Raw genomic sequence first — 57,405 nt, 5'->3', positions numbered from 1 at the left:
TTTTTGTGTGTATGACCGGTTTGCGATGCACGCCGGATCGTGAAAAAGAAAGGAGAATCAAGCATGGCATTGCCGATCGTTGCAGTAGTAGGGCGCCCCAATGTGGGCAAATCCACCCTGTTCAACAAGCTCATCGGGCAGCGGCTCTCCATCGTGGAGGACACCCCGGGGGTCACCCGTGACCGGATCTACAGCAAGTGCGAGTGGCGGGGGCGAGAATTTATGGTAGTGGATACCGGCGGTATCGAGCCGGACACGGACGACGTGATCCTGGCGCAGATGCGCCGACAGGCTGAGGTCGCCATCCACCGGGCAGACGTGATCGTGCTGGTAACGGACGTGCGCTGCGGCGTCACCGCCAACGACTATGCGGTTGCGGATATGCTCCAGAAAAGCGGTAAGCCCGTGGTGCTGGCGGTGAACAAATGCGACACCATCGGCGAGCCCCCCCTGGAGCTGTATGAATTCTACAATCTGGGCATCGGAGAGCCATTCCCCATCTCCTCTCAGCACGGCCACGGCACCGGAGATATGCTGGACGAGATCCTGAAATACCTGCCCGAAACCGACGCAGAGGACTACGATGAAGACTGCATCAAGGTGGCGGTCATCGGCAAGCCCAATGCCGGGAAATCCTCCCTCATCAACAAAATCGCCGGGGAGGAACGGGTGATCGTGTCCGATATCGCAGGCACCACCCGGGACGCTACGGACACGGTGGTGGAAAATGAGCAGGGCAAGTTCGTGTTCATCGACACTGCCGGCATCCGGAAAAAGTCCCGGATCACCGAGCGGGTGGAGCATTTCAGCGTGCTCCGTGCCTATATGGCAGTGGATCGGGCGGACGTATGCATCATCATGATCGACGCCCAGACCGGCTTTACCGAGCAGGACTCCAAGGTGGCTGGCTACGCCCACGAACAGGGCAAGGCGTCCATCATCGCCGTAAACAAGTGGGATCTGATCGAAAAGGACACCAACACCATGAAGGAATTCCAGGAAAAGCTGGAGAAGGATTTCAGCTTCATGTCCTATGTGCCCTTTGTGTTCATTTCCGCCAAGACCGGGCAGCGGGTCAACAAGCTGTTTGAAATGATCCACTTTGTGGCAAATCAGAACGCCATCCGGATCTCCACCGGCACTTTGAACGATGTGCTGGCATATGCTACCACCCGGGTGCAGCCTCCCTCCGACAAGGGCAGACGGCTGAAGATCTACTATATGACCCAGGTCTCCACCAAGCCCCCCACCTTTGTGACCTTCGTCAACCGGGCGGATCTGTTCCACTTCTCCTACCAGCGGTATATCGAGAACCAGATCCGCACCACCTTCGGGCTGACCGGCACACCCATCCGGTTCGTGATCCGGGAACGGGGCGGCGGAGACCAGTGATTTCCGGCGGCACTGCAAACCGATGCAGAACCGCCTTCAGATGAGGAGCGATCATAACCATGGGACACTTTATTCTGGCAACCTTTCTGGCTGCCCTGCTGGCGTATCTGCTGGGTAGCTGCAACAGTGCCATTCTCTTTTCCAAGCTCATCAAGGGGCAGGATATCCGGGAGCTGGGCAGTCACAACGCCGGGCTTACCAATACCCTCCGGTGCTTCGGCAAGGGCATGGCAGGACTGGTACTGGCAGGGGATCTGCTCAAGGGCGTAGCCGCCGTGCTGCTTGCCCGGCTCATGTGCAGCCTGATGGGCGCAGGACTCCCCTTCCCCAGCGGGGCTGACACCACCTATATCGGCTACATTGCCGGCATCTTCGCCATTCTGGGGCATGTGCGCCCCCTGTATTACGGCTTCCGGGGCGGCAAGGGCGTTCTGGTAGGGGTGTCCATCTTTCTGGTGGTGGATCCCGTCGTATTTGCTGTGCTGATCGGCATCTTTTCCCTGGTGCTGTGGCGCAGCAAATACGTTTCTCTCGGTTCCATCATCGCCACCAGCTTCTGCCCGGTGGTGACCTGCCTGCTGCACCTGTTCGTCTATCACACCTCTGTGATACATACAGTGCTGTATGTAGTACTGTCGGCGATCATGTCCGCCCAGGTCATTTTCATGCACCGCAGCAACATTGAGCGGCTCCGCAACGGCACGGAAAACCGGTTTTCATTCCGCAGTAAAAAAGCATAGGAGGGAACACGCATGGCTAACATTACGATTTTAGGATCCGGCGGCTTTGGCATCGGTCTGGCTGTCATGCTCCACAAGCACGGGCATCATATCACGGTCTGGTCCAAGTTCCAGAAGGAACTGGATGACATCCGCAAAAACGGGGAACAGGTGCAGAAGCTGCCGGGAGTGGTGATCCCACCGGAGATCGGTCTGTCCGCCTCCCTGGAATGCATCCGGGGCAGCGATCTGGTGCTGTTTGGCATTCCCTCCTCCTTTGTGCGCAGCGTGGCACGGGAGGCTTCCCCCTACATCACCTCGGATATGGTGGTGGTGAACACGGGCAAGGGTCTGGAGGAGGGCAGCATGAAGCTGCTCAGCGAGGTGCTCACGGAGGAGATCCCCCAGGCAGCCATTGTGGTGCTGACCGGCCCCTCCCACGCCGAGGAAGTGGGACGGTGCATTTCCACCGCCGTGGTGGCAGCATCCAAAAGCGCCGCTGCCGCCGCTTATGTGCAGGAGACCCTGTCCAACCAGTGCTTCCGGATCTACGAAAACGACGATATCGTAGGCTGTGAGCTGGGAGGCGCTCTGAAAAACATCATTGCCCTGTGCGCCGGCATCTGCGATGGTCTGGGCTACGGGGACAACACCAAGGCTGCCCTGATGACCCGGGGCATCCACGAGATCGCCCGGCTGGGAGTGGCTATGGGGGCGAGAGCTGCCACCTTCTCCGGCCTGGCAGGCATCGGAGATCTGATCGTTACCTGCACCAGCATGCACAGCCGGAACCGCCGGGCAGGCATCCTCATCGGAGAGGGCGTCAAGCCGGAGGATGCGGTCAAGCAGGTGGGCACTGTAGAGGGCTATTTCTGCTGTCATGTGGCATACAAGCTGGCGCAGCAAATGGGTGTGGATATGCCCATCACCGAGCAGCTATACCATGTGCTCTTTGAGGGCAGTGACGTGCGGGATGCCCTGGGCAAGCTCATGTCCCGCCCCAGCCGTCATGAAAACGAGGAGTGCAGCTACCTCAGGGATATGATGAACTAGCTCGTGTTGGCGCTATGCTAAAAGCGGCATCTCAGACGTTCTGAGATGCCGCTTTCGTTTGCCTTGGGGATCAGCCGATGGCCTTGGTGATGATATCGTTTGCCTTGGCGTTGTCCTTGGTGCACACCCAGTACACATAGTTGCCCTTGGTGCTGACGCTGGTGGTGCAGAGCCGGTCGTATTCTTCCTTTACATAATCCTTGAAGGCAGTCTTCTGGGATTCCAGACGCTGATTGACCGCATCCTTCACCTTGTCAGCTTTGCCGTCCGCTGCCAGGATCACGCAGACCTCATCCGCATATGCCGCATTGCCGGACCAGTACACGCCGAATTCCTGGAAATCTCCATCCTCCAGAGAGTACTGGAGCTTCAGATTATCCGCATTGACCTCAATCATTTCGGGAAATTCAATGCCGCTGTCCATGACCTCCTTGCTGATCTGGGCTGGGGTCTTGCTTGCCTGTGCGGTGGAGGAGGTATTGTTTCCGCCCCCGGAGGAGGCGCTGCCGCCGCATGCGGTGCATGCAGACAGGGTCAGTGCCGCTGCGCAGATGAGTACGATCCATTTTTTCTTTGATAACATAATCCATTCTCCTTGTTTCTAGTTGTCACAGCACCCGCCGGGCGCTGTCTGTGTGCTACAGAGGCGTGTGGCGCAACAGATAGTCTACCAGAACCTCGTAGGTCGCCTTGTTGAAGTGCATGCCGTCCTTGCTGGCATCCGCCTCGGGCAGCTTGCCGTCGTTGCCCTTCAGGGCAGTGTTGATATCCAGATAGTGATACCCATACTCGTTCGCCATTTTCAGCAGCTCCGAGTTATAGGTGTTGATGTCCGAGTTCTGGATGGGAGATTCGGACGCATTCTCCCGTCCTGCCGTCACCGGCGGAATGGACATGACGACGATCTCCGTATCCGGGGAAACCTCCTGTACAGCGGAGGTGAATTCGTGGTACTGCTTGAGCATGGTTTCGTTGGAGAGCCATGCAATGCCGTTGCTGCCCAGCATCACATACACATACTTGGGCTGTGCCTGTTCAATGCCCTCCAGGATCGGGATCTTGCCGTATTCCGTTGCCACGGTTTCCGTCATCACACGGGTAATATTCAGTCCGATGGTTGCATAGACCCGGGTCGCCGGTACAAACTGATAGGTGGACAGACCCACGGTAATGGAGTCACCCACGAAGATGCAGTCGTCGAAGTAGTCGGCGGACTTGGCGTCCCGCTCCGGCAGGGGATTTACGTTCTCCGCCGGCGCAGTGGTGGCAGGAGGCTCCGTCTCGGTGGCTTCCGGCTCTGTTGCGACCGGCTCCGTGGTTTCCGGCGCAGACTCGGTGGTGTCCGAAGCGGCTTCGGTGGTGTCGGCGGAGCTTTCCTGGTCCGGATCCATTCCGAACAGGTTGCAGGCAAACATATACAGCCCGAAGCAGGACGCAAACACCACCACCCAGATAAACACGATCACCCCGAACCGGAACCGGAGCCTTGGCCTGCGCTTCCGATTGTGGATCGTATGCTCTGTTTCCTTGCCCCGGCGCCGAGGCGTTCTGCCCGAACCTTCCATACCTGATTCCTTCTCCCGATCGATTCATTCTACACAAGAGGTTGTCCCCAAATTCTTGTGAAACTGCACAGAATCCAGAAAAAGATACTGGGTATTTTCACGATATTTCTGTGCAATCTGACGAAAATCATCCGTGCATACTATGCACAACCCCATTTCTGATCCTCATCCTTCTCATTATACTGGAATCCGTCGGATTTTGCAAGGGTTTTCGGAATAAATCTTGCAATTGCCGCTTAATTATAGTATAATAAAGACGATGCCGCAAAGACGGCATTCCAACAAAAACAAGCCATGCGGGGATTTCCCGCGTTTTTTCAGATGCTAGGAGGCCGAACTATGTGCGGATACACCGGGTTTACCAATCACATTGACAATTCCAACCGGGTCATTGAGGATATGATGGATCAGATCCGTCACCGGGGGCCGGATGCGGCAGGGCGCTATGTGGATGGGGACATTGCACTGGGGCACCGGCGGCTGAGCATCATCGACATTACCGAGCAGGGGGATCAGCCCATCTACAACGAGGACCGCACCAAGGTGCTGGTGTTCAACGGGGAGATCTACAACTACCAGGACATCCGGAAGGATCTGCTGGCGGCAGGGCATGTGTTCCGCACCCAGACCGATTCCGAGGTTCTGATTCACGGCTACGAAGAATACGGGCCGGAGCTGCTGCCCAGGCTGCGGGGCATGTTCAGCTTCGTGATCTGGGACACGGTGAAAAAGGAACTGTTCGGGGCACGGGACTTTTTCGGCATCAAGCCCCTGTACTATGCTGTCATGGGGGAAAGCTTCCTGTTCGGCTCGGAAATCAAGAGCTTTCTGGTGCATCCCCACTTCAAAAAGGAGCTGAACGAAACAGCCCTCGAAAATTATCTGACATTTCAGTATTCCCCCACAGAGGAGACTTTTTTCAAGAACGTATACAAATTGCCGGCTGCCCATTATTTTACTTACGCCAACGGCAAGCTGACCACCAGGCGCTACTGGGAGGTCAAGTTCGATGCGGACAACAAACCCCAACTGGAGGACTGGGTAAACGAGATCTCCGACATTTTCCACAATTCCGTCCAGGCGCATAAAATCGCAGACGTGGAGGTGGGCAGCTTCCTGTCTTCCGGCGTGGATTCCAGCTATGTAGCAGCCATTGCGGACGTGGACAAAACCTTTACCGTTGGGTTTGGGGAGGATGAACGCTACAACGAGATCGGCTGGGCAAAGAATTTTTCCAAAGCCATCGGCAAGGAAAACTACAGCAAGGTCATCACTCCGGAGGAATACTGGGCAAAGCTGCCCAAGATCCAGTACCATATGGATGAACCCCTGGCGGATCCGGCAGCCATCGCACTGTATTTTGTATGCGAACTGGCATCCAGACAGTTGAAGGTAGTGCTGTCCGGAGAAGGGGCGGATGAGATCTTCGGAGGCTACAACGTATACAGCGAGCCAAATTCCACCGCCTACGACAAGCTGCCCAGAGGGCTGCGCCGGGGCATCGGCACCATTGCCGGGAAGCTGCCTGCAAAGCGGGGGGTCAACTTCTTCGTGCGCAAGGGCAAGGATCTGGAGGAGCGGTTCATCGGCAACGCCTACATGTTCACCCCGGCAGAGCGGAGCGCTTTGCTGAAGGCGCCCGGAAAGGCACCGGATCCCACCGTCATCACCAAGCCCTTCTATGACAAGGTAAAGGATCAGGACGATGTGACCAAGATGCAGTACCTGGATCTGCACCTGTGGATGACCGGGGATATCCTGCTGAAGGCGGACAAAATGAGTATGGCAAACTCCCTGGAGCTGCGTGTTCCCTTCCTGGATAAGGAGGTCATGGGGGTAGCAGAGCGGATCCCCACCCGGTACCGGGTGACCCGCACGGAATCCACCGACGCCCACACCCCCTATATCACCAAGTATGCGATGCGGCTGGCAGCAAAGCGGGATACGCCTCCCCAGACTGCCAAAACCGCAGCCAAGAAGAAGCTGGGCTTCCCGGTACCCATCCGGGTATGGCTCAAGGAGGATACCTATTTCAATCTGGTTAAGGATCGCTTTACAAGCCCTGCGGCGGAGCAGTTCTTCCACACAGAAAAGCTGGTATCCCTGCTGGAGGATCACCGTGCCGGAAAGGCGGACAACAGCCGGAAGATCTGGACGGTGTTCATGTTCCTGGTATGGTACGGGGTATACTTTGAAAACGGCGTGAAGGAGTAAGCATGGCAACCGTTGTCACATACAAATACATCAAGCAAAAACCGGACATTATGACCTACATCCGCCGGGCGGATCAGGCTCTGGCAAGCCTGGGGTTTACGGAGCATTCCTTCCCCCATGTGGAAAAGGTGGCGGAGGTTGCCGCCATGATTCTGACAGAGCTGGGCTATGACCAGCGGACGGCGGAGCTTGCCCGGATCGCCGGGATCATGCATGATATCGGCAACGTGATCAACCGGACGGATCATGCCCAGAGCGGTGCCGTCATGGCGTTCCGTCTGCTGGATAAGCTGAGTATGCCGGCGGAGGAGATCTGCTCCATTGTATCCGCCATCGGCAACCACGATGAAGCCACCGCCCAGCCCCTGGACCCCATTTCTGCGGCGCTGATCATTGCAGACAAAACCGACGTGCGCCGGAGCCGGGTGCGGAATGCAGATCTGCTCACCTTTGATATCCACGACCGGGTGAATTACGCCGTAGAGCATGCAGACCTGACCTTCTCCCCGGATAAATCCACCCTGCTGCTGGATCTACAAATCGACACCAAGCTGTCCTCGGTGCTGGAATACTTCGAGATCTTCCTGGAGCGGATGCTCCTGTGCAAGCGTGCATGCACCTTTCTGAATGTGCGCTTTTCAATGCTGGTCAACGGGACAAGCGTCCTGTAGATAAAATTTGCTGTGCCGGAGGTACGGCGGGAATGGAAAAGAGGAATCCCTATGGAAGCAAGCTATCAGCATCTGATCGACCTGAACGATTACCCGGTTTCCTGGTGGAACCAGATCGTGGCACTGGGAGCGGATATCAAGGAGCATCCCCAGCGGTACACCCATGCCTGTGTGGGAAAGGTCATGGCAACCCTGTTCTACGAGCCCTCCACCCGAACCCAGATGTCCTTCCAGGCTGCCATGATCCGGCTGGGAGGCAGCATCATCGGCTTTGACAATCCGGCCACCTCCTCTGTATCCAAAGGGGAAAGCCTGAAGGATACCACCAAGATCGTCAGCAACTATGCGGATATTCTCATCATCCGCCACCCTATGGCAGGAGCGGCAAAGGCAGCAGCTCTCACCACAGACTGCCCGGTCATCAACGCCGGTGACGGGGGGCATCTCCACCCCACCCAGACTCTGACGGATCTGCTGACTCTCCGGGTGGAAAAGGGCAGACTGGATGGACTTACCGTGGGGCTGTGCGGAGATCTGCTCAACGGCAGAACCGTGCACTCCCTGTGCAAGGCGCTGAGCTGCTACAAAAACAACCACTTTGTGCTGATCTCCACCCCGGAGCTGCGGCTCCCCTTCTATGTTAAGGACATCATCAAGGCAAACGGCGGCACCTTTACCGAGGTCAGCTCCCTGGACCAGGTGATCGGCTCTCTGGACGTGCTGTACATGACCCGGATCCAGCAGGAGCGCTTCACCAGCGAGGAAGCATACCTTGCCCAGAAGGATACATATGTGCTGGATGCCAAGAAAATGAGCCGTGCCCGTCCGGATATGATCGTGCTGCATCCCCTGCCCCGGGTGGACGAGATCACCGTAGAGGTGGATCAGGATCCCCGTGCCATGTACTTCAAGCAGGCACACTACGGCATGTATGTGCGCATGGCGCTGATCATGACCATGCTGGAAAACCAGAATCCCTCCCGACTCCTCAAGGGCAAGGTACACAAGGGCGTATGCTGCAAGAATCCCAGCTGTATCACCCAGCAGGAACACTATCTGCCCAAGAGCTTCCGGGGCGAGGGCACTACACTGGAATGTGAATACTGTGACGAGCGCCTGCTGCTGGAGCACTGACGCCAGAGAACAGGAGGCATCTGATGCAAAAGCAGGACACCGGAAAAAAACTGACCGTTTCTCTGATCGTATTGGCGCTGACGGTTCTGGCAGCGATCATCACCCGGCTCACCGGGCTGGAAACCACCAGCGCAAAGCTCATCGGCTCCTTTGCCGCCGTCTTTTTGCTGACCGGAGTGGTATGGCGATTCCCCTTCCGGTTCTACTGCATGGCATTCGGCTTTGAGGTGCTGGCGGCGGTGCTGGGATCGGCACTGAACCTGTACCATTACCTGGGGTTTTACGATAAGTTCGTTCACTACACCAGCGGCATCGTCCTGGCGGAGGGAGGACTGATTCTCATCCACGCCCTTGCCGGGAGGCGGCATACTCCGGCAGAACCGTTGCTGTGCCGACTGTTCTCCATGTTCTTCGCCATCGCCGGTGCCGGCATCTGGGAGATCTACGAGTTCACTGCCGACAACCTGTTGGGCATCAACATGCAGGGGGACAACACCAACACCATGGGAGACATCATCTCCGGCACCCTGGGGGCACTGACCTGGTTCGGCATCCATACGCTGATGCACAAGCGGCAACAGGAAAAGCAATAAAGCGCACCCACGGCGGACAGGTTTCTGTCCGCCCTTTTTGTTTCCGGCATGGATCCAATGAACGGCAGGATCCCTGCCAGAAGCTTTGCATTGCACAATTCCTACCGATATGATATACTATAGACAACACCTCACAAGGCTTGTACGGCAGAAGCTGCGCACAGCCGCCGGGCATGCTTTGCGGGGTGTTGCCTCAACTCAATCCCCCAGGGGAAATAAATCAAGGAGAGCGAAATCATGTGTAATGCGTTTTTCACAAAGCTGTGTGAGCTGCTCAAGTCCTTTTGCGGCTAATCTGTAAAACAGCTGCTGCCCGGTGTACCGGGCGGCTTACATAAGAAAACACTGCCCAGAGCATCGTTCCGGCTCTGGGCAGTGTTTTTCTGTTCGGTCAGTCCACATGGCACATACGCATGAGCCGCTTGGCTTCATTATAAGTAAAGCCGAACCGTTCATAAAAGGGAATCTTGTCCGGCACGGCGCACAGCTCCACGAAAATATCCGTCCCCGGCACGCCGTTTTCCCGGATATATTTCATCAGTTCCTCCAGAAGCAGTCTGCCCACCCCCTGGCGCTGATAAGCGGGCAATACCACCACATCCTTGATATAGTAGTTCATGCCCAGATCTCCCAGCATCCGTGCCATGCCAATAACCTGTTCCCCATCATACACTGCCACACGGAATAACGTGTGCGCCAGGGCAAGCTGCACCTGCTCCCGGGTGGGGGCGCCGTCCCACACGCTTTCCCAGAGCCGGATAAACTCCGCCGCCGTCAATGTATTGTACTGTACTGTCCAGTGGTGCATGTACAAGCCTCCTTACTCCGGCGCATGCCGGGTTTTCTCCATGATAACACTCCGGCTGGTTTCTGTCAACCGAAAACACCGATCATATTTCGCAAGGAAATTACTATTTGTTGTATGCTTTTTCGGTATTACAAAAAAAGCATTAATAAAAAGCAGAGGACACAGTAAACCTGTATATCTGCCTTGTGCAACTTTTGTGCAATCCTACAAACTTTCTTGAGTGCAGTCAGAGCTATTGCATTTTTTGATGCACGGTGCTATAATGAAAACACAATAAAGGAAATGCTCTTGTCCATGCGAAAAACAATTACAATATACTTACAGTAGATTTATTGGAGTCAAGCATGAAACAAAAGGAACTCAGAAAGCTCCGGCGCACAGAACTTCTGGAGCTGATGCTGCAAATGCAGGAGGAGATCGACCAGCTCCGGCAGGAGAACCAGGAACTGAACCAAAAGCTTCTGGATCGGCGGATCACCCTGGAGCAGACGGGCAGCATTGCAGAAGCCGCCCTGAAGCTGAACAAGGTGTTTGAGGCTGCCCAGCAGGCGGCGGAGGATTACCTGAACAGTATCCAGGCAGAACACCCACAGGTGCCAAAGGCGGGAGATGATACCGATGCAGGAACAGAATGAAGCCCGGGGCTTCACTGTCCGGCAGATTGAAGGAGAACTGAAACGGCTGCGACGTAAGCAGAACAGCCGGCGCATCTTCCGGCAGACGGTTTTCTCCCTGCTGGTAGTGGCGGCGGTGGCGGTGCTGGCAGCCATGCTGTTCTTCCCCATCTTCCGGGTCACCGGCTCCAGCATGGAGCCAACACTGCAGCCAAAGGAGATCGTGGTATGCCTCAAAAGCAGCCGGTTTCAGTCCGGGGATCTGGTGGCATTTTACTACAACAACAAGGTGCTGCTGAAGCGGGTCATCGGCACAGCCGGGGACACCATTGAAATCGACGACAGCGGCAACGTATTCGTCAACGGCAGTCAGTTGGACGAGCCTTACATCACGAAAAAAAAACTGGGGCAGTGCGACATCGACTTCCCCTATCAAGTGCCGGACAACCGGATCTTCGTGATGGGGGACAACCGGGAAACCTCGGTGGACAGCCGCACCACAGCGGTTGGCTGCATTGCGGACGAGTATGTGATCGGAAAGGTATTTTTACGGGTCTGGCCCCTGGAGCGACTGGGTTTCCTGGATTAAAGGGAGGTGACAGGAATGCGCAAACAATCGCAGCAGGTCACAGAGATCCTGCATACGCACCGGAATCAGGCACGCTACTTTGCCGTATTCCTGATGCTCTCTGCGCTGGTGATCTCTTTTGTCTGCTCGGCGCTGATGATGCCGGCGGTGAGTATGACAGGGGGAGACCCCAAATACGACAAAGCATATACCATCGAAAACATTCTGTCCAGTTATAATCTGTTTATAGAAAACGACCTGACTACCCACAACCACGTTGTAGGTGCGATGGCTGTAGGAAACGATTATACCGGTAAAAGTGCCAGCGGTGATGCCGCAAAGGCACCCTCTTACGCAAAGAATATTATAGAAGCTTATAATTACAGCTGCGGCGCATATCTGGATGAGGCGGACAAAGAGAACCTTGCATTCTATTATCAAACCAAGGAAGACAATGTATTCCTCGGAACAAACTATGTGCAGGTCACTGATCCGTACATAGATTTTGCGCAAGCCTTTCAGAACATCCGGGCGTGGTCACAGGCGAAAGCAACGGAAACCGGCTCCCATGTATGGGTCGTACAGGCATCCGATCTGACGCAGACATATAATCACACGTCTGGCAAGAAATTGGATATTGATGTGAGCACGGTCACGGCTACGGATATCATAATCCCGAAAAACATTTACGACCAGATCGGATTAATCAACTTCACGAGCAGTACCGGTGCAACAACAGAAAAAATAGTTGATGGAATGGCCAGAAACGGTTATACAATTACAATCCCCGATGTGACAGACACTTATTTCACCTTTGAATACTCCAATGTCGACAAATTCGTTACCGTCAACGAACAGCAATCCTCTAATATGTTTAAAGGTCTTTCAGGTGCGATCCACGGAGGAGAGGCAAACCTGGACGGTGCCAATCTGATCTGGAATTTCCCGGATGCAACGGATGTAAGCGTTAAACATCTAACAGGGCATCTGGTGGCTCCGAATGCAACGGTACAAATCAATTGCCGTGAGGATGGCTCCATCGTCACCGGCGGTAACTTTGAGGGCAATGTCATTGCCAGGAACGCCTTTACCGGCGGCGAGGCTCACTTCTATTCCTACTACGGGCTCAAATCCACCAAGCCCATGGATGTATCCGTGGAAAAGCAGTGGGTAGGTGATCCGGAGGGAACATCCCACGAGGGAGACAATGTCCGGGTTCAGCTTTACAAGAGCCAGGATGCCGTGGAGGATCTGTCCCAGTTGACGGACGCACAAAAGAGCGGCGAACCTATTACCTTAAACAGCACCAACAACTGGGCATATAAGTGGGAAAATGTAGAAAAGGGATACTTCTACTACGTCAAGGAGCTTGATGTTCCGGATGGATACACCGTATCCTACAGCGGCAACGGTTTGAGTACCATCGGTATGATTGTGATTTCCAACACCAACAACACGACAGTCGTCACAACCACAACCGGCACTGGTACAGCTGCTACCACCACAACTGCATCGGACGAATCCACCACAACCACACAAACCACCACAACTACAGAAACCACTACCACCACAACCGTGCAGACCACTACTACCACCGCACCGGCTACCACTACCACGGCGGCTGCAACCACCACCCAGGGCATCCGGATCGGAATACATAAGGTCTGGTCGGATCATGCCACCAACAGCCATGACAGTGACACCGTAGTGGTGGAGATCCACCGTTCCACCAATCCGGCGGACGTGCCAAACCAGGAAAAAATCACCACCATGGCAGTCACCACAACAACCACTGCAACGGTAACCACCACCGGAAAGAGTCCGCCAAGCGGGAACACCGTTCAGTTGGACAATGTAGTATTCGGTACTGAAATTGACCTTTCCGCATTTGACTACACCAACATCACGGAAATCGCTTTGAAGATCAGTGATCTTGCAAGCGGCGGAGATGGACAGGTTCACATCCACCCGAATTATAAATCATATCAGTTTGCAGATGCGGAGTCGGATGGATTGATCCATATAAAGCTGACACCGCCAACTAGTTCAAAACTCATAATATATCGGTATAACGGTACTGGCACATTGGAAAGTGTGTTCCTATACTTCAACACCACTTCCCAACAGGGCATGGACAGCATTAAACCGGTTCTGGCGGCGGCAAACGGATCCTCCTCCCCCACCTGGGTGCAGAATCTGGAGATCCGGAAAGACACCGGCTGGACGGCAACGGCTGAAAACCTGCCCGCAACAGATGCAGACGGAAATCCCTACTACTATTGGGCGGTGGAAAAGGACTTCAGCGGTTATGACGCAAGCTATCTGTACGAGAACAGTCCGGGCGACAAGTACATCACCGGCAAGGACGGCAGCATCACTGTGTGCAATACCCCAAGCAAAACCACCGGCGTTGTGATGCCCTCCACCGGCGGCTCCGGCACCTTCGCCCATCGGCTCATCGGCATTTCCCTGATGACCGCCGCCGCAGGCCTCTTCGTTCTGCGAAGGCAAAAACAGTTCCGTTCCTCAGCCTAAGGGCATTGAATAAACAAGCATATCCAAACAAAACATTCAAATTCAGAAAGGAATTGATCTTATGAAAAAGTCCAGTAAATTTGCAGCCATCGCACTTGCAGCATGCATGGTAGCTCCCATGGCTATGGTAGCAGTCCCCTTTACCGCATCCGCCGCATCCATTGAAATCACCGGCATCGGCGCGGAGCAGCATGATTTTGAAATATACCAGATTTTCAAGGGCGATCTTGTAAACGGCAAGCTCAGCAATCTGGTTTGGGCTGATGGCATTACCGCATATAACAGCGCAGCAGTTACAGCCGGTGCAAAGGTGGACGACGCCATTGTATCCGCAATGAGCGGTACAGATGCAAGAAGCATTGTCAGCATGATCACGCTGGGTACCGCATGCAAAACTGTTTCTTCGAGCAGCCCCAATCTGACAATCGACGGGCTGGAGGACGGCTACTACGTTGTGAAGGACGTCACCAACCTGGACGACAAAGATGATGCCAACTCCGCTTGGATCGTACAGGTTGCCGGAGAAGCACACGTTGCCGTCAAGACTGCAAAACCCACAGTGGACAAGCAGATCCAGGACGAAGCCGCAGACAAGGACACCAACAGCACAGATGCAGAGGGTTGGGGCGAAACTGCGGATCATGCCATCAACGAGCAGTTCCAGTTCAAGCTGACTGCGAAAATTCCGGCAAATGACCAGATCAAAGCATATGATGCATATAAACTGGTGTTCCACGACAGCATGAGCGCAGGCGTTACCTTTGACAGCATTGCCAGCGTAACCGTTGCAGGCAACCCCGTTACGGCTTATACAGAAACCGCTACTGGCGCTGCCGATAAGGCAGGTCTGTCCTGGGAATTGACCATTAACGATGTAAAGCCCTTGGTTCCCTCCAGCATCACCTGGGGCGAACAGGAAATCGTGGTCGAGGTTGTGTATAACGCACACTTGAACGAAAACGCTATCGTTTCCAAGAGTGATGTTACCGACGGAGACAAGGATCATGTCAACAACAACAAGGTATACCTGGAATACTCCAACAACCCGGATTCCACTGGCACTGGCACAAGCCAGACCGGTAAAACACCGGAGGATTACGTTTGGGCATTCACCTACGGCGTGGACAACACCAAGTACAAGAATGAAGCGCTCGCCGGCAATGAACTGCAGAATGCCGGATTCCGGCTCTACGATGCAGCAGGCACCACCGAAATCGGTCTGATCTTTGACACAACAAAGAATGCATACCGTCCCATCAAGTCCGGCGAAGCCGCTGCGGAAATGAAGTCCGCCGCTGACGGTAAATTTAACATCATCGGTCTGGATGCCGGTACATACACCCTCCGTGAGACCACCACACCCACCGGCTACAACACCTGCGCTGATGTGCAGATTGTGATTGCGGCAGCCCACAATGAGAGCGCATCCGGCACAGCAGCCAACCTGGCACTGACCGGCAGCAAGAATATGGACAACGATATCGTCAACAAGGAAGGCTCCACACTGCCCTCCACCGGCGGTATCGGTACCACCATCTTCTACGGTCTGGGCGGCGTTCTGGTGCTCGGCTCCGGCGTGGCACTGATTACCAAGAAGAGAATGAAGAAGGACGAAGAATAATCCGACCCACCCGGCGCAGCGTCAGGCTGCTCCGTGAAAATCTAAGCTTGCCCGCAGGAATCCCCTGCGGGTGAGCATTAGGGAGTGTTCCATAAGTTGAAGACAGCAAAAAAGAAAAAGCACGGCTGGATCGCCACGCTCATTCTCATCCTGTTTTTTCTTGTGGGACTCTCCGTGATGCTCTATCCGACTGTCAGCGATTACTTGAACACCAAGCATCAAAGCTACGCCATTGCCCGGTACGACGAAACCATGAACAGCATGTCCCAGGAGGATTACAGCGCCATGTTCCAGGCCGCAGAGGATTACAACCAGCGGCTCAAGGCCACCGGTGCTCCCCTGAACAGCTACCAGGATGTACCCGGCTATGCGGATGCGCTGAACATTGCCGGTTCCGGGATCATGGGGTATATCACCATCCCCCAGATCCAGGTGCAGTTGCCCATTTACCACGGCACCAGCGAGGAGGTGCTGAACGTGGCGGTGGGACATCTGGAAGGCACCACGCTGCCCATCGGGGGCAGATCCACCCACGCCATTCTATCCGCCCATCGGGGGCTGCCCTCAGCCAAGCTGTTCAGCGACCTGGACAAGCTGGTGGTGGGGGATGTGTTTACGGTCACCATTCTGAACCAGGTGCTGACCTATCAGGTGGACAAAATCGAGATCGTAGAGCCACAGGCGGTGAACCGGCTTGCCATCCAGGAAGGGGAGGATTACATCACCCTGCTGACCTGCACCCCCTACGGAGTGAATACCCACCGACTATTGGTGCGGGGCAGACGGATCGAAAACGCCGCACCGGAGCTGAACGTCCGGGTATCCGCTGACGCAGTGCAGCTGGAGCCGGGGATGATCGCTGCTATTCTGGGGGGCGCATTGATGCTGCTGCTGTTTGTCGGCTCCATGCTGAGCAGCACCTTGCAGCAAGCACACGAAAAGAAAACCAGAGCGCAGAAGCAGCGCCTGGAAACAGAACTAAAGGCTGGTGAGAAGCATGACACGAATCAAACCCATCCGGACAGCGGTGATATTTACCCTGCTATGCAGTCTGGTGCTCCTGTGTGCCGAGATGACCGGGGTGCATGCAGCAGCAAAGGGCCGACTGACCATTGACAGTAAATCTGCAAACATTCCCGTTACGGACATGTACTGGCAGGTGTTCCGGGTGGCGGATGTGCCCAAGGGGGATACTCTGGAGTTGACCGGTGCTTTTGCCGGACTGCCGGTGAAGCCGGATCTCAGCACGGAGGATGGAGCCCGCACTGCCGCCTCCACCCTGGAAGCATACGCAGTGGCTTATGGCATTACACCGGATTTTTCCGCTGTTGCATCCTCCGACGGCACGGTTACTGCCGAAAACCTGGAGACCGGGTATTACCTGGTGCTGGGGGAACCGCTGAAGGATGAAAACGGCATGTACCTGTCCGTACCCACACTGCTTTGCATTGCAGACGGCGGGCAGTATGACAATCCGGACTGGAGTCTGGACAGAACCATTGTGCCGAAGATCCGGCTCATCAGTGGTGCGGAATATCACAGTCAAACGGATCGTACCGTGCAGAAAATCTGGGTAAATGCGGACAAGACGCCGGAGATCCGGGTGCGGCTGTACCGGGGCGGCACACTGTATGACACCCAGACCCTGAACGATGCAAACAACTGGGAATATACCTGGAGCAAGCTGGACAACACCAGCCGCTGGACAGTGATCGAGGAACAGGTGCCGGGGGATTGCACCGTCAGCTATACTCAGCAGCAGGTCAAATCCGGCAAGACATACAAAGAGGCATTCACCGTCACCAACACCGGCAGTACAACGGTAGTGACCACCAGTCGGAACACCGGCTCCAACAACACGGGCAAGCTGCCCCAGACCGGACAGCTCTGGTGGCCCATTCCCCTGCTGGTGCTGGGAGGATCGGGACTGTTGGCACTGGGCTGGCGGATCACCCGGAAGAAGCGATCGTAATGCATCAACACCCCACGGAGCAAGGCTTTGTGGGGCGTTGCCATATATGGATAGGAGCAAGCATGAAACACAAACGAGCCGGACGGCTCTGCATGCTGGCAGGAGCACTGTGCATCCTGCTGGGGGCAGGGCTCACCGGGTATAACCTGTATACGGATCAGGCAGCGGAGGAACAGTCGGAACAGGTGCTGGCGCAGCTGCGCACCTCCTGTAGCCTGCCTGCTCTGGAAGAGCCGGTATCCGGCGTGACGGAGCCGGCAGAGCCCATGGAAATCTATCCTGCACAGGAGGAGGCATCCCTGGTCATTGATGGGGAGCGATACATCGGAGTCCTGCAGATCCCGGCGCTGGGGGTGGAACTGCCGGTGCGGCAGGAACTGAGCAAGCAGGGATTGAAAAAGACCCCCTGCCGGTATAAGGGATCGGCGGAAAGCCGGGATCTGCTGATCGCCGCCCACAACTATTCCCGGCACTTCGGCAGGATCGGGCAACTGGTCAGCGATGATATCATCCGGTTCATCGACCTGTCCGGCAGAGTATATATCTACCAGGTGGACCAGACCCAGATCATTGACGGCTATGATATGGAAGAAATGTTTGCCGGTCAGTGGGACATGACCCTGTTCACCTGCACGCTGGGAGGCAAAAGCCGGGTCACCGTCCGGTGCAGCCTGCTTTGTCGGGTGACGCCCTGGGGCGATACGATATAAAAACAAGGAGAGGAGCATGTGCACCTCTCCTTTTCTGTTTTCCATAGAAAAAATGTTGCGCAAAAATATCCGAAATTTTTAAAAGCCCCTTGACAAGTAACCGTTCGGTTGCTATAATATAAGTAACCGAACGGTTACTATAGATCAAGGAGTGAGATCATGGCAGGAGATACAAAGGAACGCATCCTGGAAACCGCCCTTGCATTATTTGCGCAGAGCGGTTATCTGGGAACATCTATGCATGACATTGCCAAGGAACTGGGGATCACCAAAGGCGCTTTGTATAAGCACTACGCAAGCAAGCAGGAGATTTTGGACAGCATTGTGGAACGGATGAATAAAATGGACTATGAACGTGCCGAAGCATATGAAATGCCAGAAACAGAGCCGGACGGCTTTGCGGAGGCTTATCTGCACACGCCGATTGCAAAGATCCGAACATACAGCATGGCACAGTTTGACCATTGGACGAAAGAACCGTTCTCCTCGAATTTTCGCAAGATGCTGACCCTGGAGCAATACCGGGATCCAAAGCTCGCACAGCTTTATCACGATTATCTGGCAACCGGGCCCACCAAGTACATGGCGGCGATTTTCCGAAAGCTGACGGATTCCGATGATGCCGCTATGCAGCTGGCGCTGGAATTCTATGGTCCCATGTTCCTGCTTTACAGTGTTTACGATGGAGCAAACGAAAAAGAAAGCGTTGCGCCGATGCTGTGTGCACATATTGACCGCTTTATCGCCAAGATTGAATCCGGCTACAGAAAGCCCCACGCCGAAGGAGCATGATGCTTCACAATGACGGGCAGACGGAAACGCAAATACCGTACTGGATATACAGCACACTGCAATCAGAATTGGAGGGATTTATTATGCTGTGTCCGAAATGCGGAAAAGAAATGAGAAAGGGCTATTTGTTCAGCAGCAAGGACGGTGCGTTCAGCTTTGCAAATGAAGTGCCGGGTGCCTTGGAAAATGCCAAGCATGCAGAAGGCTTTGTGAAGCTCACCGGGCTGAAGGTGGGGGGACGAACCAGCGTCCCTGCCTGCTGCTGCGATGCATGCAGAGTGGTCATTCTGCAATACAGAAAGGAGGCTGAGGAACTATGAAGCTTTATTTTGGAAATGCTGTCACAACAGCGACCACGCTTATGATTCTGGCACTGCTGGGATTTATCGGCTATTCCATCTTCCACCGTGTAAATATACAGTATTGGGGACGCCGGAGCGTTATCCTGCTGGTATTCGGTCTTGTGATCTGCTGCTTTGCATCGGCACGGGACGGTCTGGACAAGACCATACAGCACGCCATCGATGGCAGCTGCGCACCGGGACTGTTCCCCCTCATCAGCATTCCTACCATCGTGGGCTGCATTGGCGCATTTCTGATTATCGTTGCCGCCATTGCCACGCCCATTGCAAAGACGCAGCAGGCACGCCAGGTCTGGTTCTATGTCATGTCCGGCGGTGCGATGCTGAAAATCGTGACCATGGAAATCGCACGGATCATCCTCTGAGGAGGAAGGAGCATGTTCTCATGCCACTCGTTGATCCGTCCCGATGGACAGGTGCAGCTTCCGCCGCAAGCCATAGCCATGCTGCGGTGCAGGAAATCATGTAAGCGTATCCGCTTGACATTTCGCCAAAAATGACTATAATAAAACTAACGAATATTAGTTAGCGAGGTTTGGTCATGAAACAGGAGGATACAACCCAGAGAATTTGGGATAAGGCTTTGGAACTGTTCTCTACGCAGGGATACGATTCCGTCAGCGTAGGAGAAATTGCAAAAGCGGTGGGCATCAAAGCGCCCTCGCTTTATAACCACTTCCCAAGTAAGCAGGCTATTTTTGACGCCATTGTGAAATCCACGGCGGCGCAGTATGAAGCAGATACCGATAAGATTCACATCCATGTGCAGAATGTGCAAAGGGATATTCCGGTTTTCACGGAGATCACCGAGGATGCACTGTTTGAAAAGGTGCGGCAAATCTTCGAGTATTCTCTCCACAATGATACCATCAGCCGCTTTCGCCGTATGATGACCATTGAGCAATTCCGCTCGCCGGAGTTGGCAGCACTCTACTCCAAACGATATGTGGAGCGCATCCTGCACTATCACGCCGGTATTTTCCGTGCTCTGATCGCAACCGGCGAAATTGCGGCAGAAGATCCGGATGCACTTGCCATGATGTATGTAGCCCCGGTCATTACGCTCATCGGCGTCTGCGACCGCCAGCCGGAAAGAGAACCGGAATGTTTGGAGATGCTTCAAAGCCATGTTCGCCTCTTTTTTCGTATGGTGCATGGCGGCGGTTCACAGAGGAGCGTGTAAGCCGGAGAAACGGCGCTTCTGCTCAAGCACAGAATTTTCAAACGAAAAATAGGAATCAGAAATAAGGAGATCAGTCATGTCACAAAAGAATATTACCATTTGTCTGGAAACCGAAGGCGATTACAAAGCCGTTGAGAACCTGACCCGTGAGGCATTTTGGAATGTCTACCGCCCCGGCTGCATGGAGCACTACGTGCTGCACTGCTATCGGAATGACCCGGCGTTTGTGCCGGAGCTGGACTTTGTGATGGAGCTGGACGGCGAACTGATCGGACAGATCATCTATGTGCGATCGGAAATTGATTGCGACGACGGGCGAAAGGTGCCGATCATGACCTTCGGCCCCATTGGCATTGCGCCTGCATACAAGCGGCAGGGCTTCGGAAAGCAGCTACTGGACTATTCCATGGAAAAGGCTCGGGAAATGGGCGCAGGTGCCCTGGCTATTACCGGTAACATTTTGTTTTACGGCAAGTCCGGCTTCGTGCCGGCTAAAACCAAGGGCGTGCGCTATGCCGATGACCCGGAGGCAGATTATTTTCTCATCAAGGAGCTGACCCCGGGATTTCTGGAGGGCATTTCCGGCACCTACAAGGATCCGGAGGGCTATTTTGTCTGTGAGAAAAATCCGGAAGCCTTTGAACAGTTTGAAGCCACATTTCCGAAGAAGGAAAAGCTGACGCTGCCGGGGCAATTGTTCTGAACAGGAGGCGCGCAAAATGAAAAACAAAGTCTACCCCCGTCCCCACGATAAGCAGATCGTGTATCTGAAGGACGTGATCACAAAGCCAAATATCGAAGTCGGCGACTATACGATCTACAACGATTTCGTCCACGATCCCTGTGATTTTGAGAAGAACAATGTGCTGTATCACTACCCTGTCAACGGGGATAAACTGAAAATCGGAAAATTCTGCTCCATCGCCTGCGGCGCAAAATTTCTGTTTACCAGCGGAAACCATTCCATGCAGTCCCTGTCTACCTACACTTTCCCCATTTTCTTTGACGAGTGGGATCTGGATGCGAAAAACATCTGTGCCGCATGGGACAACAAGGGCGACACTATAATCGGCAACGATGTGTGGATCGGCTATGAGGCAGTCATCATGCCGGGCGTAAAAATCGGTGACGGTGCAATCATCGGTACGCATGCTGTAGTAACAAAGGATGTGCCACCCTACACCATTGTGGGTGGCGTTCCCGCAAAGCCCATCCGCAAGCGATTTGACGATGCAACCATCGAGAAGCTGGAAGCCCTGCGCTGGTGGGATTGGAACGAGAAAAAAATAAAGCGTAATATCTCTGCGATTCAATCGGGAGATCTTGCAGCTTTGGAGCGTGCAGAATGAAACCCACTGTGATCGATCCGAAATTAACCACCCGTGCATCAGCATTTGACCTCTGGATGCATGCACCGAACCCTATGGTGACTTTTTTCAAGACGATGGATGTTACGCCGCTGATCCGGCTCAGTCGCAAACGGGGCTATAAGTTCAATATGCTCCTTTGTTGGTGCATCGGCAAGGCAGCAAGCCAGGTCAGAGAGTTTTATCTGCTCCCGGTGGGATGCGAACTGCTGCAATATGACAGCATTGCGGTCAATACCATTGTGAAAAACAAGACCGGTCAGGTCAGCTCCTGCGATGTGCCCTTCTCGGACAGTCTTGCCGGGTTCAACGTTGACTATCTGCGCCTGACATGCCAGGTGGCGGAACGCTGCGAAAATCACGATCTGACAGACAGCATGGTGATCGGTACATCCGCCATTGTGGATACCGAAATCGACGGGGCTGTCGGCATGAACAGCGGCATTTTCAACAACCCGTTCATCATCTGGGGCAAATATCACAGGGGGCTTTTCCGGACGACGCTGAAGCTGTCGTTTCAGTTCCACCACACCCAGATGGACGGTGCGCATGCGGGGCGGTTTTTGCAAGGCTTGCAGGAAATCATCTTCGCTCTGGAAGGATACAGGGGGATTTGAATGGAATCGGGAAGGCTGGAGAGTGATCGGAATATAAACGGACGTTCTTTTCGGTTTATCCCGCCCAAGCGATTGCGTATGGTTCCATTTCATAGTGTAACCAGCGACTTGATTTACGATGAATTTAGCTTGAACTGGGCAAAAATAACGGTCACACTCCCGATGGGGAATGTGACCGTTTGATGTTTTTAGAGGTGTTCCAAGCTTAATGCAAAGCTACTGTGACTTAGCGCAGTGCAGCCTGTGCAGCAGCCAGTCTAGCAATCGGAACACGGAACGGAGAGCAGGATACGTAGGTCAGACCCAGCTTGTGGCAGAACTCAACAGATGTGGGATCGCCGCCGTGCTCGCCGCAGATACCAACGTGCATGTCGGGACGGGTCTGCTTGCCCAGCTTGATAGCCATTTCCATCAGCTTGCCAACGCCAACCTGATCCAGCTTTGCAAAGGGATCGTTCTCGAAGATCTTAGCGTCGTAGTAAGCGTTCAGGAACTTGCCTGCATCGTCTCTGGAGAAGCCGTAGGTCATCTGGGTCAAATCGTTTGTACCGAAGCAGAAGAACTCAGCTTCCTTTGCGATCTCATCAGCAGTCAGAGCAGCTCTCGGGATCTCGATCATGGTACCAACCTCGTACTTCAGGTCAGCGCCAGCCTTTGCGATCTCCTCGTCAGCAACTGCAACCACGATATCCTTTACAAACTTGAGCTCCTTCACCTCGCCAACCAGCGGGATCATGATCTCCGGAACGATAGTCCAGTCCGGATGAGCCTTCTTCACGTTGATTGCAGCCTTGATGACAGCTCTTGTCTGCATCTTTGCAATCTCCGGATAGGTTACAGCCAGACGGCAGCCACGGTGACCCATCATGGGGTTGAACTCGTGCAGGGAAGCGATGATAGCCTTGATGGTCTCAACGGACTTGCCCTGTGCGTCAGCCAGTGCCTTGATGTCAGCTTCGTCGGTGGGTACGAATTCGTGAAGCGGAGGATCCAGGAAACGAATGGTAACCGGGTTGCCCTCCAGAGCCTCGTACAGAGCCTCGAAGTCAGCCTGCTGCATGGGCTCGATCTTAGCCAGAGCAGCTTCTCTCTCCTCAACAGTGTCGGAGCAGATCATTTCACGGAATGCAGCGATTCTGGAAGGCTCAAAGAACATGTGCTCAGTACGGCACAGACCGATACCCTCAGCGCCCAGCTCTCTTGCCTTCTTTGCGTCTGTAGGAGTATCCGCATTGGTGCGAACCTTCAGCACTCTGTACTTATCAGCCCAGCCCATGATTCTGCCGAACTCACCAGCGATGGTAGCGTCCACAGTGGGGATGATGCCGTCGTAGATGTTACCGGTGGAGCCGTCGATGGAGATAAAGTCGCCTTCCTTGAAGGTCTTGCCAGCCAGCTCGAACTTCTTGTTCTCTTCATCCATCTTGATGTCGCCGCAGCCGGATACACAGCAGGTACCCATACCACGAGCAACTACGGCTGCGTGAGAGGTCATACCGCCACGAACGGTCAGGATGCCCTGGGAAGCCTTCATACCGGTGATATCCTCAGGAGAGGTCTCCAGACGAACCAGAACCACCTTTTCACCCTTTGCGTTCCAAGCCTCAGCGTCGTCAGCAGTAAATACAACCTTACCGCAAGCAGCACCGGGGGATGCGCCCAGACCCTTGCCGATAGGCGTAGCAGCCTTCAGAGCCTTTGCATCGAACTGGGGGTGCAGCAGGGTATCCAGGTTTCTGGGATCGATCATCAGAACAGCCTTCTTCTCATCGATCATACCCTCGTCAACCAGGTCGCAAGCGATCTTCAGAGCAGCCTGTGCAGTTCTCTTACCGTTCCGGCACTGGAGCATGTACAGCTTCTTGTTCTCAACGGTGAACTCCATATCCTGCATGTCACGGTAGTGATCTTCCAGGGTTTCGCAAACCTTGATGAATTCAGCGTAAGCCTCCGGGAACTCCTGCTCCATCTTTGCGATAGGCATAGGAGTACGAACGCCGGCTACAACGTCCTCGCCCTGTGCGTTGATGAGGAACTCGCCCATCAGCTTCTTTTCGCCGGTTGCAGGATCACGGGTAAATGCAACGCCGGTACCGGACTCGTTGTTCAGGTTGCCGAATACCATGGGCATTACGTTTACTGCAGTACCCCAGGAGTAGGGGATATCGTTGTCACGACGGTATACGTTTGCTCTCGGGTTGTCCCAGGAACGGAATACAGCCTCGATTGCGAGCTTCAGTTGCTCAACCGGGTCAGAGGGGAAGTCAGTACCCAGTTGCTGCTTGTACTCTGCCTTGAACTGCTCAGCCAGGGTCTTGAGATCCTGTGCGGTCAGATCTACGTCGAACTGAACGCCCTTTTCAGCCTTCATCTTGTCGATGAGCTGCTCGAAGTACTTCTTGCCGACTTCCATAACAACGTCGGAGAACATCTGGATGAAACGTCTGTAGGAGTCATATACAAAACGCTCAAACGCCGGATCCGGGTTGCCCTTGATCATAGCGTCAACAACGTCGTCGTTCAGACCCAGGTTCAGGATGGTGTCCATCATGCCGGGCATGGATGCACGCGCGCCGGAACGAACGGAAACCAGAAGCGGATTCTTCAGATCGCCGAACTTCTTGCCGTTGATCTCTTCCATCTTCTTGACGCCTTCCATAGCCTGTGCCATGATCTCGTCGTTGATCTTGCGTCCGTCTTCGTAATACTGTGTACAAGCCTCAGTTGTGATAGTGAAGCCCTGCGGTACCGGAAGACCGATGCTGGTCATCTCAGCCAGGTTTGCACCCTTGCCGCCGAGCAGGTTGCGCATGGTCATGTCGCCTTCGCTAAACATGTAGACCCATTTGTTTGCCATTGGTAAATACCTCCATACTTTTTTGATGCCTTCCGGCATCTATTCCCCGGACCCATATGCAGAGCACAGCTGTCCGGACTTATAACTATTATACCATACCCATTCCAAAAATGCTAGGGGTTTTCCGAAAAAATTTCCCCTCTCCCAAAAAAGCCGCAGGATTCGCCCTGCGGCTTCATCGGCAGCCCTCCGCAGTCTGTGCAGAGCGGCTTTTATCAAGCTGTTTCCCGCTCTGCCCGATCCAGCCATGCCTTTGCCAGATCCAGTGCATCGTACAGGCTCTCCCGTTCCCCGGTTTTTACAATAGCCTCCATAGGATTCAGCTTTTCATCCGTGCGCATCAGATAGATTTTGATCTTGGACGCCACGTCCAGATCCTGCAGCTTCCGGGTTTCCTGGATCTGCATCCAGACCACGTACTCATCGTACATATTCCCGAAGTACAGTTCCTTGTCCTTGCGCACCAGCGGATAGCCCTTGTAGGTGAAAAAACTCATAACACTTGCCCCCTCGTTGTTTCAATACCGGTCATGCGGCATCTTCCAGGATACCACAGCAGTGCTGCGAAATCTGTCGGATCCCTTACCAGTTGAGAATAAAATCTTGATCCGTATCGTACAGATCCATGTTCTTGAACAGTGTGTCCACAAAGCTCCGGCGGCACATAAAGGCGCATACCCCGTCCACCTCAATGTAGACCTTTCTGCCCTCCGCTTCGTAGAAGGAAACGGTCTGGGTCTTTTTCCCGTCCTGCCGCTCCAGGGTGATGGTTGCCAGAGGAGCTCCCTGCACCGTTTCTCCGTTGAGGCAAAGATCCTCTGCGGCGGTTTTCAGCAGGAATACATAGAACTTCCGGAAACGCTCCGGATCTGCCTCCTTGCCGTTCAGCTGTACCTGGTAATCATCCTTGGAGGTACCGGAGCCGGTGAAGGTCATGGTTTCCCGATCCTTTGCCGTTACCGTCAGCTTGCCGATATCCCATACATAAGTGGTGAACACCAGCCCGGAGGAAATGTCACGGGGCTGTACGGAAATACAGGGCGCAGTTTCTGTGGTAAAGCTGTATGCCACGTCCACCCCGTCATAATAACCGTAATAATATACGGTATCGTCCCCTTCAAGCTGAAAGGACTTGCCGATCTTCAGTGTCTGGATCACACCGGCATCCGTGGTGACAGTCATGGTGCAGAAGGGATCCTCCAGCCCGTAGGCTTCCAGATCCGCCTGGGTCGGATGCACCTTCACCACGCCGCTGGCAGTCAGCCCGTACATGCCCACGGTAATCTTAGAGCCTCTGTCCGGGTTCACGTTGCAGGGAACCGGCTGGGTCATAATGTGGGTGGCGGTGGTGCCGCCGTTTTCTACGTTTGCGTAGAAGCTGTCGTATTTCAGCCGGATGTCATAGTCCAGATCCTTGCGCTGGATCAGAATCTCCTCCAGAATGGTGTTATCATCCTCCGCACGCTCCGGCACGATCTCCTTGCTCAGATACTCTCCCTCGCCCTTCAGGAAGGGTGACAGCTTATCGCTTGCCACCGTATACACCGTATCCTCCCCCTTGAGGGCAAAATAGGTCTGGCTGCTCAGCGGAGAAGCATTGCCAATGGAGCATGCCTTCACCGTGCCGTCCTGCATGGTCAGCGTCACCGTGGCACGGGGATTATCAAGCCCGTACTGGGCAAGATCGGAGGTATGCTCCTCCACCGTATTCACGGCAGTGACGGCAACCGCCCGGGACGCCACCGTCCGCAGCAGCACTGTGTCCACGTTCAGCCCTGCGGTATTTTCCAGGGTGTAGTTGTACACTGTATTCCCATCGTCGTCCTGGGTAGGAGCCTCTGGCAGGATCGTATAGCTGTCGGTGCCGAAGGTTACGGCAACGCTTTTGATATCCTTTTCGTCCAGCTCCCACAACAGGGTGGAATGATCCTCCTGGGAGCTGAGACTGCTGCCGGAAGCGGTACCGGAATCCGGCTCAGTCAGCTTCAGCGCAACCAATGCGCCGGACAGCAGCACCAGAACTCCGGCGCCGATGAGAATGCCCTTGGCAGTTTTGTTCATCGATTTCTTCTCCTTACAAATACAACCAGTCCGATGACCACCACGATCAGCGGGATCACCACGATCACCAGCGTCCGCAGACCGCTGAGCTGTCCCTCGGTAATGGTGATATTGGTCTGCTCCAGTGCCTTGTTGGCGATGACAATGCCGTTCTCCTTGCCTACCATCACATTGATGGCGGAAACCACATATTCCGCATTGTTATAGGATGCGCTCTGTGCCACATAGTAGTCCAGCATGGAACAGGAGGACATGACCATCAGCTGGCTGGAGTTCACGTCTTCGTTGACTGCGTTGGACTTGGTGGTAATGGTCATCAGATTCTGCACACCCTTTTCCGCATTTTCAATGTCAAAGGAGGTGGCAGTGGTGGATGCGGCTTCCTGGCTGGCGGCGGGCACATCCGTAGAATCGGAAGCGGTATCCTGCTTGGTATTCAGCGGATACAGGAATGCGGTTTCAGAGGTTTGCAGCAGCGCCAGGGTCTGCCGGTCGGTATTGGATTCAAACAACAGCCGGATGGGTCGTGCCAGAGGCGCTACAATGGGACGGGAGGTGTTGCTCAACTGTGCCCCGTAGTCGCTTTCCGCCATAACCACATTCGGCGCAGTCAGCGTACCCAGTGCGGTGCTGACGTACTGTGCCTGGGAGGAGTTGCCCTCATATACGATGGCGTCTCCCACAGAAACGCCCCATTCTGCCAGGAATGCGTCCAGATTGGGGGTATTCCCCTGCTTCACGTCCGCAATGTAGAACATATCCTTGTTCAGGCCGCCCTCGTTGTACAGGAAATCGCTGAGCTTTGTGACCATGGCTTCTGTCAGGTCATTGTAGGGTGCCGGCAGCACCACCAGGTCGTAATCCGCCGGCAGAATGTTGTCGTTCAACAGATCCACGTCGGTAATGTCGTAGCCGTTCTTGTCCAGCAGGTCATGCAGGGCGGCAACGGAATACTTGTTGGTGTCCGCATAGATGGAATTGGTACCGGCAGTCTGGACGAACGCAACCTTCTTGGGGTTGGCGTCGGTCACGCTCATAATCGCAGAGGTCAGGGACTGCTCCCCCACAAAGGTGTAGCTGGTCTTATAGGTGTAGGTGGTATAATCCGGGGTCTGCTCGGTCTGGATGATGTCCCCGAAGTCCAGCACCTTCACCCGGTCTCCGCAGGCTACGATCACATCCCCCTCCTGGAACTCACCGCTGTAGTACTGCTTGTACTCGGAGGTGATCTCCGGATGGTTGACCATATTGTAAAATTCCACGGAAATGTGCCCGTTGGAGTTCTGACGGTATTTGTCCAGGGTCTCCGGCACGATCTTCATATAATTGTTGGTGGTAAAATAGCTTTCCTCTGCCAGCACCAGGATCTTCACGTCCTTGGACAGGTTCTTCACATAGTCGATGCTGTCCTGGGAAATCTCGTACAGCTTGGAGCTGGTCAGATCCACCTTCAAGGGGTATCTGTCCATAACCACGGAAACCACTACGTTCACCAGCACCACTGCGGCAATGAACACGGCGGTGATCCCGGTGGCAAGGGCGCCATACTTGAGCTTCTTCCGGTTCTTAGGCTTTTTCGCCTGTTCCGGCTTTGCATCCTTGGGGGCGTCCTGTTTGGATTCCTTTGCAGGCTTGGTGTCCTGCTGCTTCTCCAGATCCTTTTTCTCGTTACTCATTTCGGCATTCCCTCCTTACGCCCAGCGTCTGCGCTCAAAGACGCGGACGGTCAGAAAATTGAAGATCACTGCGGTACTGATGTAAAACAGCACACTGGGCAGATTGAACAGACCGCAGGTGAATTCGTAATATCTGGTGTAGAAGGACAGGGAGGTCAGCACATGGGCAACCGCCTCAACCTTTACATAGCTTGCAACCACATCGATCATGTACAGCAGCATCAGTGCCACAAAGCCGCCTACCGCTGCGATGATCTGATTTTCCGTCAGAGCAGACACGAACAGACCCACCGCAATGAATGCAGCCCCCAGCAGGAACAGCGCCAGGAAGTTGGCGAACACGATGCCCCATGCCACTTCTCCGAAGAAGCTGAGGATCATGCCGTACAGCATCACGATGGCAATGCCGATGGTGTACAGGGTCAGTGCCGCAAAGTACTTGCCAAGCACGATCCCCGGCAGGGAAACCGGTGCCGTCAGCAGACCCTGATCGGTTTTCTGCTTCAGCTCCTCACTGAACAGCCGCATGGTCAGAATCGGGATCAGGAACACGATGACCATGAACAGGCTGGAGAACATGCCGGACATATCGGTGGTAGCACTGTACAGGCTGCTTGCATAGAAGAAGTAGCCGGCGAACAGATAGAACACTGCCAGAAAGATATATGCGATACCGGAGGAGAAGAACGCTCCGATCTCACGTCTGTAAATTGCGCCCATTATCTGGCACCCCCTTCAGAAGTCTTGGCATCCGCCGGTTTCGTGTGAATGGCAACCGCATCCCCCATAGTGATCTTCAGGAAGATATCCTCCAGGGTCATGTCGCTTGCACGCATCATGAGAATGGGCCAGTCATGCTCCCGGAGGATCCGGTTGACCTCCCGGCGGATATCCATACCCGCAGCAGCCTCCAGCTCATATTCAAACACGCCCGGCTCCCGCTCCATATCCGCACGGACATACTTGATGCCCTCGATATTCCGCAGCGCCTTGACGATCTCGTCCTTTTTGCCCTCCACCCGCAGGGTCAGCCGATGGTCGGTGGTGATATTCCTGGACAGATTGTCTGTGGTATCGTCGGCAACCACCACGCCCTTGTTGATGATGATGATCCGGTCGCACACCGCCTGGATCTCCGGCAGGATGTGGGAGGAAAGAATGACGGTATGGTTCTTCCCCAGCTTTTTGATCAGCGTCCGGATCTCCAGGATCTGCTTGGGATCCAGACCAACCGTAGGCTCATCCAGGATCAGCACCTTGGGGTTGCCCACCAGTGCCTGCGCCATGCCTACACGCTGCCGGTAGCCCTTGGACAGATGCTTGATGATCCGATCCTGCACATCCGTGACCTTGCACAGATCGCACACGTCCCGCAGATGCGCCTTCCGGGGCAGCTTGCATTTTTTCAGATCATACACGAAATTCAGATAGCCCTTGACGGTCATATCCTGGTACAGGGGCGGAAGCTCCGGCAGGTAGCCGATGTTTTCCTTTGCCTTGATGGGATCCTCCAGAATATCCACCCCGTTGATGAGCGCCTGGCCGGAGGTGGAAGAAATATACCCGGTCAGCATGTTCATGGTGGTGGATTTACCTGCGCCGTTTGGCCCCAGAAAGCCCAGTATTTCCCCATCCTCTACGGAAAAGCTGATGTCGTTGACAGCCAGCTTGTCTCCGTAGCGCTTGGTAAGGTTTTTCACCTCAATCATGTTATGTTACCTCCTGATCCTGACCGGCAGATGCCGGTCAATACATCGCACCGTTTCAGTATAGCGGTGCATTGTGATGGTTCTATGATAAGCCAGCGAAAACTAAGGCGCTTCCTTAGCCCCCCAGCTTTTCGATGCCCTTCCGGATCCGGGCAAGGGTGTCCTCCCTGCCCAGAATGGCGCAAAGCTCCACGCCGCCGCCGGGGGATACCTGCTTGCCGGACACTGCCGTGCGCACCGGCCACAGCAGCCAGCCGTTCTTGACCCCCTGCTCCGCTGCCAGCCCCATCAGTGCGTCATGAATGGCGGACTCCGTCCATTCCGGCAGAGCCTCCAGCACCGGCAGAACCATCCGCAGCGCCTGCAATGCGCTTTCCTCGGTGGTTTTCATCTTCTTGTGGCAGTACATGGCGTTGTCGTACTCCGGCAGGCTGTCGATAAAGTCCACCTGGTCGATCACGTCCGTCATCTGCTCCGTCCGGGGCTGGAGCACCTTCGCCAACACCGCAAGATCATAATCCCGGCGGGTCAGGGTCTTGTCCAGATAGGGACGGATGCTTTCCGCAAACTGCGCCGGAGACATCCGGCGGATATGCTCCGCATTGATGGCCTTCAGCTTCAGCGGATCGAAAATGGCAGGTGCCTTGGAAATGCCGGACAGGTCAAATTCAGCGATCAGCTCCGGCAGGGTATAGATCTCGTTTTCCCCCTTGGGCGCCCAGCCCAGCAGGGCGATGTAATTGACCACCGCCTCCGGCAGAAAGCCCTTGGCGATCAGATCCTCGAAGGAAGCGTCTCCGTTCCGCTTGGACAGCTTGTTGTGGGCATCCTTCATCACCGGGGCGCAGTGGATGTAATGGGGCACCTCCCAGCCGAACGCCTGGTACAGCAGATTGTATTTGGGGGTGCTGGACAGATACTCGTTGCCCCGTACCACATGGGTGATGCCCATGGTATGATCGTCCACCACGTTGGCAAAATTGTAGGTGGGCATGCCGTCGGTCTTGATGAGGATCTGGTCGTCCAGGGAGGCGTTCTCCACGGTAATATCCCCGTAGATCTCATCGTGGAAGGTGGTGGTGCCCTCCTTGGGCATCTTCTGCCGGATCACATAGGGCACGCCCGCATCCAGCTTCTGCTGCACCTCCTCCGGGGACAGGTTCCGGCAGTGACCGTCATACATGGCACCCACGCCATCCGCCTCATGCAGGCTTGCAAGCCGTTCCTTGTCGCAGAAGCAGTAGTAGGCGTCCCCCTGCTCCACCAGCTTCAGCGCATAGTCCTTGAACATGCCCATCCGCTCCGACTGCACATAGGGCCCCACCGGACCGCCGATGTCCGGGCCCTCGTCCCAGGTGATACCCGCCATCCGCAGGGTCCGGTAGATCACGTCTACAGCACCCTCCACATAGCGCTCCTGGTCTGTATCCTCAATGCGGAGAATGAAATCTCCGCCGTTCTTTCTTGCGATAAAGTAAGTGTATAAAGCCGTCCGCAGGTTGCCGATGTGCATATAGCCCGTGGGGCTGGGTGCGAACCGGGTGCGTACACGTTTGCTCATTGCTGTTCCTCCTGTTGATGTTTTGCCCCATAGTCCCGGGCAGCGGCAATATCCCTGGCAAGCTGCCGGGACAGGGCGGCGATGCCGTCAAAGCGCTGCTCCGGCCGCAGAAATGCCTTCAGGGCTACGGGTATGTCCCTGCCGTACAGGGTGCCCTCCCAATCCAGAATATAGGTTTCCCCGATGGGACAGCTGGTATCCCCGATGGTGGGGCGCATGCCGATATTGGTCACTGCCGGCACGGGACTGCCCTCCGGATATGCCACCGAGGCATAGACCCCGAACCGGGGGGTGCATTGCCCCGGGGTAAAAAACTGATTCAAGGTGGGGAAGCCCATGGTTCTGCCTAGCTGATTGCCATGCTCCACAATGCCTCCGATCCGGTAATCCCCTCCCAGAAGCCGGGCAGCCGCCTCCGGATGTCCGTCAGCCAGAAGCTGCCGGATCCGCCGGGAGGAGACCCGTTCCCCCTCCAACTGCACCGGCGGGATGCACTCCACCCGGTAGCCGTGGGACTGTCCCAGGCGGATCAGCTCCCCGGTGCCCCAGGCGGCATTTTTTCCGAAGCGGAAATCCTCTCCGCAGACTACCACCTGCGCCCGGAGCAGATCCCGCAGGATCCGTGCGGAAAAATCCTCCCCCGTCAGAGGGGCGATCTCCGGGAACAGGGGACTGTAGATCAGCTCCATACCCTGTGCCGCCAGCAACTGCTGCTTCTGGGCGTCCGTATACAGGAATTGTACCTGCCGATGCTGCTTGTAGGATATGGAGGGGGCGGAAAAGGTGAACACTGCCGGCAAAAGCCCCTCCGCCTTGTGGGCGGCGGCGGCATGCAGCACCGCCCGGTGCCCCAGATGCACCCCGTCAAACAAGCCCAGTGCCACAGCGGTGGGTCGGGGGGCTTTTCCCTGCGTCAGTACGATCACGATGCATCCTCTCCTGCGGTCAGATTCTTGTCCACCCGGAGCAAGCCCTCCTCCGTTCTGCCGATGCCGAAAAAGCAGCCCGTATCCCCGTAGATCCGGTATTTCTCCGACTGCTCCGGCAGGGTGAGCCGATCCAGGGACAGCTTGACCCCGTTCCGGTACATGCGGCTCTGGGCAGGATTCAGATGCAGGGCAGGGTATGCCGCAAACATCCGGTCAACGGGCAGCAGCAGCTCTGAAAGCGTTCCTGCGTCCCGGGCAGCCTCCACCTGGGCAAAGGTCACGCAATCCTCCAGGGTCAGACCGCAGGAGGACTGACGCTCCAGTCCGGTCATAACGCCACCGCAGCCCAGCGCCCTGCCCAGATCGTGAAGAATGGTGCGTACATAGGTGCCCTTGGAGCATGCAAGAAACAGGGTTCCGGTCTGGGATGCTTCGTCAAACTGCCGCAGCTCCAGCCGATCCATGGTAACGGTGCGGGGCTTCCGCTCCACCTCCACCCCCTGCCGAGCAAGCTCATACAGCCGCCGCCCGTCCACGGATACGGCGGAGTACATGGGAGGGATCTGACTGATTCGACCCGTAAACCGGGGCAGGAGCTCCAGCAACTGCTGCCTTGTCACCTGCCGGTCATATCGGTTGGTGACGGTGCCGGTGCTGTCCTGGGTATCGGTTTCATAGCCCAGGGCAAACCGGGCAAGATAGCTTTTCTCCTGGTTGGGGAGGATGTCACAGGCACGGGTCGCTCCGCCCACAAACACCGGCAGCACCCCGGTTGCCATAGGATCCAGGGTGCCCGCATGCCCCAGCCGCCGCATCTGCAGAATGCCCCGCAGCTTGGCGATCACGTCGAAGGAGGTGAACCCCTCCGGCTTGTACATGCATAATATCCCGTTCATAGCAGTGCCAACTCCTGCTCCACGGCTCTCACCAGGATCTCCTTCACCTGGGACAGAGTACCCCGGAGGGCGCAGCCTGCCGCCTTCACATGACCGCCGCCCCCCAACTGTCCACAGATCCGGGACACGTTGGCACGATCCGCCGAGCGCATGGAGATCTTGTAAAAGCCCGGCTCCTTTTCCTTGAGGGTCACGCCCACCTCCACGCCTTCTACCTGGAGGGGGAGTCCGGCAATGCCGTCCAGCTCTGCCTCCTCCACCTGCATCTGCCGGAGAATATCCTGGGTGACGCAGATCATGGTGCAGCGGCCGTCCAGGTAAAATTCCATGATCTCCATGACCGCACGCTCCATTTTCAGCCTGCCCAGGCTCTTGACGTCAAACATATTCCGGTTGATCCGGGCGTAGGGGAGCGCATGCTCCCGCTTGAGCTTTGCCACGATCTCGTGGGCACGGGCAGTGGCGTTTTCGTACTTGAAGCAGCCCGTATCCGTGGCGATGCCGGTGTAGATGCAGGCTGCCATGGAATCGGTCAGAGGTATGCCCAGTGCCTGGATGATCTCGTACAGCACCTGGCAGGCAGCAGAAGCATCCGGATCCACACAGACCCGGTCTGCATAGTCCGTATTGGAAATGTGGTGGTCGATGCAAAGATCCACATGCCCCTCATAGGTGCTCCGCAGATTCCCCAGAAGCTGCAGATCCGCCACATCCACCCCGATCACATACTTTGCCGGGAATTCACCGCTGTCCGGGGCAGTGAGGAAGCCGTACCGTGCCGGAATCGGCTCGGGACACAGCACCTTTGCCCGCTTGCCCATGGCATGCAGCAACTGCATCAGGGCAAATCCTGCCCCCACGCAGTCCCCGTCCGGACTCTGATGAATGAGGATATACACATCCTCGCACTGTTTCAGGCATTCTGCCGCCTGGGCGATCTCTATCCGCATACCTGTTTCCCTTTCCCGGTTATCCTTCCAGATCCCGCAGCTTCTGGTTGATCTCGGCAGCGTGGGCGATGGAATCATCCGCCACGAAATGCATGGCAGGCGCCTTGCGCATCTTCAGCCGGTGGAACAGCTCCCGCCGGATAAAGCCCTCGGCGCTGCGCAGTCCCTCTACGGACTGCTGCGCCACCGCCAGCCCCTCAAAGCTGGATACATACACCTTGCAGTGGGACAGATCGTTGGACAGATCCACCCGGACGATGCTGAGCATCTGTCCGATCCGGGGATCCTTCAGCTCCCGCAGAATGGCGGTCAGCTCCCGTTTTACGTCCTCTGCAAGCCGGTCAGATTTATAACTAGCCATAGTATCAATAGTACCCCGGCGCTGTGCCGGCAGTACGCCTCCTTTCCGGAACATCCGGCAGGGGAGCCTCAGACGTGGATGAAGTCCTCCCCGCCGGGATTGTAATAATTTTCGGTTCCCTTCTGTTCGGTGAAAAAGCCTTCCTCATCGAAAATATCCTCCGGCTCATCCACCTTGCACTCGCCGGTGACGATCCGCTTGACGGACTCGAAGAAATGAATGTCCACCGGGCCCAATTCCTCCCATGCAAGTGCTTCATTGCAGTATTGGATCATGTCACTATTGCTCATACGGCTGATTTCCATATGGATTCCTCCTTCTCCTGCTTTGATCGGGAATTTGTGCCCCGATCAGTCTTCCCGATATTCTTCCATGGTAAACGCTTCAAAAATATCTCCGGTCTTCACGTCTGCAAACTTCTCCAGGGTCACGCCGCACTCATAGCCGCTGGTAACCTCCTTGGCATCGTCCTTGAACCGCTTCAGAGAGCCGATCTTGTCGTCCGCCACGATGATGCCGTCCCGCACAACCCGGATCTCGCAGTTCCGGGTCAGCTTGCCGCTGAGTACATAGCATCCGGCAACGGTACCCACGTTGGAGATCTTGTAAACCTGGCGCACTTCCGCACGGCCCAGCTCCACTTCCCGGAACTTGGGTGCCAGCATGCCCTTCATGGCAGTGGTGATCTCCTCGATGGCATCGTAGATGATCCGGTACAGCCGGATGTCCACACCGTCCCGGGCAGCAGATTCCGCCGCAACCGGATCCGGCCGCACGTTAAAGCCAACGATGATGGCGTTGGATGCACTTGCCAGCATCACATCGCCCTCGGATACGGCGCCAACCGCACCGTGGATCACCTTGACCCGCACCTCGTCATTGGACAGCTTCTCCAGGGACTGCTTCACAGCCTCCACGGAGCCCTGTACGTCCGCCTTGACGATGATGGGCAGCTCCTTGATCTCGCCCTCGGCGATCTGGCTGAACAGGCTGTCGAGCGTCACCTTGTGGTATGCCTTGAACTGTTCTTCCTTTGCCGCATGCTTTCTCTGCTCTACCAGCTCTCTTGCCAGCCGCTCATCCGCAACCGCATTGAAGATATCCCCGGCGCTGGGCACTTCTGCCAGACCGGTGATCTCCACCGGCACAGAGGGGCCTGCGCTCTTGACTACCTTGCCCCGGAAGTTGGTCATGACCCGGACTCTGCCCACAGCAGTGCCTGCAATGATCACGTCCCCGGTATGCAGGGTACCGTTCTGCACCAGCAGGGTAGCGATGGGGCCTCTGCCCTTGTCCAGTCTGCCCTCGATGACGGTGCCCTTCGCCCGGCGGTTGGGGTTTGCCTTCAGTTCCTTTACCTCTGCTACCAGCAGGATGTTCTCCAGCAGCTCGTCAATGCCCTGTCCGGTCTTTGCAGAAACCGGCACACAAATAACGTCGCCGCCCCATTCCTCGCAGACCAGCTCGTGCTCGGTCAGCTCCTGCTTGATCCGCTCCGGATCGGCGCCTTCCTTATCGATCTTGTTGATGGCAACGATGATGGACACCCCTGCCGCCTTGGCGTGGTTGATGGATTCTACGGTCTGGGGCATGATGCCGTCGTCCGCTGCCACCACCAGGATGGCAATATCCGTAATATTTGCACCACGGGCACGCATTGCAGTAAATGCCTCATGACCCGGTGTATCCAGGAAGGTAATGGTCTTGCCGCCGTGGTTCACCTGGTATGCACCGATGTGCTGGGTGATGCCTCCTGCCTCGGATGCGGTGACATTTGCATGGCGGATCCGATCCAGAATGGAGGTCTTGCCGTGGTCAACATGCCCCATAACAACCACCACAGGGCTCCGCTCCTGCAGATCTCCTTCGTCATCCTCATCGTCTACGATCAGACGCTCCTCAATGGTGACAATGACTTCCTTTTCCACCTTTGCGCCCAGTTCCTCTGCCACCAGGGCTGCAGTGTCAAAATCGATCTCCTGGTTGATGGTTGCCATAACTCCCAGACCCATCAGCTTCTTGATGACATCTGTTACCGTGACCTTCAGCCGGGTCGCCAGCTCGCTGACCATGATGCTGTCCGGGATCATGACCTTCAGCTGCTGCTTTCTTGCCCGCTCCAGCTCCAGACGGCGCAGCTTCTCCGCCTCGGTCTCCCGCTTGTTGGAGTACTGCTGCTTCTGACGCTGCTGGGACTTCTGGTTGATCTTCTGCTTCTTGGTGGAGTAGTTTTCCTTGTGCTTGTTCTGGGGCGCGATCTGTTCATAACGCTCATTGTACTTGTCAAGCTCCACATAGCTGCCCCGGGTATCCACTGTCCGCTGCTTCTTCTCGATGACGGATTCGCTGGACATGGAGCCGATCTTCTGTCCCTGCTGGGGCTGGGACTTCTGGAGCTTCTGGGGCTTCTGCTGCTTCTGGGGCTTGGCTTCGGACATGGTCTTTTCCTTTGCCGCCGCATACCGTGCTTCATCCGGCACGGACTTTGCCTTCTGTGCCGGCTTGCTCTCCTGCTTTGCGGCAGGCTTTGCTTCGGACTTGGGTGCCGGCTTGTTTTCCTGCTTTACAGCAGGCTTTGCTTCGGACTTAGGTGCCGGCTTGCTCTCCTGCTTTGCAGCAGGCTTTGCTTCGGGCTTGGGTGCCGGCTTTGCCGCCTTCTTCGGCTCGCTCTTTGCAGCACGCTTAGGCTTTTCCTCCAGCTTGGGCGCAGGCTTCTCCGCCGGCTTGTCGTTCCGGGACTCATAGTATGCGTCAAAGCTTTCCACCTGATTTCCCTGGCTGTAACGCTCCAGCAGGTAGTTGACCTCCTGGTCCGTCAGACTGGAACCGGTCTTTTTCTTTGTTTCATCCAGCTTGGTCAGCGCTTCGATCAGCTCCTGACTCGGTACGTTCAGATCCTTTGCAAGATCACTCAGCTTTATTTTCTTCGTCATAGGCGAAACCCCCTTATGATTCTTACGGATTTACATCATCTATAGTAAGTGAGCCAGGCTCACGATTGTTTTCCTCCGGCTCCAGTAGCTGGGCAAAGCGCCGGGCAAAGCCCCCATCGCACACCGCCATCACTGCCACCTTCCGGTGAAAGCACTGCTCCAGTTGTTCCATGGTCAAGGGCGTATCCAGAACAGACACCTGCTCCGCCCACCGGAACCGGGCTTCTTTCACCGTGCGGGGAGAGGCGTCCCGGGTCAGCAGCACGCATGCCGCCTTGCCGGCTTTCACAGCATCCCCCACCGGATCAAAGCCGCAGATCAGCTTACCCGCCTTCCGGCAGATGGTCACCAGACCCAGTAGCTGCTGCAAGCTGCTGCTGCAATGCATCATACACATCTCCTTCCACCCGGCAGGAGAAGGATCTCTCCAGTCGCCTTGCCTTCTGCGCCTTTTCCAGGCATCCGGGATCCGGGCAGATATACGCCCCTCTGCCGGATTTTTTCCCGGTGGTATCCAGGGAGATCTCTCCGTCCGGCGCCTTGACCACCCGGATCAGTTCCCGCTTGGGCTTCATTTCACCGCAGCCCAGGCAGAGCCGCATGGGTATTTTCTTCGGTTTCATCCTGCGTCACAGGCTCCTGAGAGCCGTCTCCCTTCCTGATTACTCCAGCCCCTGAATGGGGTTCTCAAACTCCGGCTTGATGTCGATCTTATAGCCGGTGAGCTTTGCAGCAAGCTTTGCGTTCTGTCCCCGGTTGCCGATGGCGAGGGACAACTGGTTGTTGGGCACCACCACGGTGCAACTGCGGTTTTCCGGATCCGTAATGGTCACGCTGAGCACCTCTGCGGGAGCCAGTGCCTTTGCGATGAATTCCTCCGGCTTGTCGCTGTAGTTGATGATGTCGATCTTCTCCCCGTTCAGCTCGTTGACCACTGCTGTGATTCTGGAGCGCTTCGGGCCGATGCATGCGCCCACTGCGTCCACGTTGGGATCATGGGACTGTACGGCGATCTTGGTACGGGCACCAGCCTCCCGGGAAATTGCCATGACCTCCACAGTGCCATCATAGATCTCCGGAACCTCCAGCTCAAACAGCCGCTTGACCAGATCCCGGTGAGCACGGGAGATTTTGATGATGGGCTTCTTCTGCTTGTTGGCAATGCCGGTGATGTATACCTTGACGGACTGCCCCTCCTTGAGTACCTCGCCGGGGATCTGCTCGTTCCGGAACAGATACAGCTCCGTCTTGTCATAGATCAGGGTCACGGTGCCCCTGCCCGGCTCCACCTGGGATACGGTAGCGGTAATGCACTCGTTCTCCTTGTCCTGGAACTTGGTCAGCAGATTCTCCCGGCTGATCTCTCTCAGATCCCCCCGGATGGACTGCTTGGCAGACTGTGCCGCATTCCGGCTCAGGGATGCAGTATCCAGCTTGCATTCCACCGTGCCTCCAACCACTGCGGAAGGGTCGATGAGTCTTGCCTGGTCGATGTTGATCTCGTTGTCATCCAGGGGTTCATCGTCCACAACGGTCTTGATGATGCACAGATCAAAGGTCTTGGTCACCGGGTCAATGTCCACCCGCACGTTGTCGCCGCTGTCCGGATACGCCCGGTGTATGGCCTTTGTCATGGCGCTCTTCACCTTTTCCACCAGCAGATCGGTCTCCACGCTGTTTTCCGCCCCCAGCAAGGAAAGCGCTGCAAAAAAGTCGTTATTCATTTTGATCCATTCCTCCTATATCCTATTTCAGAAATCTTCATGCCATTTTATATGCGCAATATTCGCAAAGGGTGCTGTCACTGTCGTGTCATCCTCCAGCACAAGGCGTACCTGCTCCTTGTCAAAGGACTCCAGCGCCCCTACATATTCCTTTTGTCCTGTTTCATCCGGCCGGATCAGCCGCATCCGCACCACCGCACCGATGGAAGCGGCGAAATGGGACTCCCGCACCAGATCCCGTTCCAGTCCGGCGGAGCCTACCTCCAGAAAATACTGCTGGTCGATGGGATCCGCCTCATCCAGCAGGTCGCTGAGGGGCCGGCTCATAGCCTCACAGTCGTCAATGGAGATACCCTCATCCTTGTCGATGAACACCCGCAGGTACCAGCTTGCGCCTTCCTTTTCAAAGCGCACGTCCCAGATCACCAGACCCAGGGATTCTGCCAGAGGCGCTGCAAGCGCATAGACCTTCTGCTCCGTGGCTCCGTTTTTCTTCAGCTTCATGCAATTTCTCCTAACAAAGTGAAAGACCGGATTGCTCCGGTCTTCCTTTCTTCTATACTTCTACTAGGTATTATATCACAATCCTTCAATATTTGCAAGCAATTTTGCAAAAAATTTTGCGCCAAAGGCATGCTTTTTCGCCTGTCCGCCCGGAGCATACAAGCGTATTCACCAAAACTACAACTTCCCCGGGTGAATATTTGGCACAGATACCAATTGCTTTTGTCTGCGGGATGAATTATAATAATATGTATCATGTCTATGATACGCTCAGCGTATGTGTATAGAGAACAGGAGGCCATCCAATGGCAAACAAGGTTGTAAAATTCGGCGGCAGCTCCCTGGCGGACGCAGCACAGTTCCGCAAGGTTGCCGCAATTATTCACGCAGAGGACGCACGGCGCTATGTAGTTCCCTCCGCACCGGGTAAACGCAATTCCGCCGACACCAAGGTGACGGACATGCTCTACGCCTGCCACGAGCTTGCCCAGAAAGGGCAGGAGTTTTCCCAGGATCTGAACCGGATCCACAGCCGGTACCAGGGGATCATCGACGACCCGGGGCTGGCGTTCTCCCTGGATGATGCCTTTGCCAGAATCGCAGCGGATCTGAAGCAGGGGGCAAGCCGGGACTATGCCGCAAGCCGGGGGGAATACCTCAACGGCATGCTGCTGGCAAATTACCTGGGATACGCCTTCCTGGATGCGGCAGAGGTAATCCGCTTTGACCAGAACGGCGCCTTCCAGCTGGATGAAACCATTGCCCTGCTGCGGCAGCGGCTTTCCGGCATGGATCGGGTGGTGCTGCCGGGCTTTTACGGGGCAACCGCTGACGGTCATGTGCGCACCTTCTCCCGGGGCGGCTCCGATGTGACCGGCTCCATCCTTGCCCGGGCGGTCAAGGCGGACATTTACGAGAACTGGACGGATGTATCCGGCTTCCTGATCGCCGATCCCAGAGTGGTCAATGACCCGAAGGTGATCTCCACCATTACCTACGAGGAGCTGCGGGAGCTGTCCTACATGGGCGCCACTGTGCTGCATGAGGACGCCATTTTCCCGGTTCGGACGGCAGGCATCCCCATCAACATCCGGAACACCAACTGTCCGGATGCACCGGGCACCATGATCGTTTCCGACGACAACGACGAGGTCAGCGGCTACACCATCACCGGCATCGCCGGCAAGAAGGGCTTCTGCGCCATCAATATGCAGAAGGCCATGATGAACAGTGAGCTGGGCTTCTGCCGGAAGGTGCTGGGGGTTCTGGAGGACAACGGCGTCAACTTTGAGCATATGCCCTCCGGCATCGACACCATGAGCATCATCATCAGCGAGGCGGACATGGAAGGCAAGGAGCAGCAGGTGCTGTCCCAGATCCGGAAGGCGGTGAATCCGGATCACATAGAGGTGGAGCACGGCATCGCCCTGCTGGCAGTTGTGGGCCGGGGCATGCGGCGCACACGGGGCACGGCGGCACGGATCTTTGCGGCGCTGGCACATGCCCGGATCAACATCAAGATGATCGACCAGGGCTCCAGCGAGCTGAACGTGATCGTGGGCATCAGCGAAAGCGACTTTGCGGAAGCCACCCGGCGGATCTACGATATGTTCATCAACTCTGTGGAGTAATACGGCAATCCATTGAGAGCGTATGCAAAAGCATACGCTCTTTTTTTATTTTCCCCTTGACAGCAGGAACTGACAGTGTTATAATTGTATACATACTAGTTATACAATTTAGACTTTTCACGCCATCCGGAAGGCGGATCAGTCTTACAGGGAGTGTACACGCCATGAACATCAACATCAGCAACGCGTCCGGCGAGCCGATTTATCTACAGATCGCAAGCCAGATCAAGACCATGATCCTGGAGGGAAAGCTCCGGGCAGGGGAAATGCTCCCCTCCATGCGGAACCTGGCGCTGGAACTGCGGATCAGCTTTATGACCACCAAGCGAGCCTACGAGGAACTGGAACGGCAGGGGTTCATCGAATCCTACACCGGGAAGGGCAGCTTCGTGAAGGCGCAGAACCTGGAACTGTTCCGGGAGGAGCAGCTCAAACAGATCGAAGCCCTGCTGGCAGAGGCGGGGCAAAAGGCACAGCAGTGCGGAGTGACCATGGAGGAGCTCCATGAACTGCTGGATCTGGTGAACGGAGGAGAGTAACATGACCGAGTACGAATATGCCATTTCGGTGCAGGACGTGGGAAAGCGGTATGACCGGTTCGCCCTGGAGCATATCAGCTTCACCGTGCCCAAGGGCAGTATTATGGGCTTTATCGGGCAGAACGGTGCCGGAAAGACCACCACCATCCGCAGCATGCTGCACATCACAAGCATTGACCAGGGGGAGATCCGGCTGCTGGGCATGGATCACATCCGGCAGGAGCAAGCCATCAAGGAGCGGCTGGCAGTGGTGTTTGACGAACTGCCCTTTCACGGGGTGCTGACTCCGAAGGATATGGCACGGATCTTTGCGGGGCTGTATCCGGACTGGGACAATGCCGCCTACAGCCGGTATCTGGAGCAGTTCCAGTTGCCGGTGAAAAAGAAGATCGGGCAGTTTTCCAAGGGCATGAAAATGAAGCTGCAAATCGCCTGCGCCCTGTCCCACAATGCGGAGCTGCTGATTATGGATGAGCCTACCACCGGGCTGGATCCGGTGGTGCGGGACGAGATCCTGCACCTGTTTATGGAGTATATCCGGGACGGGGAGCGCTCCATCCTCATGTCCTCCCACATTACCAGCGACCTGGAAAAGATCGCTGACTGCGTGACCTTCATTGACAACGGAAGGATCCTGCTGACCGGGTACAAGGACGAGATCCTGGAATCCCACGGGATCCTCAAGTGCAGTCTGGAGGAGGCTGCCGCTATGGATCCGGCGGATATCATCAGTGTTCGCACCAATGCATACGGGGCGGAGGTGCTGGTGCCGGATCGGGAAAGCGCCCGGTACAAGTATCGGAACGCCATTTTAGACCCGGCAAGCATTGACGATGTGATGCTGTTTTATGTACACAAAGGGGAAAGGGCGTGGTGCTGATGGCAAAATTACGAGCCCTGCTGTTCCGGGAATGGCGGCTGAACCGGAAAGCCCAGCTACTGCAACTGCTGCTGACCCTGCTGTATGCAGGCATGATGTGGGCGGCATGCCTTTCCAACATGTACGGGGACAGCCTGGAGGATCCGGCGGAACGGGCAATGACCCTCCGGTGGATGATTCAGCTTTCCGCTCTGATGCTTGCGCTGCTGAGCGGCTGCCTGGGGCTGTCCATGGATTTCACCTTGAAATCGGATCTGGAATCCGGCTGGCTCCGGTATTCCTACGCCCTGCCCATTACCACCCGGGACCGGGTGCTTGCCCGGATGCTCCGGAGCGCCGTTGCAACGGGGATCGGGACGGTTTTCTCCCTGCTGAACATTGTCGGGCTTTGTGCCCTGGCAGATCGGCCCTTTGAAGCCGGTTATGTGGTGATGCAGGTGGCGGTGGTGGCACTGGTACTGCTGATGACCGTATTGAACGACTGCTTCATCTTAGGGACAAGAAGCCCGGAGCAGCTGAAAAAGCGCACCAACCAAAGCGGCCTTGCCCTGACGGGAGTGGGACTGCTGGCGGCGCTGTGGTTCTACAAATTCGGTGGGGAGCGGTTTCTGTCCCGGTGGCAGGATCCGGATGGCGTCATAGATCTGATGCAGTTGTTTTCCCTCCGGCGGCTGCTGTGGCTGCTGCCTCTGACCCTGGTGCTGATCGCCTGTCACTATGGGGTCATGTACTGGCGGCTCCGGTGTGCGGAGGAAACGTCCCTTGGCTCCAGCCGGACAAAGGCATCCAAACCGGAGGATCGGAGCATCCAGACTCAAGGGCATTTCACCGGCTTTTTCTACAAGGAGCTGCGGCAGAACCGGCAGGGCATTCTGTTGGTGGTACTGCTGCCGGCGGCGCTCCAGGTGCTGATTACGCTGATGCTGCTCTTTGTGGAACTGACCAGTCCCGAATCCCTGTCAAACGGGGTGATTGCGATCCTGACCAATTCTCTGGTACGCTGCATCGGAGCAGCCATTGCCGCCTTCTGCGTCAGCGGAATGCTCACCGGGGTATTCCTGGGGGACGACAAGAAGCTGTGGGGCTATTTTGTGGTATCCACCCCTGCCGGGATCCGGGGCGCCATGTACAGCAAGTACCTGCTGCTGGCGTTGATGAATGTGCTGTATCTGGCAGCCTGGTATGTGACGGACTGCTGCCTTGCCACCCTGCGGTATTTTGCAGTGGGGGAGGAAGCCCCCAGCCTGCTGGGTCTGTATGTGGCAGTGTTTTTCCTGCTGCTGTTGCTCAGTGCCCTGGACATTCCTTTTATTGTGCGGTACGGGGCAAAAAGGGGCAGTATCATCAAGCTGATCTACATGCTGTCCCTGGCGATCCTGTTCACCGTGATATTCGCCATGGTTTTACCAGAGACGATACGGGATCGGCTGATCCAGAAAGCCATCGATCTGTATCACGGGCAGGTTTCCACTGGTATGATGCTGGCTGTGGGGCTGTACCCCTGGGGTGCACTGACCGCCTACTGCCTGTCCTACAAGCTGTCCTGTAAGCTGTTTTTGAAGGGGGTGAACCGGTATGACTGAGAAAAAGCTGGCGGCAAAGCGGCTGCTGCTGTTCCTGGTGCTGGCGTTCGGCATCGCCTGGATCCCGGCACTGATCCTGAACCGGGTGTTCGGATATCATGCATGGTTTGAAACCAACCGGATGCCCCTGTTCGCCCTGCCGGTGCTGTACGCTCCTGCCCTTGCCAATGTACTGACCCGGAAGCTGACCCACGAGGGCTGGGAGCACAGCCTGCTGCGTCTGCGACTGAAGGGGAATCTGAAATACTATCTGACAAGTCTGCTGCTGGTCAGCGTCCTCAGCCTTCCCTCCGGGGCGCTGGCGGTGCTGATCTCCGGCGGGGACTGGGGCACGAATGGTCTCACCGGAACGGAGCTTGCATCCGCCCTGCTGAGCACCTTTGCTACAGCGCCTCTGCTGGGCTTCCTCACCTTTGGGGAGGAGTTTGGCTGGCGTGGATATATGAACCAGAAGCTGGAATGCCTGCTTGGCACCACCGGCACAGTGCTTGCAGGGGGCATTCTTTGGGGCTTGTGGCATGCAGTGCTGACGGTGCAGGGGCACAATTTCGGCACGGAGTATCCGGGCTTCCCCTACGTCGGCATCGGCGCTATGTGCCTGTTATGCATCGCCAACGGCAGCATTCTCATGTGGCTCACAAAGAAAACCAACTCCATCTATCCTGCCGCCATTTACCACGCCATGTTCAACAATGGGGGTGTACTGCCGGGACAACTGCTCAGCGGCAAGGTGCAGGCTCTGACCATTCCCCAACAGCTACTGTGCCAGATTCCCCTCTATGTGGCAGGGCTGGTGTGCCTGCTGCGGATGGTGCATGCAAAGCGGCAAAATGCGACCAAATAAAAAAGGCTGTACGGAGTAATCCGTACAGCCTTTTGTCTTGGGGAGTGTTGACACTAAGATCATATGCAGATTTTCGAGCATAATTTTTACGCAGACAAGACTTTTTAACGCAGAATGCGTGAAATTTTGCCGAAAAGATGCGTTGTTAGGCTTCGTGTCAACACGACCTAATACATTGTTCCGGTCAGTTCCTGCATCACATGGGCAAAGGCAGGATCCGCCGCCGCCTTGATGATCTGCTCTCCGTCCAGCCGGGGATTATAGGGAATGATCCGCTCCCCGATGGTTTTCTTCATCAGAGTGGAGCGGGAATCCTCCACATTCTCCCGGTACAGATTGCACAGGTAGGAAAACTTCTCCTGGAATGGATCCTCCAGGCACACCAGCATCCGGTTCAGCTTGTAGGAGGAGTTGGCGTCCTGCAAAGCGATCACCACATTGTTGTGGGATGCCTGCATCAGCTTGCACACGGTGGAGGAGAACTCGCAGGATGCGTCCATGACGATGCAGTCATAGGCATGCGCCTCCACCAGCTTGGTTGCCATATGCAGATAGGTCTCCTTGGGGATCCGCAGGGACAGCCCCGGAGAGGAGAAGGGGGGGATATAGTAAAACCCATGCCGCCGCACCAGGCTCTCCAGATCGTCCGCAATACCGGCATTGTCCGGCGTAAAGGTGCGCAGGTGATCGTCCGGCAGATACCGGCTCTCTCCCAGCAGCCAGTTGCAGCTCTGGAGCCTGTCCATGCTGAGGAACAGGGTCTTTGCCCCCTTTTCCGCCAGGGTGTACGCCAGTCCCATTGCCACGGTGGTCTTGCCGCTGCGCCCCAGGGGGGAATGCACAGTGATCAGCCGGGTGGCAAGCCGGGCAGCCTCCGGCTTGGGCTTGGTGGCATACAACTGCCGCACCAGGGCAGGCAGATGGGCGGCGCAGTCCCGGGGCACCCGTACCCCATAGGGCAGACCCTCCGGTCGGGTACCCTCCTTGGACAGCAGGAATACCCGGGTGGCAGGCAACCGCCCGGCAGCACCCAGGGTTCCGTTTTTCCGCATCCGGTTGTAGTATCCCTCCGAGATCAGCAGCAGATCCGGCTTTCTGTCCTCCTGAAAATAGGATTCCAGGTAGCTGTAGTCGGAAATGATTTCCAGATTCAACTGACCGCACTGCTCCAGCAGCAGGGTTTGCAACTGCATCAGATAATCCTCAGAGGATGCCGCCAATACGAGCTGCATCATGACTACTCACCTTCTCTTTCCAGCATGGTCAGCTCCGCACAGTCGTCCATATCCACCTTGCCGTCTCCGTTCAGATCCGCCGCCTTCCACTGGGCAGGGCTCAGCAGAATTTCCCCGTTGACGGAACCGATCAGAAGATCCCGATCCTCCCTGGTGATCTTCCCGTCTCCGTTCAGATCCCCCGGCATCAGCGCCGCCTCCGTGGTCACAGCCTGGGTGGTGGGCGCTTCCGTGGCAGCCCCCACCGGTTCCTCATCCCCCCGGCTGAACAGTACCAGCAGCACCACGATCACGATCAGCAGCACTGCCGCTCCTCCGAACAGCAGCATTCTCTGCCGCAGCCGGCGGTTTTCCGCCTGAAGCTGGTGAAATGCTTCCCCACGCTCCGGTGCGGGCGCCGGACGGGATGCCTCCTGCTCGATTTTCGGGATCCGGTCGATCAGGTCGTACAGGTCGTTGCCCGGATCCTGCAAATACCGGAGGAGCATCTCGTTCCCCTCATCCCGGACGCACTCGTTGGACTGGATGGTCTCCATGATCTCGTGCCGCAGTTCCGTCTCCGGGAACTCCCTGGCAGTTTCCAGGGGCACATACACAAACGCCGGACGCAGGGTCTCTCCGTTCAGATAGACCTTGTCAAATTCCACGCAAAGGTTTCCCATCCGCAGGCCGCTCAGCTCCGACTGACGCTCCAGCTGTCGCAGGGCATGCAGCAGCTCCAGAATGGTCTGCCGCATCTGCTGGGGGGTCATGTGGGCGGCGCTGCTCTCCATGGTGTTGTAGGCGTGGGTATCATACACCAGGGTCATGACCCCGTTGATCTGCGCCCTTTGGCAGGGGAGCAGACTGCTGTGCCCGCCGGAAGTGATCTCCATCAGCTGGGTCTCACTGAGCCGATCCCCCGGCTCCAGGGTACATTTGAGCATATTCGCCTGTTTGATCAGATACATAGCCGTCCCCTCCTTCCGGCGGGCAGCATGGACAAATTACTCCGCCGGTTCCGCTTCCTGTGCTGCTTCCACCGTATCAGCGGCAGGCGTCTGGGCGCTCTGCCCCTTCTTCTTGAACACATCCATCAGATTATAGCCCGTCAGAGCCTCCACCGTCTCAGGCAGCTGCCCGATGATATCCGTTACATAATTGGTCACCTTGGAAGCGCCCCGTGCGCCCTCCCCATTGGTGCTGCCATTGTCCACAATGACGATCTTCTCGGTCTTTGCCAGAGGTGCTGCAATGGCCTGGGCGATCTCCGGCATTCTGTCCACGATCATCTGCGCCATTGCTGCGTCGTTGTACAGCCGGAACGCCTGTGCCTTTTCCTTCATGACGTTGGCTTCCGCCTCGCCCTTTGCCTTGACGATCTCGATCTCTGCGGCACCCTTTGCCCGGATGATCTCCGCCTCTGCAAGACCCTGGATCCGGACAGCCTCTGCCTTTGCTTTTGCCTCCAGCTCGATGGAAGTAGCGGCAGCCTCTGCCTGGGCGATCTCCCGGTACTTTTCCGCTTCGGACTGCTTCTCGGACTGGAACTTGTCAGCCTCTGCCTGTTTCTTGACTCCGGCATCCAGCTCCTTTTCCTTCTTGAGCACTTCATTTTCCGCCAGCTCGATTTCCTTCTGCTTTTTCAGGATCTCGATGCGCATCTGCTCGTCAACCAGTTCCTTCTCCCGCTGCTTTTCCAGGATCTTTGCCGCCATAGCGGTTTCGATGACTTCCTTCTGGGTGATGTTCTCCTGGATCTGATACGCCAGATCCGCATTCGCCTTTGCGGATTCGCTCTGCTTCTTGTATTCCTGAACCTTCAGTTCCTTGTTCTTGTTGCATTCCTCGATCCGGGTCAGGGATTCGATCTTTGCCGCCTCACCCAGCCGGACAGCCTCCGCCGTCTTGATGTCGGATTCCATCTGTGCCTCTGCCTTGGCGATGTTGGCGTCCTTCTTTACCTGGGCGATCTTTTCCGCACCCAGTGCTTCCAGGTAGCCGTTCCGGTCGCTGATGTCCCGGATGGTGAATACCTTCATTTCCAGACCCATTTCCGCCAGATCAATGGCAGCCACCTCCTGTACCTTGGAGGCAAACTTTTCACGATCCCGGTAGATCTCCTCCACGGTCAGCTTGGACACGATCTCACGGAGCTTACCCTCCAGCACGTCGGAGCCGGTATCCTTGATATTTACGATGGTTTTCTGCTGATTGCCGGTGTTGAACTGCTCCACCGCAGCCAGAATGGATTCCCGGTCGTTGCGCACCTTGATGACTGCAACGCCGCTGGCGGTGATGCCAACGCCCAGCATGGACAATGCGTCCTTGACCTGAACCTCTACCTTGATGTTCTCCAGGGATATGTAGTCCGCACGCTCCAGCAGGGGCACTACAAATCCGCCGCCGCCGCTGATGACCCGCTTACGCATACCGGTGATGACCATTGCCTTGTCCTGGGGCACCTTTTTCCACATGGTGAGGAATCCGATGACCACCAATGCGATCACCAGCAGTACGATCACAACAATGTGACCCGTAGACCCCAAGCTGTTCCAAATCTCTTCCATTCCAAAACCTCCAACTTTTCATTTCTATGCAGCACACAATTGTGTGTTTGCTTACCGCAATGGCTGTACGATATACACCTTATCCCGGATCTCCAGCACCACAACGGAGGTGCCGGTGGGGATCTCCTTCCCATCCTCCGACCGGGCAGGCTCGGAAATGCTGTTGCCCTCATACACGAAGGAGATCCTGCCGAAGCCCTGGGGGAAGATCCGCTCCGTCACGGTGGCGTTCATACCGATAAAGTCCGCCTCGCCGCCGCTTTCCTTTTCGGAGATCCGCTTCAAGGGGCGCACCACGAACCGGTTCACCAGGAAGGATACCAGCAGACCCAGGGCAATGCCCAGGACGATCACCAGCCATAAGGGGATGCGCCCCTGCAGGATCATGCCCGTGCCCCCGAAGATGGTCAGAAACATGAACAGCAGGGAGGGGGACAGGGGCAGAAAATTCCCCGGATCCAGATGCAGCCCCCCAAGATCAAAATCCAGGTCAAAATCGATGCCGAAATCGATGATGTCGAAGAAGGCACCCAGCAGGGCGTTGATGACCGTGACGGACACGCCCACCCAAAAGCAAACCTCAAAAACCGTCGTCATGCTTCCTCATCCTCCCGGACGGCCGGCTCCGGCGCAATGCGCAGCCGCACGCTCTGGATCTTCTGATCCGTCATTTTCAGCACAGTCAGTTCAAATCTGCCGGAGGTGATCTGCTCGCCGGGCTGGGGCATGTGTCCGAACAGCTCCATCGCCCAGCCCCCTACGGATACGCTGGCGCTTTCAATGGCGTTTTCCGGCAGGGAAAGCTTCTCGCACAGGTCGCTGGTGCTTAGCTCCCCGGACACTTCGTATGTGTTTTCCCCGATCTGCGTCACCGGGGATTCCACCTCGTCATTTTCGTCGTAGATCTCCCCCACCAGTTCCTCAATGATATCCTCCATGGTGACGATGCCGGCGGTACCTCCGTACTGATCCAGCACCACCGCCAGGTGCAGCTTGGTACGCTGCATACTGCGCAGCACTTCACTGATGCGCTTGAATTCGGAGATCCGCAGTACATCCTGCATAATGGTGCCGATGTCCTGTCCGCCCTGATCCAGCATCCGGAAAAAGTCCTTGCTGGTGATGACTCCCACAATGTTGTCGATGCTTTTGTCATACACCGGCAGCCGGGAGTACATTTCCGTAAAGAACAGCTCCTTGATCCGGGTTACATCCTCCCAGCGCTCCACAGCCACCACATTCACCCGGGGGATCAGAATCTGGGCAACCTGGATCTCGTCAAATTCCAGAGCGGAGCGCACCAGGTCGCTTTCCTGCTCCTCCAGAACCCCCTGCTCCTCGATCTCGTCGATGATGACCTTCAGCTCATCTTCTGTGACGCTGGGCGCCTGCTCTCCGGATTTTTTCAGTCCCCGGATCTTCTGGAACACCCAGTTGACGGGCCGGAAAATCCACATCAGCGCCAGAATGGGTCGGTTCATCAGCAGAGCGCAGGACTCGGCGTGAGCCTTGGCGTATGCCTTGGGGGTGATCTCCCCGAACAGCAGCACCAGCACGGTCATCACCGCCGTGGATACCCCGACGGCGCTTGCCCCCAGGTACCGGGTGAACACCACCGTTGCCAGGGAGGCGGAAAGAATGTTGACCACGTTGTTGCCGATCAGAATGGCAGTCAGGGCAGCGTCAAAATGATCCGCAACCTCCAGTGCCCGGGCAGCCCGTTTATTGCCCTGGGCGGCGTAATTTTTCAGCCGGATCTTGTTGACGGTGGAAAATGCGGTTTCACTGCCGGAAAAAAATGCGGACATGGCAATCAAAAGCACGATGATAATGATCTCTGTCATTTATATCTCCTGTTTTTCTCTGTTTTCGCAGTACTCCATTCCGGTTCGGTGGAGACATGCGGCTATGATTATAATATCATACCTTTGGAAAATAATCAAGGGGAACCGCCTGCCAAAGGAGCGCAATCCGGCTTCAGAAGCGGATTTCAGCGTTTTGCATAGAAAATATGCAAGGAATTTATGCAGTGTGGAAAGATTCTGTACAGGATGCCGGAAAGGCGTAAAAAGTGGGGCTTGCAAAAACGACTGTAAAATGCTATGATATAAGGGATACTATAAAGGCAACACCGCACAGAGCACCCTGGCGGCTTTGCCGAAAGAAAGGACTCCACTATGCTGAAGCTGATCGAAAAAATCCTGTCCTTCCTGCCCAAGCCCCTGCAGGAGCTATACCACAAATATGAGGAGCAGCTACTCTATGTACTCTTCGGCGGACTCACCACCCTGATCTCCATCGTCACCAAGCTGGCGGTATTCGCCCTGGTGCCGGATCAGGGGCAGCCCTGGCGCACCACCCTGGCTGTGACCCTGTCCTGGATCTTTGCAGTGACCTTCGCCTTCTTCACCAACAAAGCCTATGTATTCAAGAACCAGACCAAGGGGGCAAAGGAATTTTTCCGGGTATTCGCCTCCTTCTACGGGGCACGGCTGCTGACCTTCGTGCTGGAGGAGGGCATCTTCCTGCTGTGCTGCGATCTGATGCACTGGAACGAAACCGTCATCACCTTTGTCAGCCAGGTGCTGATCTTTGTTGCCAACTATGTGCTCAGCAAGCTGCTGGTGTTCCGGAAGAAAGAGAAGGGCGAGGCGGAATGAACCGGGTCACCATCGCCGGGCTGGAGCTGCCCCGGACTGCCGCCCTTGCCCCCATGGCATCCGTGGCGGATCGTGCCTACCGGCAGTTGTGCCGCAGCTTTGGCGCATGCATGGTCACCAGCGAGCTGATCTCCGCCAAGGGTATGTGCTACAACGACAGCAAAACCGCAGAGCTTTGCACCATCACCCCGGAGGAGCGCCCCATGGCGCTGCAATTGTTTGGCAGTGAACCGAAATTTATCCAGCAGGCGGTGAAGCTGCTGCTGCCCTTTCAGCCGGATGTGATCGATCTGAACATGGGCTGTCCCGTGCCCAAGGTGGTGAATACCGGGGCAGGCTCTGCGCTGATGCAGGATCTGAACACTGCCGCCGACCTGGTGGCAGCAGCCCGGATGGCGTCGGACGTGCCGGTAACGGTGAAGATCCGCCGGGGCTGGAGCGAGGACACGGTGAACTGTGTGGAATTTGCCTGCCGGATGGCGGAGGCTGGGGCGCAGGCCATTGCCATTCACGGCAGAACCCGGAGCCAGATGTACAGCGGCAAAGCGGACTGGAGCTGTATCCGGGCGGTGAAGCAGGCAGTGTCCGTGCCGGTGATCGGCAACGGGGACGTATGCAGCGGAGCGGACTGCCTGAACATGTACCGGGAAACCGGCTGTGACCTGGTGATGGTAGGCAGGGCAAGCTACGGAAACCCATGGATCTTCCAGGAGATCGACGCTGCCTGCCGGGGCATCCCCTACACGCCCCCTACTGTGGAGGAGCGGATGGAAACCATGCTGCTGCATATCCGGATGATTCTGGAAACCGGCAGGGGAAAGCCGGAGCCGCAGCGGATGAAGGAAGCCCGGAAGCATGCGGCATGGTACCTGCACGGGCTTCGGGGTGCGGCAGGGTTCCGCTCCCGATGCTACGGGCTGGACAGCTACCAACAGGCGGAGCAGCTTGCCCGGGACGTGCTTGCCATGCAGGAACAGGAGGATGCCCATGTACAGCAGAACCATTGACCTGCACGGCATGACCGTTGCAGAAGCCCGACGTGCCATGCTGGCGCTTTTGAAAAGCTGTCCCGCCAGCGTCCGGGAAATCGAAGTGATCCACGGCTCCCACAGCGGTCAGGCACTGCTGCGGTATGTGCGGGTGGAACTGAAGCACCCCCGGATCAGCCGGAAGATCCTGGGGCTGAACAACGGGGTCACGATTTTAGAGTTGAAATGAATGCGGCAGTATCGCAGAGCTTGCGGTGCTGCCGTTTTTTATCCCAGGACGCCCAGATGCTCCAGCAGGATCTTCAAGCCGATCAGCACCAAAATCACGCCCCCGGCGATTTCCGCCTTGGTCTGGAACCGGCTGCCGAACCGGTTGCCCACCCATACCCCAATCACGGACAGCACAAAGGTGATGGCGGCGATGAGGGAAACGGCACCCCAGATGTTGACCTGTAAAAACGCAAAGGTGATGCCCACAGCCAGTGCGTCGATACTGGTTGCCACCGCCAGCATGAACAGCTCCTTCAGATCCAGCCTGGGCTGGGGACAGACCTCCTCCGGATCCTCGTGGAGCGCCTCCCACACCATCTTGCCCCCGATGAACGCCAGCAGCACAAAGGCGATCCAGTGGTCAAAGGCAGTGATATACCGCTCAAACTGCTTGCCCAGCAGCCACCCCAGCAGGGGCATGATTCCCTGGAAGCCTCCGAAAAACAGCCCGATCACCAGGGCGTGCTTCCGGTTCAGGGTCTTCATGTTCAGCCCCTTGCAGACGGATACCGCAAAGGCATCCATGGACAGCCCCACGCCAATCAGAAACAATTCTACAAATCCCATTTTCCTTCTCCTTCCGGCAGATGCCAATAAAAAAATCGGGCACAACGCTGTACCCGATCCAGAGACCTACGCACAGCCTGAAGCCATACGCAAGTCTCGTTCTTTCAGACAAGCCAGACCAGAAGGTCAGTATGTTGACTTGCCACATCCGTGTGATGCAAACTACTCCCTTGCAATTGCTCCATTATAACATAGCTATGCGGCATTGTCAAGGGGCATGCAAGGCATGTTAGCGGACAACCGGTGCCTGTCCCATTTTCTGCTTCATTTCCCGTTTCCGGGCGTACATGGCCTCGTCCGCCTCCTCCATGATCCGGCTGATGGGATCCTCCGGGGATTGTGCGCAGGCATACCCCCAGGCGATGCTCAGAGGCACGGCGCAGATTTCGTTTTCGTTGAACCGGTCTGTATCCTTCTGCATGATCCGCAGAGCGGACTCGATGCCCTCCCTGCCGGTGCTGCTGGAGATCACCACGGCAAATTCATCTCCGCCGATCCGGTAAGTGGTGCCAAGTCCGGCAAAGGCGCCGTGGATGACGCCGGAAGCGCCCTTGATGAGGATGTCCCCCTGCTGGTGTCCGAACTTGTCGTTGGCGGTTTTCAGATTGTTCACGTCCAGCATCACCAGGCTCACCGGGTCGATCTGCTGCCGCATGGTTTCCAGGCCGGCAAGCCGCTCATTAAAGGCAGTCCGGTTGCCGATGCCGGTGAGCCCGTCCTTATAGGCAAGCTGACTGACCAGCTCCAGCTGGCTGTTTTCCTTGACCTGGGTCATGGCCTGTAAAATATTCAGCACGCCGAACAGCAGAATAAACAGGATCATGCCCACCCGGGTGAACCGGGCGTTGTCCAGGTGGTAGCTGAGCTTACTGAGGATCAGATCCGCCCCTACGCAGACCCCCATAATGCTGATACCGGACAGGATCAGCCCCTTTTCCATCCGGGAGCGCTCCCGATCCCGGATGTTGATGGCAACCGTATACACAATCAGGATCAGGAAATACAGGATCAGCCCCTGGGTGATAAACAGGGTACGCATATAATCCGTTACGCCGCTCATGTAGAGGATGAGACAGACTACAAACTCCAGAACCGACAATCCAAAGCCGATATAGAACAAACGTTCCTTCCAGATCATCAGGCATTCAAACAGAAACAGTCCGATGGGGATGGGGGTCAGAGACAGGAGCATCAGAGAGAACACGTTCAGCGCCTGCTGGGAGGTGACGAACAGATCCGGCACATGGGTCTCTGTGAAGGACCAGAGCCCCACCACCACCGCCAGAATCCCCAGATACAGCAGCCCATGATTGGGTCGGTGCATGATCCGGTTGGCAGGCAGATCCACCAGCATGAACACAACTCCCAGAAACAGCAGCAGTCCGGAGGCGATCAATCCGGGCAGACCCTGCCGCACCGCATCCACGATCAGCTGGGCGCCACCGGCAAGCTCCATATCCGCAAAGCATTCATTGCTGGCGTTATAGGAAGTGGCATAGCGGATGGTCAGCGTCTGCCCTGCATAGGTACCGGACAGGGGAATATGGTGCCAGCAAGTGCCGGGGGAATTGCCGAATACATGGGATGGCTCCATGCCGTAGGAATAGATTTCATGCTCCCCTATGATGACAGTGAACCGCAGATACAGGCTGCGGAAGGACAGGGTTGCGTCCGCCGGCAGCACCTGGGGCAGCTCCGCATGGATCTCATACCATTCAGAGCGTGGGTGATCCTTTTCCACATTCAGCTGTCCCGGATCCACCGCATCCCCCTGTTCATCCTGCCAGCCCTGGGAAAAGGACTGGGCAGACCTGCCCCAGTAGGGACTTTCCTCACCGGTGGTGCGCCGGGCATTGATGCCGGACAGCAGCAGGGTACAGGCAAGCATGACAAGATATGCAACAAAAAAGAAACGATGTGTATAACGGGTATTCATCAGATATCCTCCGAACCTGCAAAGACGAAATCAGAATTGTTTGCATCATCATAAAAGAAAAAGACAGCATTTCGCTGTCTTTATTATACTCCCTTTCCATGCTGATTGCAAGGGTACCGGCATACTATTTGGAATTTGTACACATTTTGCCCCCGGGGAACGGCAAAAGCCCGTAACGAACTGGTACGGGCACGCTTGCGCAGAAGATGCGGCATCGCCTTTATTTTTCCGGCACGAACATCATGCCGAAGCTGACGGACAGCAGCAGGCAGCAGATCCAGATTGCCCGGCAGCCCAGAGTAAGGGTCAGAATGCTGCCAAGACCGGCACCCACGCCGAACACAAGGATCACGCTGAAGTATGTCAGCGCCTTTTGCAGGATCTCCTTGTCCCGGACACGGAAGTATGCACACAGCGCCTCCGTTCCGGCACGCAGATTGCCGATACACATGGTGCTGGCGTAGGCATGCCCCCGTACCTTATGAAAGGTCTGTACCTGCATGGCGCAGACAAAGGACACCAGCGCATTGGCAAGAGGCTCAAAAACCGGCGGCAGGAAGCCTACCGCAAGCAGAAGCACCACCTCACACAGCAGAATGATCTGCCGCCAGTGGATCTTTTCATAGCATTTGAGCCGGATATGAATCCACTCTGCAACCGCTGTCCCGATCAGAAACGCCAGAACCGGGATCAGATATTTCAGCATAGTCTGCCACTCCCGCTGGAACAATGCCGTACTGAGCAGCACGATGTTCCCCGTCTGGGCGTTGGCAAACACCTCCCCCCGGCACGTATAGGTGTATGCATCCTGAAATCCGCCGGAGAGAATGATAAAAAACGCCGCCCGGAAACTGTCGGACATTTGCCCCCGAACGGGCTTAACGCCCTTCACAGTGCTTCCTCTTTTCGGGGAATGTCAGCACAAATGCCGTGTAGGAAAGCATAAAGCCCAGAGCAAGCAGAGTCAGCACGATCCAACTGCCACCGGCAAGACATTTTGCAGCCAGTCCCAGCAGGAAACCCAGCGCAAAGATTCCGTCTGCGATGCGGTATCTCCTTTTCTCGGTGTGC

58 protein-coding genes (1 of these 58 only partly in view) are annotated in these 57,405 nt (G+C 56.0%); 29 read left to right on the top strand and 29 right to left on the bottom strand.

All coding sequences use genetic code 11. The features are described from left to right. Positions 1-63: 63 nt before the first annotated feature. The 3 genes from der to RUM_RS02290 are packed head-to-tail and all read left to right on the top strand — an operon-like array spanning position 64 to position 3,164. Positions 64-1,392: a ribosome biogenesis GTPase Der gene (gene der / locus RUM_RS02300; RefSeq protein ID WP_015557613.1), complete on the top strand. Its 1,329-nt coding sequence runs from the start codon at positions 64-66 to the stop codon at positions 1,390-1,392. Between the two features lie 59 nt (positions 1,393-1,451). Further along, positions 1,452-2,132 carry a glycerol-3-phosphate 1-O-acyltransferase PlsY gene (gene plsY, locus RUM_RS02295; protein ID WP_015557612.1) on the top strand — a complete coding sequence of 227 codons (681 nt, stop codon included), beginning with the start codon at positions 1,452-1,454 and terminating at the stop codon, positions 2,130-2,132. A 12-nt stretch (positions 2,133-2,144) separates the two neighbouring features. Beyond that, on the top strand, positions 2,145-3,164 hold the full coding sequence (locus tag RUM_RS02290) for an NAD(P)H-dependent glycerol-3-phosphate dehydrogenase (RefSeq protein WP_015557611.1): 1,020 nt from the start codon (positions 2,145-2,147) through the stop codon (positions 3,162-3,164). Between the two features lie 70 nt (positions 3,165-3,234). Here RUM_RS02290 and RUM_RS11880 read toward each other — a convergent pair whose 3' ends face one another. Continuing rightward, positions 3,235-3,747, bottom strand: a complete 513-nt coding sequence (locus RUM_RS11880; RefSeq protein ID WP_015557610.1) for a DUF4358 domain-containing protein — start codon at positions 3,745-3,747, stop codon at positions 3,235-3,237. Positions 3,748-3,802: 55 nt separating this feature from the next. Next, entirely contained in the window at positions 3,803-4,729 is a 927-nt protein-coding gene (locus tag RUM_RS02280; protein WP_015557609.1) for a GDSL-type esterase/lipase family protein, read from the bottom strand. Between the two features lie 339 nt (positions 4,730-5,068). Between RUM_RS02280 and asnB the strand changes: the two genes are divergently transcribed. From asnB to RUM_RS11875, 4 genes are read left to right on the top strand one after another with little or no spacing between them, the layout of a single operon-like run. Continuing rightward, complete coding sequence (asnB, locus tag RUM_RS02275) at positions 5,069-6,943, top strand: asparagine synthase (glutamine-hydrolyzing) (protein WP_015557607.1); 1,875 nt, start codon at positions 5,069-5,071, stop codon at positions 6,941-6,943. Positions 6,944-6,945: 2 nt separating this feature from the next. After that, complete coding sequence (locus tag RUM_RS02270; RefSeq protein WP_015557606.1) at positions 6,946-7,614, top strand: HD domain-containing protein; 669 nt, start codon at positions 6,946-6,948, stop codon at positions 7,612-7,614. A gap of 51 nt (positions 7,615-7,665) precedes the next feature. Further along, the gene (gene pyrB, locus RUM_RS02265) at positions 7,666-8,748 is read left to right on the top strand and encodes an aspartate carbamoyltransferase (RefSeq protein WP_015557605.1); all 1,083 of its coding nucleotides are present in this window, start codon (positions 7,666-7,668) and stop codon (positions 8,746-8,748) included. Positions 8,749-8,771: 23 nt separating this feature from the next. Continuing rightward, on the top strand, positions 8,772-9,341 hold the full coding sequence (locus RUM_RS11875) for a DUF2238 domain-containing protein (RefSeq protein ID WP_015557604.1): 570 nt from the start codon (positions 8,772-8,774) through the stop codon (positions 9,339-9,341). 391 nt (positions 9,342-9,732) lie between these two features. Here RUM_RS11875 and RUM_RS02255 read toward each other — a convergent pair whose 3' ends face one another. Next, a complete protein-coding gene (locus tag RUM_RS02255; protein WP_015557602.1) occupies positions 9,733-10,149 on the bottom strand; it encodes a GNAT family N-acetyltransferase in 417 nt (138 codons plus the stop codon). A gap of 344 nt (positions 10,150-10,493) precedes the next feature. Here RUM_RS02255 and RUM_RS02250 point away from each other — a divergent pair, with 344 nt between their 5' ends. From RUM_RS02250 to RUM_RS02185, 14 genes are all read left to right on the top strand, one after another. Further along, positions 10,494-10,784, top strand: a complete 291-nt coding sequence (locus RUM_RS02250; RefSeq protein ID WP_015557601.1) for a hypothetical protein — start codon at positions 10,494-10,496, stop codon at positions 10,782-10,784. Beyond that, entirely contained in the window at positions 10,768-11,352 is a 585-nt protein-coding gene (lepB, locus tag RUM_RS02245) for a signal peptidase I (RefSeq protein WP_015557600.1), read from the top strand. The genes RUM_RS02250 and lepB overlap by 17 nt, the downstream gene beginning before the upstream one ends. Positions 11,353-11,367: 15 nt before the next feature. After that, on the top strand, positions 11,368-13,866 hold the full coding sequence (locus RUM_RS02240; protein WP_015557599.1) for a collagen-binding domain-containing protein: 2,499 nt from the start codon (positions 11,368-11,370) through the stop codon (positions 13,864-13,866). Between the two features lie 61 nt (positions 13,867-13,927). Further along, positions 13,928-15,487: an isopeptide-forming domain-containing fimbrial protein gene (locus RUM_RS02235; protein ID WP_015557598.1), complete on the top strand. Its 1,560-nt coding sequence runs from the start codon at positions 13,928-13,930 to the stop codon at positions 15,485-15,487. A gap of 84 nt (positions 15,488-15,571) precedes the next feature. Beyond that, a complete protein-coding gene (locus RUM_RS02230) occupies positions 15,572-16,603 on the top strand; it encodes a class C sortase (RefSeq protein WP_277352386.1) in 1,032 nt (343 codons plus the stop codon). Beyond that, complete coding sequence (locus RUM_RS02225) at positions 16,485-17,459, top strand: Cna B-type domain-containing protein (RefSeq protein WP_081459952.1); 975 nt, start codon at positions 16,485-16,487, stop codon at positions 17,457-17,459. Before RUM_RS02230 ends, RUM_RS02225 begins: the two co-directional genes overlap by 119 nt. A 62-nt stretch (positions 17,460-17,521) precedes the next feature. Continuing rightward, positions 17,522-18,169 (top strand): sortase, encoded by a 648-nt coding sequence (locus tag RUM_RS02220; RefSeq protein ID WP_015557596.1) that lies wholly within the window; start codon positions 17,522-17,524, stop codon positions 18,167-18,169. Between the two features lie 159 nt (positions 18,170-18,328). Then, positions 18,329-18,961 (top strand): TetR/AcrR family transcriptional regulator, encoded by a 633-nt coding sequence (locus RUM_RS02215; RefSeq protein ID WP_015557595.1) that lies wholly within the window; start codon positions 18,329-18,331, stop codon positions 18,959-18,961. Between the two features lie 83 nt (positions 18,962-19,044). Beyond that, the gene (locus tag RUM_RS02210) at positions 19,045-19,281 is read left to right on the top strand and encodes a PF20097 family protein (RefSeq protein WP_015557594.1); all 237 of its coding nucleotides are present in this window, start codon (positions 19,045-19,047) and stop codon (positions 19,279-19,281) included. Next, a complete protein-coding gene (locus RUM_RS02205) occupies positions 19,278-19,688 on the top strand; it encodes a hypothetical protein (protein ID WP_015557593.1) in 411 nt (136 codons plus the stop codon). The genes RUM_RS02210 and RUM_RS02205 overlap by 4 nt, the downstream gene beginning before the upstream one ends. Positions 19,689-19,864: 176 nt before the next feature. Then, complete coding sequence (locus RUM_RS02200; RefSeq protein WP_015557592.1) at positions 19,865-20,506, top strand: TetR/AcrR family transcriptional regulator; 642 nt, start codon at positions 19,865-19,867, stop codon at positions 20,504-20,506. A gap of 76 nt (positions 20,507-20,582) precedes the next feature. Further along, the gene (locus RUM_RS02195; protein WP_015557591.1) at positions 20,583-21,209 is read left to right on the top strand and encodes a GNAT family N-acetyltransferase; all 627 of its coding nucleotides are present in this window, start codon (positions 20,583-20,585) and stop codon (positions 21,207-21,209) included. Between the two features lie 16 nt (positions 21,210-21,225). After that, on the top strand, positions 21,226-21,855 hold the full coding sequence (locus RUM_RS02190; RefSeq protein ID WP_015557590.1) for a CatB-related O-acetyltransferase: 630 nt from the start codon (positions 21,226-21,228) through the stop codon (positions 21,853-21,855). Then, positions 21,852-22,490: a CatA-like O-acetyltransferase, family 2 gene (locus RUM_RS02185; protein ID WP_015557589.1), complete on the top strand. Its 639-nt coding sequence runs from the start codon at positions 21,852-21,854 to the stop codon at positions 22,488-22,490. Before RUM_RS02190 ends, RUM_RS02185 begins: the two co-directional genes overlap by 4 nt. A gap of 226 nt (positions 22,491-22,716) precedes the next feature. Here the strand turns inward: RUM_RS02185 and ppdK are convergent, their stop codons facing one another. From ppdK to RUM_RS02095, 17 genes are all read right to left on the bottom strand, one after another. Next, positions 22,717-25,347, bottom strand: a complete 2,631-nt coding sequence (ppdK, locus tag RUM_RS02175) for a pyruvate, phosphate dikinase (protein WP_015557587.1) — start codon at positions 25,345-25,347, stop codon at positions 22,717-22,719. Positions 25,348-25,562: 215 nt separating this feature from the next. Continuing rightward, positions 25,563-25,844: a hypothetical protein gene (locus RUM_RS02170; RefSeq protein WP_015557585.1), complete on the bottom strand. Its 282-nt coding sequence runs from the start codon at positions 25,842-25,844 to the stop codon at positions 25,563-25,565. Between the two features lie 85 nt (positions 25,845-25,929). After that, positions 25,930-27,408 (bottom strand): DUF4340 domain-containing protein, encoded by a 1,479-nt coding sequence (locus RUM_RS02165; RefSeq protein ID WP_015557584.1) that lies wholly within the window; start codon positions 27,406-27,408, stop codon positions 25,930-25,932. Further along, positions 27,405-29,084 carry a GldG family protein gene (locus RUM_RS02160; protein ID WP_015557583.1) on the bottom strand — a complete coding sequence of 560 codons (1,680 nt, stop codon included), beginning with the start codon at positions 29,082-29,084 and terminating at the stop codon, positions 27,405-27,407. The genes RUM_RS02165 and RUM_RS02160 overlap by 4 nt, the downstream gene beginning before the upstream one ends. A gap of 15 nt (positions 29,085-29,099) precedes the next feature. Beyond that, the gene (locus RUM_RS02155) at positions 29,100-29,804 is read right to left on the bottom strand and encodes an ABC transporter permease (protein WP_015557582.1); all 705 of its coding nucleotides are present in this window, start codon (positions 29,802-29,804) and stop codon (positions 29,100-29,102) included. Further along, positions 29,804-30,793 carry an ABC transporter ATP-binding protein gene (locus RUM_RS02150; RefSeq protein WP_015557581.1) on the bottom strand — a complete coding sequence of 330 codons (990 nt, stop codon included), beginning with the start codon at positions 30,791-30,793 and terminating at the stop codon, positions 29,804-29,806. Before RUM_RS02150 ends, RUM_RS02155 begins: the two co-directional genes overlap by 1 nt. 115 nt (positions 30,794-30,908) lie before the next feature. Continuing rightward, entirely contained in the window at positions 30,909-32,354 is a 1,446-nt protein-coding gene (gene gltX, locus RUM_RS02145; RefSeq protein WP_015557580.1) for a glutamate--tRNA ligase, read from the bottom strand. Next, entirely contained in the window at positions 32,351-33,280 is a 930-nt protein-coding gene (ribF, locus tag RUM_RS02140; RefSeq protein WP_041326216.1) for a riboflavin biosynthesis protein RibF, read from the bottom strand. Before ribF ends, gltX begins: the two co-directional genes overlap by 4 nt. Further along, positions 33,277-34,179 (bottom strand): tRNA pseudouridine(55) synthase TruB, encoded by a 903-nt coding sequence (gene truB / locus RUM_RS02135; RefSeq protein ID WP_015557579.1) that lies wholly within the window; start codon positions 34,177-34,179, stop codon positions 33,277-33,279. The genes ribF and truB overlap by 4 nt, the downstream gene beginning before the upstream one ends. Continuing rightward, positions 34,176-35,129, bottom strand: coding sequence for a DHH family phosphoesterase (locus RUM_RS02130; RefSeq protein WP_015557578.1), 954 nt, complete (start codon positions 35,127-35,129; stop codon positions 34,176-34,178). Before RUM_RS02130 ends, truB begins: the two co-directional genes overlap by 4 nt. A 19-nt stretch (positions 35,130-35,148) precedes the next feature. After that, positions 35,149-35,490, bottom strand: coding sequence for a 30S ribosome-binding factor RbfA (gene rbfA, locus RUM_RS02125; RefSeq protein WP_041326501.1), 342 nt, complete (start codon positions 35,488-35,490; stop codon positions 35,149-35,151). 68 nt (positions 35,491-35,558) lie between these two features. Continuing rightward, a complete protein-coding gene (locus tag RUM_RS02120; RefSeq protein ID WP_015557576.1) occupies positions 35,559-35,795 on the bottom strand; it encodes a hypothetical protein in 237 nt (78 codons plus the stop codon). Positions 35,796-35,840: 45 nt separating this feature from the next. Beyond that, complete coding sequence (gene infB, locus RUM_RS02115) at positions 35,841-38,423, bottom strand: translation initiation factor IF-2 (protein WP_015557575.1); 2,583 nt, start codon at positions 38,421-38,423, stop codon at positions 35,841-35,843. 22 nt (positions 38,424-38,445) lie between these two features. Continuing rightward, positions 38,446-38,814 (bottom strand): L7Ae/L30e/S12e/Gadd45 family ribosomal protein, encoded by a 369-nt coding sequence (locus RUM_RS02110; RefSeq protein WP_147645538.1) that lies wholly within the window; start codon positions 38,812-38,814, stop codon positions 38,446-38,448. Beyond that, positions 38,747-39,046 carry an RNase P modulator RnpM gene (gene rnpM / locus RUM_RS02105; RefSeq protein WP_049775490.1) on the bottom strand — a complete coding sequence of 100 codons (300 nt, stop codon included), beginning with the start codon at positions 39,044-39,046 and terminating at the stop codon, positions 38,747-38,749. The genes RUM_RS02110 and rnpM overlap by 68 nt, the downstream gene beginning before the upstream one ends. Positions 39,047-39,085: 39 nt before the next feature. Then, positions 39,086-40,147, bottom strand: a complete 1,062-nt coding sequence (gene nusA / locus RUM_RS02100) for a transcription termination factor NusA (RefSeq protein ID WP_015557573.1) — start codon at positions 40,145-40,147, stop codon at positions 39,086-39,088. A 27-nt stretch (positions 40,148-40,174) separates the two neighbouring features. Further along, positions 40,175-40,651, bottom strand: a complete 477-nt coding sequence (locus tag RUM_RS02095; protein ID WP_015557572.1) for a ribosome maturation factor RimP — start codon at positions 40,649-40,651, stop codon at positions 40,175-40,177. Positions 40,652-40,956: 305 nt separating this feature from the next. Between RUM_RS02095 and RUM_RS02090 the strand changes: the two genes are divergently transcribed. The 5 genes from RUM_RS02090 (at position 40,957) to RUM_RS11870 (ending at position 46,128) form a co-directional block, all read left to right on the top strand. Continuing rightward, complete coding sequence (locus tag RUM_RS02090; RefSeq protein WP_015557571.1) at positions 40,957-42,282, top strand: aspartate kinase; 1,326 nt, start codon at positions 40,957-40,959, stop codon at positions 42,280-42,282. A gap of 164 nt (positions 42,283-42,446) precedes the next feature. Then, complete coding sequence (locus tag RUM_RS02085) at positions 42,447-42,821, top strand: GntR family transcriptional regulator (protein WP_015557570.1); 375 nt, start codon at positions 42,447-42,449, stop codon at positions 42,819-42,821. 1 nt (position 42,822) lies between these two features. Beyond that, entirely contained in the window at positions 42,823-43,701 is an 879-nt protein-coding gene (locus RUM_RS02080; RefSeq protein ID WP_015557569.1) for an ABC transporter ATP-binding protein, read from the top strand. After that, positions 43,701-45,284 carry an ABC-2 transporter permease gene (locus RUM_RS02075; protein ID WP_147645536.1) on the top strand — a complete coding sequence of 528 codons (1,584 nt, stop codon included), beginning with the start codon at positions 43,701-43,703 and terminating at the stop codon, positions 45,282-45,284. Before RUM_RS02080 ends, RUM_RS02075 begins: the two co-directional genes overlap by 1 nt. Beyond that, positions 45,277-46,128, top strand: a complete 852-nt coding sequence (locus RUM_RS11870; protein WP_015557568.1) for a CPBP family intramembrane glutamic endopeptidase — start codon at positions 45,277-45,279, stop codon at positions 46,126-46,128. Before RUM_RS02075 ends, RUM_RS11870 begins: the two co-directional genes overlap by 8 nt. 167 nt (positions 46,129-46,295) lie before the next feature. On the opposite strand, the gene RUM_RS02065 is transcribed toward RUM_RS11870, so the two are convergent. The 5 genes from RUM_RS02065 to RUM_RS02045 are packed head-to-tail and all read right to left on the bottom strand — an operon-like array spanning position 46,296 to position 51,756. Next, positions 46,296-47,363: an ATPase involved in chromosome partitioning gene (locus RUM_RS02065; RefSeq protein WP_015557567.1), complete on the bottom strand. Its 1,068-nt coding sequence runs from the start codon at positions 47,361-47,363 to the stop codon at positions 46,296-46,298. A 2-nt stretch (positions 47,364-47,365) separates the two neighbouring features. Next, positions 47,366-48,313, bottom strand: a complete 948-nt coding sequence (locus tag RUM_RS02060) for a dockerin type I domain-containing protein (protein ID WP_015557566.1) — start codon at positions 48,311-48,313, stop codon at positions 47,366-47,368. Positions 48,314-48,349: 36 nt separating this feature from the next. After that, positions 48,350-49,912: a flotillin family protein gene (locus RUM_RS02055; protein WP_015557565.1), complete on the bottom strand. Its 1,563-nt coding sequence runs from the start codon at positions 49,910-49,912 to the stop codon at positions 48,350-48,352. 51 nt (positions 49,913-49,963) lie between these two features. Continuing rightward, complete coding sequence (locus tag RUM_RS02050; protein ID WP_015557564.1) at positions 49,964-50,509, bottom strand: NfeD family protein; 546 nt, start codon at positions 50,507-50,509, stop codon at positions 49,964-49,966. Next, positions 50,506-51,756, bottom strand: a complete 1,251-nt coding sequence (locus tag RUM_RS02045; protein ID WP_015557563.1) for a hemolysin family protein — start codon at positions 51,754-51,756, stop codon at positions 50,506-50,508. Before RUM_RS02045 ends, RUM_RS02050 begins: the two co-directional genes overlap by 4 nt. A gap of 333 nt (positions 51,757-52,089) precedes the next feature. On the opposite strand from RUM_RS02045, the gene RUM_RS02040 reads away from it, so the two are divergent. The 3 genes from RUM_RS02040 to RUM_RS02030 are packed head-to-tail and all read left to right on the top strand — an operon-like array spanning position 52,090 to position 53,790. Continuing rightward, positions 52,090-52,572, top strand: coding sequence for a GtrA family protein (locus tag RUM_RS02040; protein WP_015557562.1), 483 nt, complete (start codon positions 52,090-52,092; stop codon positions 52,570-52,572). Next, entirely contained in the window at positions 52,569-53,579 is a 1,011-nt protein-coding gene (gene dusB, locus RUM_RS02035; protein ID WP_015557561.1) for a tRNA dihydrouridine synthase DusB, read from the top strand. Before RUM_RS02040 ends, dusB begins: the two co-directional genes overlap by 4 nt. Beyond that, on the top strand, positions 53,560-53,790 hold the full coding sequence (locus RUM_RS02030) for a Smr/MutS family protein (RefSeq protein ID WP_015557560.1): 231 nt from the start codon (positions 53,560-53,562) through the stop codon (positions 53,788-53,790). Before dusB ends, RUM_RS02030 begins: the two co-directional genes overlap by 20 nt. 38 nt (positions 53,791-53,828) lie before the next feature. Here the strand turns inward: RUM_RS02030 and RUM_RS02025 are convergent, their stop codons facing one another. The 4 genes from RUM_RS02025 to RUM_RS02010 all read right to left on the bottom strand — a co-directional run. Beyond that, entirely contained in the window at positions 53,829-54,398 is a 570-nt protein-coding gene (locus RUM_RS02025; protein WP_015557559.1) for a manganese efflux pump MntP, read from the bottom strand. 229 nt (positions 54,399-54,627) lie between these two features. Continuing rightward, a complete protein-coding gene (locus RUM_RS02020) occupies positions 54,628-56,334 on the bottom strand; it encodes a GGDEF domain-containing protein (protein ID WP_015557558.1) in 1,707 nt (568 codons plus the stop codon). A gap of 220 nt (positions 56,335-56,554) precedes the next feature. Further along, positions 56,555-57,226 (bottom strand): YoaK family protein, encoded by a 672-nt coding sequence (locus tag RUM_RS02015; RefSeq protein ID WP_022357474.1) that lies wholly within the window; start codon positions 57,224-57,226, stop codon positions 56,555-56,557. Then, positions 57,213-57,405: the 3' portion of a hypothetical protein gene (locus RUM_RS02010; RefSeq protein WP_015557556.1), read on the bottom strand. Its footprint extends 83 nt past the window's final position; 193 of the gene's 276 nt are visible here — the last part of the coding sequence; its start codon lies off the right edge, out of view; it ends in the stop codon at positions 57,213-57,215. The genes RUM_RS02015 and RUM_RS02010 overlap by 14 nt, the downstream gene beginning before the upstream one ends.

Origin of the sequence: Ruminococcus champanellensis 18P13 = JCM 17042 (assembly GCF_000210095.1) — a bacterium.
In the GTDB taxonomy this organism is placed as follows: domain Bacteria; phylum Bacillota; class Clostridia; order Oscillospirales; family Ruminococcaceae; genus Ruminococcus_F; species Ruminococcus_F champanellensis.
Note: the sequence above shows the minus strand (reverse complement) of the source record. Positions and strands in the feature narration are given on the sequence as shown.

Coding starts and splice junctions, on each gene's coding strand:
- RUM_RS02250 (WP_015557601.1), top strand. CDS start 10,494: ATGAAACAAAAGGAACTCAGAAAGCTCCGGCGCACAGAACTTCTGGAG.
- RUM_RS02185 (WP_015557589.1), top strand. CDS start 21,852: ATGAAACCCACTGTGATCGATCCGAAATTAACCACCCGTGCATCAGCA.
- pyrB (WP_015557605.1), top strand. CDS start 7,666: ATGGAAGCAAGCTATCAGCATCTGATCGACCTGAACGATTACCCGGTT.
- RUM_RS02195 (WP_015557591.1), top strand. CDS start 20,583: ATGTCACAAAAGAATATTACCATTTGTCTGGAAACCGAAGGCGATTAC.
- rnpM (WP_049775490.1), bottom strand. CDS start 39,046: ATGAAACCGAAGAAAATACCCATGCGGCTCTGCCTGGGCTGCGGTGAA.
- ppdK (WP_015557587.1), bottom strand. CDS start 25,347: ATGGCAAACAAATGGGTCTACATGTTTAGCGAAGGCGACATGACCATG.
- RUM_RS02090 (WP_015557571.1), top strand. CDS start 40,957: ATGGCAAACAAGGTTGTAAAATTCGGCGGCAGCTCCCTGGCGGACGCA.
- RUM_RS02110 (WP_147645538.1), bottom strand. CDS start 38,814: ATGATGCATTGCAGCAGCAGCTTGCAGCAGCTACTGGGTCTGGTGACC.
- RUM_RS02165 (WP_015557584.1), bottom strand. CDS start 27,408: ATGAACAAAACTGCCAAGGGCATTCTCATCGGCGCCGGAGTTCTGGTG.
- RUM_RS02270 (WP_015557606.1), top strand. CDS start 6,946: ATGGCAACCGTTGTCACATACAAATACATCAAGCAAAAACCGGACATT.
- RUM_RS02075 (WP_147645536.1), top strand. CDS start 43,701: ATGGCAAAATTACGAGCCCTGCTGTTCCGGGAATGGCGGCTGAACCGG.
- plsY (WP_015557612.1), top strand. CDS start 1,452: ATGGGACACTTTATTCTGGCAACCTTTCTGGCTGCCCTGCTGGCGTAT.
- RUM_RS02255 (WP_015557602.1), bottom strand. CDS start 10,149: ATGCACCACTGGACAGTACAGTACAATACATTGACGGCGGCGGAGTTT.
- RUM_RS11875 (WP_015557604.1), top strand. CDS start 8,772: ATGCAAAAGCAGGACACCGGAAAAAAACTGACCGTTTCTCTGATCGTA.
- RUM_RS02220 (WP_015557596.1), top strand. CDS start 17,522: ATGAAACACAAACGAGCCGGACGGCTCTGCATGCTGGCAGGAGCACTG.
- RUM_RS02240 (WP_015557599.1), top strand. CDS start 11,368: ATGCGCAAACAATCGCAGCAGGTCACAGAGATCCTGCATACGCACCGG.
- RUM_RS02205 (WP_015557593.1), top strand. CDS start 19,278: ATGAAGCTTTATTTTGGAAATGCTGTCACAACAGCGACCACGCTTATG.
- RUM_RS02225 (WP_081459952.1), top strand. CDS start 16,485: ATGACACGAATCAAACCCATCCGGACAGCGGTGATATTTACCCTGCTA.
- RUM_RS02160 (WP_015557583.1), bottom strand. CDS start 29,084: ATGAGTAACGAGAAAAAGGATCTGGAGAAGCAGCAGGACACCAAGCCT.
- RUM_RS02040 (WP_015557562.1), top strand. CDS start 52,090: ATGCTGAAGCTGATCGAAAAAATCCTGTCCTTCCTGCCCAAGCCCCTG.
- asnB (WP_015557607.1), top strand. CDS start 5,069: ATGTGCGGATACACCGGGTTTACCAATCACATTGACAATTCCAACCGG.
- RUM_RS02065 (WP_015557567.1), bottom strand. CDS start 47,363: ATGATGCAGCTCGTATTGGCGGCATCCTCTGAGGATTATCTGATGCAG.
- dusB (WP_015557561.1), top strand. CDS start 52,569: ATGAACCGGGTCACCATCGCCGGGCTGGAGCTGCCCCGGACTGCCGCC.
- RUM_RS02050 (WP_015557564.1), bottom strand. CDS start 50,509: ATGACGACGGTTTTTGAGGTTTGCTTTTGGGTGGGCGTGTCCGTCACG.
- gltX (WP_015557580.1), bottom strand. CDS start 32,354: ATGAGCAAACGTGTACGCACCCGGTTCGCACCCAGCCCCACGGGCTAT.
- nusA (WP_015557573.1), bottom strand. CDS start 40,147: ATGAATAACGACTTTTTTGCAGCGCTTTCCTTGCTGGGGGCGGAAAAC.
- RUM_RS02085 (WP_015557570.1), top strand. CDS start 42,447: ATGAACATCAACATCAGCAACGCGTCCGGCGAGCCGATTTATCTACAG.
- RUM_RS02150 (WP_015557581.1), bottom strand. CDS start 30,793: ATGATTGAGGTGAAAAACCTTACCAAGCGCTACGGAGACAAGCTGGCT.
- RUM_RS02025 (WP_015557559.1), bottom strand. CDS start 54,398: ATGGGATTTGTAGAATTGTTTCTGATTGGCGTGGGGCTGTCCATGGAT.
- RUM_RS02155 (WP_015557582.1), bottom strand. CDS start 29,804: ATGGGCGCAATTTACAGACGTGAGATCGGAGCGTTCTTCTCCTCCGGT.
- RUM_RS02080 (WP_015557569.1), top strand. CDS start 42,823: ATGACCGAGTACGAATATGCCATTTCGGTGCAGGACGTGGGAAAGCGG.
- RUM_RS02170 (WP_015557585.1), bottom strand. CDS start 25,844: ATGAGTTTTTTCACCTACAAGGGCTATCCGCTGGTGCGCAAGGACAAG.
- RUM_RS02095 (WP_015557572.1), bottom strand. CDS start 40,651: ATGAAGCTGAAGAAAAACGGAGCCACGGAGCAGAAGGTCTATGCGCTT.
- RUM_RS02215 (WP_015557595.1), top strand. CDS start 18,329: ATGGCAGGAGATACAAAGGAACGCATCCTGGAAACCGCCCTTGCATTA.
- RUM_RS02280 (WP_015557609.1), bottom strand. CDS start 4,729: ATGGAAGGTTCGGGCAGAACGCCTCGGCGCCGGGGCAAGGAAACAGAG.
- RUM_RS02060 (WP_015557566.1), bottom strand. CDS start 48,313: ATGTATCTGATCAAACAGGCGAATATGCTCAAATGTACCCTGGAGCCG.
- infB (WP_015557575.1), bottom strand. CDS start 38,423: ATGACGAAGAAAATAAAGCTGAGTGATCTTGCAAAGGATCTGAACGTA.
- truB (WP_015557579.1), bottom strand. CDS start 34,179: ATGAACGGGATATTATGCATGTACAAGCCGGAGGGGTTCACCTCCTTC.
- der (WP_015557613.1), top strand. CDS start 64: ATGGCATTGCCGATCGTTGCAGTAGTAGGGCGCCCCAATGTGGGCAAA.
- RUM_RS02210 (WP_015557594.1), top strand. CDS start 19,045: ATGCTGTGTCCGAAATGCGGAAAAGAAATGAGAAAGGGCTATTTGTTC.
- RUM_RS02030 (WP_015557560.1), top strand. CDS start 53,560: ATGTACAGCAGAACCATTGACCTGCACGGCATGACCGTTGCAGAAGCC.
- RUM_RS02235 (WP_015557598.1), top strand. CDS start 13,928: ATGAAAAAGTCCAGTAAATTTGCAGCCATCGCACTTGCAGCATGCATG.
- RUM_RS02020 (WP_015557558.1), bottom strand. CDS start 56,334: ATGAATACCCGTTATACACATCGTTTCTTTTTTGTTGCATATCTTGTC.
- RUM_RS02290 (WP_015557611.1), top strand. CDS start 2,145: ATGGCTAACATTACGATTTTAGGATCCGGCGGCTTTGGCATCGGTCTG.
- rbfA (WP_041326501.1), bottom strand. CDS start 35,490: ATGGCTAGTTATAAATCTGACCGGCTTGCAGAGGACGTAAAACGGGAG.
- RUM_RS11870 (WP_015557568.1), top strand. CDS start 45,277: ATGACTGAGAAAAAGCTGGCGGCAAAGCGGCTGCTGCTGTTCCTGGTG.
- lepB (WP_015557600.1), top strand. CDS start 10,768: ATGCAGGAACAGAATGAAGCCCGGGGCTTCACTGTCCGGCAGATTGAA.
- RUM_RS02190 (WP_015557590.1), top strand. CDS start 21,226: ATGAAAAACAAAGTCTACCCCCGTCCCCACGATAAGCAGATCGTGTAT.
- RUM_RS11880 (WP_015557610.1), bottom strand. CDS start 3,747: ATGTTATCAAAGAAAAAATGGATCGTACTCATCTGCGCAGCGGCACTG.
- RUM_RS02055 (WP_015557565.1), bottom strand. CDS start 49,912: ATGGAAGAGATTTGGAACAGCTTGGGGTCTACGGGTCACATTGTTGTG.
- RUM_RS02130 (WP_015557578.1), bottom strand. CDS start 35,129: ATGCGGATAGAGATCGCCCAGGCGGCAGAATGCCTGAAACAGTGCGAG.
- RUM_RS02045 (WP_015557563.1), bottom strand. CDS start 51,756: ATGACAGAGATCATTATCATCGTGCTTTTGATTGCCATGTCCGCATTT.
- RUM_RS02120 (WP_015557576.1), bottom strand. CDS start 35,795: ATGGAAATCAGCCGTATGAGCAATAGTGACATGATCCAATACTGCAAT.
- RUM_RS02200 (WP_015557592.1), top strand. CDS start 19,865: ATGAAACAGGAGGATACAACCCAGAGAATTTGGGATAAGGCTTTGGAA.